General features: G+C 76.1%; 58 protein-coding genes and 1 tRNA gene (1 of these 59 only partly in view). 34 read left to right on the top strand and 25 right to left on the bottom strand.

Annotated elements, in window-relative coordinates:
• A protein-coding gene (locus ACUN9U_RS05990) for a diguanylate cyclase domain-containing protein (protein ID WP_445484176.1) crosses the window boundary here: on the bottom strand, positions 1–1,905 show its 5' portion. The gene continues 588 nt to the left of window position 1, outside the view; the window shows 1,905 of its 2,493 coding nt (coding positions 1–1,905); it begins with the start codon at positions 1,903–1,905; the stop codon falls past the left edge of the window.
• 150 nt (positions 1,906–2,055) lie between these two features.
• Positions 2,056–2,994 carry a universal stress protein gene (locus ACUN9U_RS05985; RefSeq protein ID WP_445484018.1) on the bottom strand — a complete coding sequence of 313 codons (939 nt, stop codon included), beginning with the start codon at positions 2,992–2,994 and terminating at the stop codon, positions 2,056–2,058.
• A gap of 224 nt (positions 2,995–3,218) precedes the next feature.
• On the opposite strand from ACUN9U_RS05985, the gene ACUN9U_RS05980 reads away from it, so the two are divergent.
• The 10 genes from ACUN9U_RS05980 to ACUN9U_RS05935 all read left to right on the top strand — a co-directional run bounded on the left by ACUN9U_RS05980 (position 3,219) and on the right by ACUN9U_RS05935 (position 14,979).
• Positions 3,219–3,306, top strand: a tRNA-Leu gene (locus tag ACUN9U_RS05980).
• A 767-nt stretch (positions 3,307–4,073) separates the two neighbouring features.
• Positions 4,074–4,859: a DUF4397 domain-containing protein gene (locus ACUN9U_RS05975; protein WP_445484017.1), complete on the top strand. Its 786-nt coding sequence runs from the start codon at positions 4,074–4,076 to the stop codon at positions 4,857–4,859.
• Complete coding sequence (locus ACUN9U_RS05970) at positions 4,856–5,554, top strand: class F sortase (RefSeq protein ID WP_445484016.1); 699 nt, start codon at positions 4,856–4,858, stop codon at positions 5,552–5,554. The genes ACUN9U_RS05975 and ACUN9U_RS05970 overlap by 4 nt, the downstream gene beginning before the upstream one ends.
• Before the next feature lie 223 nt (positions 5,555–5,777).
• On the top strand, positions 5,778–6,320 hold the full coding sequence (locus tag ACUN9U_RS05965) for a GtrA family protein (RefSeq protein ID WP_445484015.1): 543 nt from the start codon (positions 5,778–5,780) through the stop codon (positions 6,318–6,320).
• Between the two features lie 195 nt (positions 6,321–6,515).
• Positions 6,516–7,292, top strand: coding sequence for a dolichyl-phosphate beta-glucosyltransferase (locus ACUN9U_RS05960; RefSeq protein ID WP_445484014.1), 777 nt, complete (start codon positions 6,516–6,518; stop codon positions 7,290–7,292).
• A complete protein-coding gene (locus ACUN9U_RS05955) occupies positions 7,289–8,752 on the top strand; it encodes a glycosyltransferase family 4 protein (RefSeq protein WP_445484013.1) in 1,464 nt (487 codons plus the stop codon). The genes ACUN9U_RS05960 and ACUN9U_RS05955 overlap by 4 nt, the downstream gene beginning before the upstream one ends.
• Positions 8,742–10,076, top strand: coding sequence for a glycosyl hydrolase family 8 (locus ACUN9U_RS05950; RefSeq protein ID WP_445484012.1), 1,335 nt, complete (start codon positions 8,742–8,744; stop codon positions 10,074–10,076). Before ACUN9U_RS05955 ends, ACUN9U_RS05950 begins: the two co-directional genes overlap by 11 nt.
• Positions 10,073–11,725, top strand: coding sequence for a glycosyltransferase (locus ACUN9U_RS05945; protein WP_445484011.1), 1,653 nt, complete (start codon positions 10,073–10,075; stop codon positions 11,723–11,725). The genes ACUN9U_RS05950 and ACUN9U_RS05945 overlap by 4 nt, the downstream gene beginning before the upstream one ends.
• Entirely contained in the window at positions 11,722–13,443 is a 1,722-nt protein-coding gene (locus ACUN9U_RS05940) for a glycosyltransferase family 39 protein (protein WP_445484010.1), read from the top strand. Before ACUN9U_RS05945 ends, ACUN9U_RS05940 begins: the two co-directional genes overlap by 4 nt.
• A gap of 177 nt (positions 13,444–13,620) precedes the next feature.
• On the top strand, positions 13,621–14,979 hold the full coding sequence (locus tag ACUN9U_RS05935) for a saccharopine dehydrogenase NADP-binding domain-containing protein (protein ID WP_445484009.1): 1,359 nt from the start codon (positions 13,621–13,623) through the stop codon (positions 14,977–14,979).
• Positions 14,980–15,009: 30 nt separating this feature from the next.
• Here the strand turns inward: ACUN9U_RS05935 and ACUN9U_RS05930 are convergent, their stop codons facing one another.
• Complete coding sequence (locus tag ACUN9U_RS05930) at positions 15,010–15,228, bottom strand: DUF3224 domain-containing protein (RefSeq protein WP_445484008.1); 219 nt, start codon at positions 15,226–15,228, stop codon at positions 15,010–15,012.
• A gap of 77 nt (positions 15,229–15,305) precedes the next feature.
• Between ACUN9U_RS05930 and ACUN9U_RS05925 the strand changes: the two genes are divergently transcribed.
• Entirely contained in the window at positions 15,306–15,536 is a 231-nt protein-coding gene (locus ACUN9U_RS05925; protein WP_445484007.1) for a hypothetical protein, read from the top strand.
• Between the two features lie 92 nt (positions 15,537–15,628).
• On the opposite strand, the gene ACUN9U_RS05920 is transcribed toward ACUN9U_RS05925, so the two are convergent.
• From ACUN9U_RS05920 to ACUN9U_RS05910, 3 genes are read right to left on the bottom strand one after another with little or no spacing between them, the layout of a single operon-like run.
• A complete protein-coding gene (locus ACUN9U_RS05920) occupies positions 15,629–16,285 on the bottom strand; it encodes a hypothetical protein (protein ID WP_445484006.1) in 657 nt (218 codons plus the stop codon).
• A complete protein-coding gene (locus tag ACUN9U_RS05915; protein WP_445484005.1) occupies positions 16,282–16,731 on the bottom strand; it encodes a DUF2382 domain-containing protein in 450 nt (149 codons plus the stop codon). The genes ACUN9U_RS05920 and ACUN9U_RS05915 overlap by 4 nt, the downstream gene beginning before the upstream one ends.
• A 4-nt stretch (positions 16,732–16,735) precedes the next feature.
• Positions 16,736–17,641 carry a DUF2382 domain-containing protein gene (locus tag ACUN9U_RS05910; protein WP_445484004.1) on the bottom strand — a complete coding sequence of 302 codons (906 nt, stop codon included), beginning with the start codon at positions 17,639–17,641 and terminating at the stop codon, positions 16,736–16,738.
• Positions 17,642–17,953: 312 nt separating this feature from the next.
• Between ACUN9U_RS05910 and ACUN9U_RS05905 the strand changes: the two genes are divergently transcribed.
• Entirely contained in the window at positions 17,954–18,868 is a 915-nt protein-coding gene (locus ACUN9U_RS05905) for a phosphatase PAP2 family protein (protein WP_445484003.1), read from the top strand.
• A 50-nt stretch (positions 18,869–18,918) separates the two neighbouring features.
• On the opposite strand, the gene ACUN9U_RS05900 is transcribed toward ACUN9U_RS05905, so the two are convergent.
• Positions 18,919–20,253 (bottom strand): alpha-amylase family glycosyl hydrolase, encoded by a 1,335-nt coding sequence (locus ACUN9U_RS05900; RefSeq protein ID WP_445484002.1) that lies wholly within the window; start codon positions 20,251–20,253, stop codon positions 18,919–18,921.
• An 11-nt stretch (positions 20,254–20,264) separates the two neighbouring features.
• Here ACUN9U_RS05900 and ACUN9U_RS05895 point away from each other — a divergent pair, with 11 nt between their 5' ends.
• From ACUN9U_RS05895 to ACUN9U_RS05885, 3 genes are all read left to right on the top strand, one after another.
• Positions 20,265–20,651, top strand: coding sequence for a DUF4383 domain-containing protein (locus ACUN9U_RS05895; protein ID WP_445484001.1), 387 nt, complete (start codon positions 20,265–20,267; stop codon positions 20,649–20,651).
• A 679-nt stretch (positions 20,652–21,330) separates the two neighbouring features.
• Positions 21,331–21,672, top strand: coding sequence for a PadR family transcriptional regulator (locus ACUN9U_RS05890; protein ID WP_445484000.1), 342 nt, complete (start codon positions 21,331–21,333; stop codon positions 21,670–21,672).
• The gene (locus ACUN9U_RS05885; RefSeq protein ID WP_445483999.1) at positions 21,669–23,156 is read left to right on the top strand and encodes a hypothetical protein; all 1,488 of its coding nucleotides are present in this window, start codon (positions 21,669–21,671) and stop codon (positions 23,154–23,156) included. The genes ACUN9U_RS05890 and ACUN9U_RS05885 overlap by 4 nt, the downstream gene beginning before the upstream one ends.
• Here ACUN9U_RS05885 and ACUN9U_RS05880 read toward each other — a convergent pair.
• The 4 genes from ACUN9U_RS05880 to arsB form a co-directional block, all read right to left on the bottom strand.
• The gene (locus tag ACUN9U_RS05880; RefSeq protein ID WP_445483998.1) at positions 23,153–23,419 is read right to left on the bottom strand and encodes a hypothetical protein; all 267 of its coding nucleotides are present in this window, start codon (positions 23,417–23,419) and stop codon (positions 23,153–23,155) included. The genes ACUN9U_RS05885 and ACUN9U_RS05880 overlap by 4 nt on opposite strands.
• Positions 23,420–23,464: 45 nt before the next feature.
• Entirely contained in the window at positions 23,465–23,629 is a 165-nt protein-coding gene (locus ACUN9U_RS05875) for a hypothetical protein (protein ID WP_445483997.1), read from the bottom strand.
• Positions 23,626–24,036, bottom strand: a complete 411-nt coding sequence (locus tag ACUN9U_RS05870; protein WP_445483996.1) for an arsenate reductase ArsC — start codon at positions 24,034–24,036, stop codon at positions 23,626–23,628. Before ACUN9U_RS05870 ends, ACUN9U_RS05875 begins: the two co-directional genes overlap by 4 nt.
• Positions 24,037–24,116: 80 nt before the next feature.
• Complete coding sequence (arsB, locus tag ACUN9U_RS05865; RefSeq protein WP_445483995.1) at positions 24,117–25,256, bottom strand: ACR3 family arsenite efflux transporter; 1,140 nt, start codon at positions 25,254–25,256, stop codon at positions 24,117–24,119.
• Positions 25,257–25,465: 209 nt separating this feature from the next.
• On the opposite strand from arsB, the gene ACUN9U_RS05860 reads away from it, so the two are divergent.
• Entirely contained in the window at positions 25,466–25,831 is a 366-nt protein-coding gene (locus tag ACUN9U_RS05860; RefSeq protein WP_445483994.1) for a metalloregulator ArsR/SmtB family transcription factor, read from the top strand.
• A 71-nt stretch (positions 25,832–25,902) separates the two neighbouring features.
• Here ACUN9U_RS05860 and ACUN9U_RS05855 read toward each other — a convergent pair whose 3' ends face one another.
• The 3 genes from ACUN9U_RS05855 to ACUN9U_RS05845 all read right to left on the bottom strand — a co-directional run bounded on the left by ACUN9U_RS05855 (position 25,903) and on the right by ACUN9U_RS05845 (position 29,328).
• The gene (locus ACUN9U_RS05855) at positions 25,903–26,946 is read right to left on the bottom strand and encodes an acyltransferase family protein (RefSeq protein WP_445483993.1); all 1,044 of its coding nucleotides are present in this window, start codon (positions 26,944–26,946) and stop codon (positions 25,903–25,905) included.
• A gap of 287 nt (positions 26,947–27,233) precedes the next feature.
• Positions 27,234–27,776 (bottom strand): MerR family transcriptional regulator, encoded by a 543-nt coding sequence (locus tag ACUN9U_RS05850; RefSeq protein WP_445483992.1) that lies wholly within the window; start codon positions 27,774–27,776, stop codon positions 27,234–27,236.
• Positions 27,777–27,870: 94 nt separating this feature from the next.
• Positions 27,871–29,328 carry a SulP family inorganic anion transporter gene (locus ACUN9U_RS05845; RefSeq protein ID WP_445484175.1) on the bottom strand — a complete coding sequence of 486 codons (1,458 nt, stop codon included), beginning with the start codon at positions 29,326–29,328 and terminating at the stop codon, positions 27,871–27,873.
• Positions 29,329–29,924: 596 nt separating this feature from the next.
• On the opposite strand from ACUN9U_RS05845, the gene ACUN9U_RS05840 reads away from it, so the two are divergent.
• Entirely contained in the window at positions 29,925–30,956 is a 1,032-nt protein-coding gene (locus ACUN9U_RS05840) for a TerC family protein (RefSeq protein ID WP_445483991.1), read from the top strand.
• A 54-nt stretch (positions 30,957–31,010) separates the two neighbouring features.
• Here the strand turns inward: ACUN9U_RS05840 and ACUN9U_RS05835 are convergent, their stop codons facing one another.
• Positions 31,011–31,874 carry an alpha/beta fold hydrolase gene (locus ACUN9U_RS05835; protein WP_445483990.1) on the bottom strand — a complete coding sequence of 288 codons (864 nt, stop codon included), beginning with the start codon at positions 31,872–31,874 and terminating at the stop codon, positions 31,011–31,013.
• Between the two features lie 65 nt (positions 31,875–31,939).
• Here ACUN9U_RS05835 and ACUN9U_RS05830 point away from each other — a divergent pair, with 65 nt between their 5' ends.
• The 3 genes from ACUN9U_RS05830 to ACUN9U_RS05820 all read left to right on the top strand — a co-directional run bounded on the left by ACUN9U_RS05830 (position 31,940) and on the right by ACUN9U_RS05820 (position 35,301).
• The gene (locus ACUN9U_RS05830) at positions 31,940–32,617 is read left to right on the top strand and encodes a TetR family transcriptional regulator (protein ID WP_445483989.1); all 678 of its coding nucleotides are present in this window, start codon (positions 31,940–31,942) and stop codon (positions 32,615–32,617) included.
• Between the two features lie 66 nt (positions 32,618–32,683).
• On the top strand, positions 32,684–33,643 hold the full coding sequence (locus tag ACUN9U_RS05825; protein ID WP_445483988.1) for an ABC transporter ATP-binding protein: 960 nt from the start codon (positions 32,684–32,686) through the stop codon (positions 33,641–33,643).
• Complete coding sequence (locus tag ACUN9U_RS05820) at positions 33,640–35,301, top strand: ABC transporter permease (RefSeq protein WP_445483987.1); 1,662 nt, start codon at positions 33,640–33,642, stop codon at positions 35,299–35,301. The genes ACUN9U_RS05825 and ACUN9U_RS05820 overlap by 4 nt, the downstream gene beginning before the upstream one ends.
• A 65-nt stretch (positions 35,302–35,366) precedes the next feature.
• On the opposite strand, the gene ACUN9U_RS05815 is transcribed toward ACUN9U_RS05820, so the two are convergent.
• Together ACUN9U_RS05815 and ACUN9U_RS05810 are read right to left on the bottom strand one after the other, a co-directional pair.
• Positions 35,367–36,383, bottom strand: coding sequence for an NAD-dependent epimerase/dehydratase family protein (locus ACUN9U_RS05815; RefSeq protein WP_445483986.1), 1,017 nt, complete (start codon positions 36,381–36,383; stop codon positions 35,367–35,369).
• On the bottom strand, positions 36,380–36,961 hold the full coding sequence (locus ACUN9U_RS05810; protein ID WP_445484174.1) for a hypothetical protein: 582 nt from the start codon (positions 36,959–36,961) through the stop codon (positions 36,380–36,382). Before ACUN9U_RS05810 ends, ACUN9U_RS05815 begins: the two co-directional genes overlap by 4 nt.
• 125 nt (positions 36,962–37,086) lie before the next feature.
• On the opposite strand from ACUN9U_RS05810, the gene ACUN9U_RS05805 reads away from it, so the two are divergent.
• Positions 37,087–37,815, top strand: coding sequence for a TetR/AcrR family transcriptional regulator (locus ACUN9U_RS05805; RefSeq protein WP_445483985.1), 729 nt, complete (start codon positions 37,087–37,089; stop codon positions 37,813–37,815).
• A 54-nt stretch (positions 37,816–37,869) separates the two neighbouring features.
• Here the strand turns inward: ACUN9U_RS05805 and ACUN9U_RS05800 are convergent, their stop codons facing one another.
• Positions 37,870–39,609, bottom strand: a complete 1,740-nt coding sequence (locus ACUN9U_RS05800) for a peptidoglycan D,D-transpeptidase FtsI family protein (RefSeq protein ID WP_445483984.1) — start codon at positions 39,607–39,609, stop codon at positions 37,870–37,872.
• A 532-nt stretch (positions 39,610–40,141) separates the two neighbouring features.
• On the opposite strand from ACUN9U_RS05800, the gene ACUN9U_RS05795 reads away from it, so the two are divergent.
• Positions 40,142–40,381, top strand: a complete 240-nt coding sequence (locus tag ACUN9U_RS05795; protein ID WP_445483983.1) for a hypothetical protein — start codon at positions 40,142–40,144, stop codon at positions 40,379–40,381.
• Positions 40,382–40,413: 32 nt separating this feature from the next.
• On the opposite strand, the gene ACUN9U_RS05790 is transcribed toward ACUN9U_RS05795, so the two are convergent.
• On the bottom strand, positions 40,414–41,085 hold the full coding sequence (locus tag ACUN9U_RS05790; protein ID WP_445483982.1) for an SDR family oxidoreductase: 672 nt from the start codon (positions 41,083–41,085) through the stop codon (positions 40,414–40,416).
• A 413-nt stretch (positions 41,086–41,498) separates the two neighbouring features.
• On the opposite strand from ACUN9U_RS05790, the gene ACUN9U_RS05785 reads away from it, so the two are divergent.
• The 6 genes from ACUN9U_RS05785 to ACUN9U_RS05760 all read left to right on the top strand — a co-directional run bounded on the left by ACUN9U_RS05785 (position 41,499) and on the right by ACUN9U_RS05760 (position 47,223).
• Positions 41,499–41,702: a hypothetical protein gene (locus ACUN9U_RS05785; protein ID WP_445483981.1), complete on the top strand. Its 204-nt coding sequence runs from the start codon at positions 41,499–41,501 to the stop codon at positions 41,700–41,702.
• A 407-nt stretch (positions 41,703–42,109) separates the two neighbouring features.
• Complete coding sequence (locus ACUN9U_RS05780) at positions 42,110–42,463, top strand: hypothetical protein (protein ID WP_445483980.1); 354 nt, start codon at positions 42,110–42,112, stop codon at positions 42,461–42,463.
• Positions 42,464–42,638: 175 nt separating this feature from the next.
• Positions 42,639–45,077 carry a hypothetical protein gene (locus ACUN9U_RS05775; protein ID WP_445483979.1) on the top strand — a complete coding sequence of 813 codons (2,439 nt, stop codon included), beginning with the start codon at positions 42,639–42,641 and terminating at the stop codon, positions 45,075–45,077.
• Positions 45,078–45,242: 165 nt separating this feature from the next.
• Entirely contained in the window at positions 45,243–45,896 is a 654-nt protein-coding gene (locus tag ACUN9U_RS05770; protein ID WP_445483978.1) for a dihydrofolate reductase family protein, read from the top strand.
• A 204-nt stretch (positions 45,897–46,100) separates the two neighbouring features.
• A complete protein-coding gene (locus ACUN9U_RS05765; protein WP_445483977.1) occupies positions 46,101–46,358 on the top strand; it encodes a hypothetical protein in 258 nt (85 codons plus the stop codon).
• Between the two features lie 133 nt (positions 46,359–46,491).
• Complete coding sequence (locus tag ACUN9U_RS05760; RefSeq protein ID WP_445483976.1) at positions 46,492–47,223, top strand: VIT1/CCC1 transporter family protein; 732 nt, start codon at positions 46,492–46,494, stop codon at positions 47,221–47,223.
• Positions 47,224–47,277: 54 nt separating this feature from the next.
• On the opposite strand, the gene cydB is transcribed toward ACUN9U_RS05760, so the two are convergent.
• The 3 genes from cydB to ACUN9U_RS05745 form a co-directional block, all read right to left on the bottom strand.
• The gene (gene cydB, locus ACUN9U_RS05755; protein WP_445483975.1) at positions 47,278–48,336 is read right to left on the bottom strand and encodes a cytochrome d ubiquinol oxidase subunit II; all 1,059 of its coding nucleotides are present in this window, start codon (positions 48,334–48,336) and stop codon (positions 47,278–47,280) included.
• Positions 48,337–48,379: 43 nt separating this feature from the next.
• Positions 48,380–49,852 carry a cytochrome ubiquinol oxidase subunit I gene (locus ACUN9U_RS05750; RefSeq protein WP_445483974.1) on the bottom strand — a complete coding sequence of 491 codons (1,473 nt, stop codon included), beginning with the start codon at positions 49,850–49,852 and terminating at the stop codon, positions 48,380–48,382.
• Positions 49,853–49,983: 131 nt separating this feature from the next.
• The gene (locus tag ACUN9U_RS05745) at positions 49,984–51,129 is read right to left on the bottom strand and encodes a GAF domain-containing protein (RefSeq protein ID WP_445483973.1); all 1,146 of its coding nucleotides are present in this window, start codon (positions 51,127–51,129) and stop codon (positions 49,984–49,986) included.
• A 107-nt stretch (positions 51,130–51,236) separates the two neighbouring features.
• On the opposite strand from ACUN9U_RS05745, the gene ACUN9U_RS05740 reads away from it, so the two are divergent.
• Complete coding sequence (locus ACUN9U_RS05740) at positions 51,237–51,938, top strand: response regulator (RefSeq protein ID WP_445483972.1); 702 nt, start codon at positions 51,237–51,239, stop codon at positions 51,936–51,938.
• On the opposite strand, the gene ACUN9U_RS05735 is transcribed toward ACUN9U_RS05740, so the two are convergent.
• The gene (locus ACUN9U_RS05735; RefSeq protein WP_445483971.1) at positions 51,897–52,370 is read right to left on the bottom strand and encodes a pyridoxamine 5'-phosphate oxidase family protein; all 474 of its coding nucleotides are present in this window, start codon (positions 52,368–52,370) and stop codon (positions 51,897–51,899) included. The two genes, ACUN9U_RS05740 and ACUN9U_RS05735, sit on opposite strands and share 42 nt — an antisense overlap.
• A complete protein-coding gene (locus ACUN9U_RS05730; RefSeq protein WP_445483970.1) occupies positions 52,367–52,657 on the bottom strand; it encodes a hypothetical protein in 291 nt (96 codons plus the stop codon). The genes ACUN9U_RS05735 and ACUN9U_RS05730 overlap by 4 nt, the downstream gene beginning before the upstream one ends.
• Positions 52,658–52,839: 182 nt before the next feature.
• Here ACUN9U_RS05730 and ACUN9U_RS05725 point away from each other — a divergent pair, with 182 nt between their 5' ends.
• The gene (locus ACUN9U_RS05725; RefSeq protein WP_445483969.1) at positions 52,840–53,100 is read left to right on the top strand and encodes a hypothetical protein; all 261 of its coding nucleotides are present in this window, start codon (positions 52,840–52,842) and stop codon (positions 53,098–53,100) included.
• Positions 53,101–53,110: 10 nt separating this feature from the next.
• Here ACUN9U_RS05725 and ACUN9U_RS05720 read toward each other — a convergent pair whose 3' ends face one another.
• Positions 53,111–53,509 carry an SRPBCC family protein gene (locus tag ACUN9U_RS05720; RefSeq protein WP_445483968.1) on the bottom strand — a complete coding sequence of 133 codons (399 nt, stop codon included), beginning with the start codon at positions 53,507–53,509 and terminating at the stop codon, positions 53,111–53,113.
• A 125-nt stretch (positions 53,510–53,634) separates the two neighbouring features.
• Between ACUN9U_RS05720 and ACUN9U_RS05715 the strand changes: the two genes are divergently transcribed.
• The 4 genes from ACUN9U_RS05715 to ACUN9U_RS05700 all read left to right on the top strand — a co-directional run.
• Complete coding sequence (locus tag ACUN9U_RS05715) at positions 53,635–54,309, top strand: HD domain-containing protein (protein WP_445483967.1); 675 nt, start codon at positions 53,635–53,637, stop codon at positions 54,307–54,309.
• Positions 54,310–54,501: 192 nt separating this feature from the next.
• Positions 54,502–55,008 (top strand): hypothetical protein, encoded by a 507-nt coding sequence (locus ACUN9U_RS05710; protein WP_445483966.1) that lies wholly within the window; start codon positions 54,502–54,504, stop codon positions 55,006–55,008.
• 96 nt (positions 55,009–55,104) lie between these two features.
• A complete protein-coding gene (locus ACUN9U_RS05705; RefSeq protein WP_445483965.1) occupies positions 55,105–55,887 on the top strand; it encodes a DUF2461 domain-containing protein in 783 nt (260 codons plus the stop codon).
• Positions 55,888–55,894: 7 nt separating this feature from the next.
• Positions 55,895–56,262, top strand: a 368-nt coding sequence (locus ACUN9U_RS05700; protein WP_445483964.1) for a YdeI/OmpD-associated family protein, incomplete at its 3' end; no start/stop codon positions are given.

Raw genomic sequence — 56,262 nt, 5'->3', positions numbered from 1 at the left:
CAGGCGCTCGCCGATGTCCGAGGCGATGCCGACGAAGCCGGAGACGCCGCCCTCGCCGTCCCGCATCGCGGTGACGGTCAGCTCCACGGGCACCAGGGCGCCGTCACGGCGCCGGTAGCTCAGCTGCCGGGTGCAGTGGCCCTCGGCGCGGACCACCTCCGCCATGGCCACCAGCCCCTCGTGCACGACGTCCGTGGCCGAGGGCGCCGCGTCCCCGGGTCCGGACGGCGCCGCCGACCCCGCTGACCCTGCCGATCCCGCGAAGTCCGCGGGGTGGTGCAGCAGGGAGACGTCGGTGCCCACCACCTCGGCGGCGGACCAGCCCAGCATCTGCTCGGCGCCGACGTTGAACAGGGTGATGAGCCCCTCGACGTCCGTCGCGATGACCGACTGCCGCGTCGCCGAGGCGAGCACGGCGTCGAGCAGGTCGCGGGTGCGGGTGATCTGCTCGGTCGCGGTGCGCTCCGCCGTCACGTCCCGGTAGGCCACCACCACCCCGCCCGACCGGCCCGCCTCCCCGCCCGCCGGCAGCCGGCGGGCGCTGACGGACAGGACCAGCCCCTCGGGGTGCTCAGGGGTGCGCATCCGCAGGTCCTGGGCCTCCACGTCCTGCCCGCGCAGGGCGCGCACCACCGGGACCTCCTCGTGCGGCAGCGGGCTGCCGTCCACCCGGTGCAGGGTGGCGTCGGTGGGCCACAGCGCCTGCCCGGTCCCCGCCTCGGCGACGGCCGGCTGGCGCCCGGCCCAGGCGTTGCGCAGGACGAGCGCGCCCTCGGCGTCGACCACCGTCAGGCCGTCGGAGACGGTGTCCAGCACGGTGCGCAGCAGGTCCGCCTGCTGCTGGGCCCGGTCGGCCTCCTCCTGGGCCCGCTCCTCGGCGCGACGGGTCGCCGCCAGGGCGGCCTGCGTGCTGCGGACCAGCTCGTCGCGCGCGTCGCGGTGGGTGGCGAGCAGCAGGCTGCTGCAGGACAGGAAGAGCATGAACAGCTGCGCGACCAGCAGGTCCAGGTCCGCGGCGGCGGGCGCGGCCTCGACGGCGGAGAAGGCGCCGCGCCCGCTGGTGGTCGCCGCCACCACGACGACGGTGGCCACGAGGTTGCCGACCGTGACGACCAGCCGGGAGCGCGTCATGGCACTCCAGGCGTGCAGGGGCAGCACGACGAACGCGAGCGGCAGGCCGGAGGTCCAGCCGAACGCCGCCGCGTACGCGGTCACGGCCAGCACGGCCACCAGCGCGCGCTGGCGCCAGCCGACGTCCTGCACCGGCCTGGTCCGCGTGCCGGTGAGCCGCTCGGCGACGCAGCCGACGAGGGGGACCAGGACGACGATGCTCGTGGTGTTGCGCACCAGGAGCGAGACCAGCGCGAGCGGCTCACCCGCGCTGAGCCCCAGGGCGGCCCTGCCCGCCTCGATGACGACGGCGGCCGCCGCCGAGGAGGCGAGCGCGACCACCAGGAGGTCGCGCAGGTCCCGGGGCGTCCGCACCGGCCGGACCGCGGGCGAGGCCCACCAGCCCCTGCCGGCCCCCGGGGCCAGCAGCCTGCCGACCCGGCAGGCCACCACGGCCTGGGCGAGGTTGGCCAGGGCGAAGACCACGGCCAGGTCCGGCGGAGCGCCGGTGACGAGGTTGCCCGCCGCCACCGTGGCGGGGATGAGGGCGCAGGCGGCGACGACCCGGGCGCGGCTGCGAGCGGTGACCAGCCAGACGACCTCGACGGCGGCCGCCGGCCACACCAGCGTGAGGCTGCTGCCCTCGGGGCGCAGCACCCGCGCCAGCAGCACCGTCGCCAGCAGCAGCGCCGACATCCCGACCGCCTGCCCCACGGCCCGCACGGGTGGCGCGCCGAGCAGCGCCAGGGCGCCGGTGGTGCTGCTCGGCGGCGTCCCCGGGGACCTGAAGATCATCACGACGGCACCAACGGCAGCGGCGGCCTCCCACTTGAGGGCTCTGCGCGCCGGTCTTCGCCACCGGCGCGACCAGCCTCCCCGGGCGTGCCCGCGGTTCGTGGGCGCCAGCGGGGCCACGGGCGTGGGCGAGCCGCTGGCAGCGAGCTGTCAGGCGTCGTCGTGGACGACCGCCACGGGACCGTGCGCGTGGTGGATGACCGGCCGGCTGACCGAGCCGAGCAGCAGGCCTCGGAACCCGCCGGAGCCCCGCGAGCCCACCACCAGCAGCTCAGCGCCCTCGGCCGCCCTCAGCAGCGCCGTGGCGGGGTGCTCCCTGACCAGCCGCTGGTGGACCACCACGCCCGGGTGGGCGCGCTGGGCCTCGGCGACCGCCTCCTGCAGCAGCGCCCGCTGGGCCTGCTCGAGGGCGACCAGCTGCGCGTGCGCCGGGCCGTGCTGGGTGGAGCCCCACAGCGACGGCGGCTGCCAGGCGCGGACCGCGGTGACCTCCGCGCCGCGCACGGCCGCCGCCTCCAGGGCGAAGCGCAGGGCGCCCCGGGCCGCTGGGGAGCTGTCCGCGCCGACCACCACGCCGCGCGGCGGGGTGGTGAGCCCCTCCTTCGGAGGCCTCACCACGACCACCGGGCAGCGGGCGTGCACCGCGACCTGGGCGCTGGTCGAGCCGAGCAGCATGCCGGCGAACGCTCCGTGCCCCCGCGAGCCCACCACCACGAGCCGGGCCGCGCTGCTCTCCTCCAGCAGGACGGGCACGGCGGAGGCCCAGTCGTGCACGGCCCGCGTCACCTCCAGGCCGGGGTGGTGCGCGTGCAGGTGCGCCGCGGCCTGGTCGGCCAGCTGCTCGCCCAGCCGGCGCAGGTCCGGTGGGGCGAGCAGGGCCCCGGCCGCCTCGGGGCTCGCCACGGGGTGCCAGTCGACGCAGACCACCACGCGCAGGGGGGCCCCGAGCCGCTCGGCCTCCTGCGCGGCCCAGTCGAGGGCCCGCACGGCCCCCTGCGACCCGTCGTAGGCGATGACCAGGTGGCGCCGGCCCGGGGGTGGCGGGTCGGGGCGGTGGCGGACGTCGCTGTCGTGCTCCGAGGTGGTCACGCTGGGCCTCCCTCCAGGGCGGCCGGGCTCCGTCACCCGGTCGGGGGACTGGAGGCTACGACGGTGCACGGGCCGGTGGAAGGGCCCAACGGCCCGCCCAGGGCCGTCCGGGTCGTGCGGGCCGGCGCCGCCCGCACGGACCGCGCCGCCACCGCGCCTCCCGCCGCGCCGGGGAGGTGGGCCCCGTCGGCCCCTGGCGCGGGTGCTAACCTCGAGCCGCACTCGTCCGGGTGGCGGAATAGGCAGACGCGCTAGCTTGAGGTGCTAGTGCCCGTACAGGGCGTGGGGGTTCAAGTCCCCCCTCGGACACCACGTGATGGACCCCGGGTCGGCGGTGATGACGCCGGGCCCTGACGGAGACCGAGCCCGGCGCGGCCGTGCGATCCAGGGCACCGCGGTGGCCGACCTCGGAAGACCGCGGACCACGCCGTGGACGTCGGGCGGGTGAGGACTACCGCCGCCGGCCTCGCGGCGGGAGCATGAGCCGTGGCGCGGATCCGGCCGCAGGAGACGTGCTGGGACTGCCTGCACGTGTACGCGGAGCACCGGCACGACGGCTCCGGCAGTGACTGCACCCGGTGTCCCTGCCCGGGCTACGTCCGCGCCGACCACCCCTGGCGCCTGAGGCTCCTCCTGTGGCTCGACAGGTGGTCGACGGGTGGGCGATGAGCCCCACTCCGCTCACAGCCCTCTCGGGTCCGGCTCGCGGGGCGCCGCGACCGACCCCCTCGGCCGCCCTGCGTCCGGCGAGCCGGGAGCAGGCCCACGACCTGCTGCGCTGGCTCCTCGGCGCCCGTCAGGGCCCTCCTCGTCGTCCAGCGGTCCCTCCCCTCGGACCGCGTCCAGCACTGCTCGCGCTGCGTGACCGCTCTGCGCCTTCCGGGCTGGTCGGGGAGGACACGTCCTGATCGCCCCATCTGCGGCGCCGCCGGCTCCGAACCTCCTCCATGCACGCACGACGCCCCCTCCGCCGCGGAGCGGCAGCCGCGACCGCGCTGGTCTCCGCCCTGCTCCTGGTCCCCGCGGGTGCTGCAGCGGCCTCCGGCCCTGGCGCTCCCGCGGTGGAGGGTCCGGCCTGGGTGCGTGCCGCGCACCTGGTGCCGGACCTGCCCCAGATGGACATCGACCTCGTCCCGCGCGGAGCGCAGGGCGCAGTGGCGGTGGACGGCGCTGGCTACGGCGACGTGTCGACCTACGCGCAGGTCGCGCCCGGGGCGTACGACGTGGGCGTCCGCCCCGCCGGGTCCTCCGCCGCCACGGCCCCGGTGCTGAGCTCGACCCTGCAGGCCGAGCCCGGCCGCGCGTACACGGTGGTGGCGCTCGGCACCGCAGCGGACGCCCGTCTCGTGCCGCTCGAGGACGACCTCACGCCGCCGTCCGCGGGGCAGGCGAGGGTGCGGGTGCTCTCGGCCGCCAGCTCCGCGTCCGCCGTGGACGTCTCCGCCGTGGAAGGACCCGCCATCGTCCGCGGCGCTCCCTTCGCCGCCTCCACCAGCTACACCGACGTGCCTGCCGGCCGCTGGACGCTGCGCGCGCAGCCCGTCGCCGGCGGCAGCGCTACATCCACCGCTGGCACTGCGGACGTGGTCCTGGAGGCAGGCAGCACGTACACGCTGGCCGTCACCGACGGGCGCGACGGGGCGTCGGCGCTGGCCGTCACCCCGGTCGCGGACGCCAGCGGTGGTGCCGGGGGAGTGCTGCCCGCCGGCGGCGCAGCCACCGGCGGGGGCGGGGCAGCTGACTCCCTCGAGCGCAGCGCTCCGGAGCCTGCTCCGGCCGCAGCGCTGCTGGCAGGCACCTCGGTCGCGACGGCAGCCGCCGGGGTGCTGCTGGCCGGGGCGCGGAGCCGCCGGGCGCGCCCGTGAGCCGAGCGCACGGACTCGCGGCGCTCGCCGCCGGGGCGGCCTCGCTGGTGCTGGGTGCGGGCGCGCTGGCGCTGGCAGCGGCTCCGTCGCCCACGACGGGCACCACCGGCGCCCCGGGCCCTGCTGCCGCGGTGGCCCCGTCCGCGGCCCCGTCCGCGGCCACGGCCGCCTCCGCGGCCCCCGCGGTGACGCGGGAGGGGTTCGCCCCGTCCCTCGCCACCGGTGCCGAGGGCGCGACCGCTGGGCGCACGCCCGTGCCGGTGGGAGTCTCGGTGCCGCGCATCGGCGTCGCCTCGGGGCTGCTGCCGCTGGGCATCGCCGCTGACGGCGCGCTGCAGGTGCCCGACCTCGGTGATGCCCAGAGCGCGGGGTGGCTCACCACCAGCGCTGTCCCGGGTCGACCGGGACCGAGCGTCATCGCCGGCCACGTCGACTCGAGGAGCGGCCCGGCGGTGTTCTTCCGGCTCCACGAGCTGGAGGCCGGCGACCAGGTGGACGTCCAGCTGGACGACGGCACGACCGTCACCTACGCGGTGGACGACGTCGTGCGCGTCAGCAAGGACGACTTCCCCACGCAGGAGGTGTACGGGCCCCGGCCGGGACCGGTGCTGCGCCTGGTGACGTGCGGCGGCGCCTTCGACAGGGCCACCGGGCACTACGAGGACAACGTCATCGTCTTCGCGAGCCTCCGGTGAGTCCTTCCGGCCCTCGCGGAGCTCGGGCGCTGCGCACGGTCCTGCTCCGCTCACCCAGGGTGAGGAGGACTGGTGTCGATCACGCCGATGCCCGTCTCCCGTCCGGGTGCGCCCGCCACCCGGTTAGGAATCCGGTCGCTCACGACGTACGGTCGCAGGGCCGCTCCAGCAGCGGTGGTGCGACGAGGCACGGGGGGTGTCCGGCGTACGAGGGGGGAAGTCCGTGCTGACGTCGATCGTGCGCGACCACAGAGCGAGGTTCGCCGTCACCGGCGTGGCCATGACCCTGCTGCACCTCGGGGTGTACCGGCTCCTGTCGGGGCACGTCATCGCTGAGGCGGCCAACGCGACGGCCTTCGTCGTCGCCACCCAGGTCAACTTCCTCGTCAGCTACCACTGGACGTGGGCCTCGCGCCGGGCAGGAGCGACCGAGCCGCTCGGGGCCGTCGCGCGGCGCGCGCTGCTCTTCAACGCCTCGGTGCTCGTCGCCTTCGGGGCCAACTCCCTCGCCTTCTGGGCGGCGCACCGCCTGCTCGGGGCCTCCGGGACCGCCAGCGTGCTGCTGGCCACCGCGGTGAGCGCCGCCGTGTCCTACCTCGTGAGCTCCCGGCTGGTCTTCGCCCGCGGCGCTCGCGCGGCCGCAGCTCCCCGGGGTGCGGTCCCGGTCGCAGGTCCGCTCGTGCTGGACGTGCCCACCGAGGTGCCCCTGCCGCAGGCGACCGCCCCGTCCGCGCTCGCCACCCCCGAGGCACCGGCCCGCGCCTGACGCGCGAGCCGGAGGTGCGACCGCGACGCGGTCCCCGCCTGCCCGCACCACCCGGAGGAGAGCCGCGGACCGGGGCGATCCGGACGCCGAGCGGCGTCGAACACCCTGTGGCCCGCACGGGACTCCTCCCACCACCTGCCACTCCTGCTGTCCGCCCTGCCCTGCCACAGGGCCCACGACCACGAGGTGATCGACGTGAGCACCACCCCGGACACCACGGCGCTGCCCGTGCGGCGCACGCCGCGCTGGACGGCCGACCTCGACGTCGTCGTCCCCGTCTGGAACGAGGAGGCCCGGCTCGGACCCACCCTGGAGGAGCTGCTGGCGCAGGTCGCCGGGCTGCCGCTGTCCGTGGTGGTGACGGTGGTCGACAACGGCTCGGTGGACCGCACCGCTGAGGTCGTCGACGCCGCCTCCGAGGTCGCACCCCGCAACGCGCGGCTGCGCCTCATCGGCTGCTCCCGCCAGGGCAAGGGCGCCGCCGTCCGCCGCGGCATGCTCGCGAGCACCGCCCGCTGGCGCGGCTTCTGCGACGCGGACCTGTCCACCCCGCCCTCGCTCATCGTCCCGGTCCTCGACCAGCTGCGGCAGGGGGACCCGGTCGTCATCGGGTCGCGGCGTGCACCGGGCGCCTCCTACGTGGTGGCGCAGCCGCTGGTCCGCCGCCTGGGCTCGCTGGCCTTCCGGGCCCTGACCCGCCCGCTGACCGGCGGCGTCGTGGACTCGCAGTGCGGGTTCAAGTTCTTCTCGGCCGAGGCCGCCGAGGCGATCTTCCCGCGGGTCACCGGGTCGGGGTTCGCCTTCGACGTGGAGGTCCTCGCGATCGCCGCTCGGCTCGGCCTCCCCGTGTGCGAGGTGCCGGTCCAGTGGACCGACGACGCGTCGGGGTCGTCCTTCAGCCTCTGGACGCACGGCCCCCGGATCCTGTCCGAGGTGCGGGCCCTGCGCTCGTCCCTGGCGCGCGTCGCGTGAGCGCGCCCCGCACCGCGCGCATCGCCGTCCTCAACTGGCGCGACCGCCGCCACCCCGCCGCAGGCGGCGCCGAGCTGTACTGCGAGCGGGTGGCCCGCGAGCTGGCCGCCGACGGCCACGCGGTCACCCTGGTGACGAGCCGCCCCGCGGGGACCCCCGCGCGCGAGGTCGTCGACGGGTACGCCGTGCGCCGCATGGGTGGCTGGATGACCGTCTACCCCCTGGCGATGGCCTGGCTGCTGCGCCACCGCCGCCAGCTGGACGGCGTCGTCGACTCGGCCAACGGCATCCCCTTCTTCAGCCCGGTCGTGGCCGGAGGCACCCCGGTGGTCCTCCTCGTGCACCACGTCCACCAGGACCTGTTCACCCGCTCCCTGCCCCGCGCGGCCGCTCGCTTCGCCGCCTGGCTGGAGGGCCCCGCCACGCGGCGCGTCTACGGGCGCCGCAACGTCGTGGTGCTCTCCCCGTCCACCCGCAAGGCCGTGCGCCGCCGCCTGCACCTGCGCGGCCCGGTGCGCGTGGTGCCCGGGGGCGCGGACACCCGGGGCATCACCGCCGCCCCAGCGCCCGGACCCCTCGTGGTGGTCGTGGGGAGGCTCTCGCCCTACAAGCGCCTGGACACGCTCCTCACCGCGGTGGCGCGCGTCGCGCCGGCACACCCCGGTCTGGAGCTGCACCTGGTCGGCGACGGCACCGACCGCCACCGCCTCGAGGACCTCGCCGCGGGACTCAGCGCGCCAGTCGTCTTCCACGGGCGGCTCTCCGACGCCGACCGCGACGACGTGCTGGCCACGGCCTGGCTCTCGGTGAGCGCCTCGGACGGCGGCGACTGGTCGCTGTCGCTGCTGGAGGCCAACGCCGCGGGCGTGCCCTCGCTGGCGCGCCGCGCCACCGGTGCCCGCGACACCGTGCGGCACGGGGAGACCGGCTGGCTGGTCGACGACACCGAGGAGTCCGGAGCCGACCCCGTCGCGGTGCTGGCCAGCGCCCTCGACCGCGCCCTGGCCGAGCTCGCCGACCCGGCCACCGCGGAGCGGCTGCGGTCCGGCGCGCGCGCGTGGGCCGGTCGCTTCACCTGGCGGCGCACCGCCGACGGGGTGCTCGCCGCCCTCGTCTCCGAGCACGAGCGCACCTCCCGCAGCTGGGGCCGCCCCGAACGGCGAGCCGCCAACGACGTCTCGGTGGTGGTGGACCTGCCGCGCGCCGTCCTGCCCGAGAGCTGGCGGCCCGGAGCCACCAGCCGCCGCGGCGACCGCTGGCTCGTCCAGGACGACCGCGTCCGGGCGCTGCTCCCCGGAGCGGACGAGGTCGACGCCCTCGGGCTGCTCAGCCGCCTGGACGTCGACGCCCACGACCCGTCGATCAGCCTGCTGGTGGCCCGGCACGCCGACGTCGTGGACCTGACCACCCCTGCGCGCTCCGCGCAGCCCCACCGACCCGGAGGCACCGATGTCGCTTGACCAGGTCGAGGGCGCCGGACCGGCGCCCTCGCAGGACGCTCCCCGAGGGCCCGAGCACGCCCCGCGCCGCTCGCGCACCCGCGGCTGGCTGACGGGAGGCGCCGTCGCCGCCGCCCTCGTGCTGGTGCTGGCCGTCGCCCTGCAGCTGACCGGCGGAGCCCGGCAGGCGGGGGAGCGCATCGTCGCCGACACCCCGATGGTCCCCTCGGAGGGCACAGCGCTGGGCGACATGTGGGCCTCGTACAAGGCTGACTTCCTGGAAGGGGGCAGCGGGCGCACCCTCGACCCCTCGCAGGGCGGGATCACCACCTCGGAGGGCCAGAGCTACACGATGATGCGCGCGGTCTGGAGCGACGACCGCGCCACCTTCGACAGCTCGTGGCAGTGGACCAAGGACAACCTCCAGCGCCCCGACCGCCTGCTGTCCTGGCGCTTCGGGCCCCGCGCCGACGGCACCTACGGGATCCAGACCGACTCCGGCGGCCAGAACGCCGCCAGCGACGCCGACGTCGACGTCGCCTTCTCCCTGCTCATGGCGTACTCGCGCTGGCAGGACGACGACTACCTCTACGACGCGCTGCCCCTCATCGACGCCGTCTGGCAGTACGAGGTGGTGGACGTCGCCGGCCGCCCGGTGCTGACCGCCAACGACCTCGAGCGCGACGACACCGCGTCGGTGCTGGTCAACCCCTCGTACTTCGCGCCCTACGCCTACCGCGCCTTCTCCCGCGTGGACCCCGGGCACGACTGGAACGGCCTGGTGGACAGCAGCTACGACGTGCTGCAGCAGGTCTCCGCCGACCCGCTGGGCGGCCAGGCCCAGGGCACCCTCGCACCGGACTGGGTGCGCCTGGACCGCACGACCGGTGAGGCCTCGGTGGCCACCGGCATCACCACGACCACCGGCAGCACCACCGACTTCGGCTTCGAGGCGCTGCGCCTGCCGTGGCGCCTGGCGCTGGACGCCCGGTGGAACGACGAGCCGCGGGCGCGTGCGCTCCTGGAGCAGCAGGCCTCCGTGCTGGGTGCGGCGTGGGAGACCGAGGGCCGCTGGGCCGCGGTCTACACCCACGCGGGGCAGCCGGCCGTCGACTACGCCTCCACCGCGATGCACGGCGGCGCCCTCGGCGCTCTGGAGCTGGCACGCCCGGTCCTGGCTCGTGAGGTGTACCGCACCGAGCTGCTGTCCCTGTACGACCCCGACACCCGCGCGGCGAAGCCCGGCCTGGGCTACTACGACGCCAACTGGGCGTGGTTCGGCATGGCGCTGCACCTCGACCAGCTCCCCGACCTCAACGACCCTCGAGGGAGGGACCTCCCGTGACCGACGCCACCCTGGACCTGCGCGAGCCGCACGAGCGCCCCGGGCGCCCGGCCGCGCAGGACCCCGACGCCGCGCCGGGCTCCCTGGCGCCCGAGGAGACGGCGTTCCTGCAGCACGTGCCGAGCCGCGTGGTCCTCACGCTGAACCTCGTCCTGGCCGCCGTCTACTTCGCCATGATCTGCTTCGCCTTCGAGCACGGGAACGCCCTGCTGTTCTGGACGCTCGCGGTCACCGAGGTGTTCCACCTCTTCCAGATCGCCAGCTACGTGCACACCGTGTGGGCCACCGACCGCGACCGCGCGTTCGACCCGGACTTCGACGGCGACGTCGACGTCTTCATCACCGTGTGCGGTGAGCCGGTCGACGTGGTCCGCCGCACGGCGCTGGCGGCGCTGGCCATGGAGCACCGCGGCGCCGTCCGCGTGCACCTGCTCAACGACGGCCTCGTGGCGCGCAAGGAGGACTGGCGCGACATCGAGGTGCTGGCCGAGGAGCTGGGCGTGGGGTGCTTCACGCGCACCACCCCCGGCGGCGCCAAGGCGGGCAACATCAACCACGCCCTCGCGCGCACCACCAGCCCCTTCGTGGTCGTGTTCGACGCCGACCACGTGCCGGCGCCCGCGTTCCTGACCGAGGTCATGGGCTACTTCACCGACGAGCGCATGGGCTTCGTGCAGACGCCGCAGTACTACGCCAACCACCGCGACAACCGGGTCACCCGCACCGCGTGGGAGCAGCAGACGCTGTTCTTCGGGCCGATCATGACCGGGAAGTCGCGCGTCGACTCCGCCTTCATGTGCGGCACCAACATGGCCATCCGCCGCACGGCCCTGGAGGAGGCCGGCGGCATGTGCGAGACGAGCATCGCCGAGGACTTCCTCACCTCGCTGCTCGTGCACGACGCGGGGTGGCGCAGCACCTACGTGCCGAAGGTGCTGGCGCAGGGGCTGGCCCCTGACGACTTCCTCAACTACTACAAGCAGCAGTTCCGGTGGACCCGCGGGAGCCTGGAGGTGGTCTTCTCCTACAACCCGCTGCTGCGGCGCGGCCTCAGCTGGGGGCAGCGGCTGCAGTACCTCTCCTCGGCCGCCTACTACCTGTCCGGCGTCGTGGTGCTCGCCTCCACGCTGCTGCCGGTCATCTACCTCTTCACCGGCCAGACCCCGATCGTCACCTCCACGATGACCCTGGCCCTGGTGTTCCTGCCCTACATCTGGCTGAACCTGTACGTGCTGCAGCGCACCAGCGCGGCCTCCTACAGCTTCCAGGCGATCTCCTTCTCGCTGTCCTCCTGGTGGCTGCAGCTCACCGCGCTCGCCTCCGTGCTCACCAAGCGGCGCACGAGCTTCGCGGTGACGAGCAAGGACGTCGGTGACGGCGGTCAGGCCAACTTCCTGCGCCTGGTGGTGCCCAACCTCGCCTACGCGGCGGTCGGTGCGCTGGCGCTGGCCGTGGGCCTGGCGCGCGAGGGCCTGTCGCCCTCCCTCATCGCCAACGCCGCCTGGCTGTGCGTGCACGTGGCCGTCTCCGTGCCGTTCGTGCTCGCGGCCGCACCGCGGCGCGCTCCCCGCCCGCAGGGCGCTTCCGACGTCGTCGACCTGCGCGAGCGCGTCCAGACGGCCAGCCCCGTCCTCGAGGAGGCCCGTTGACCAGCACCGCGCTCGGTTCGCCCGCCGGGGCGACCGCTCCGTCCGACCCGCAGGGCCGCGCCGCTCCCGGCGCGCACGTCCGGGAGCGCCCGCAGGGCGCCACCGGGCCAGCGCCGTCGGGGTGGGCGTCGGCCCGCCGGAGCGTCGTCGTCGCGGCGCGCCGCGTGGACGACGTCCTGCACCGCCGTCGCCTGTGGGTGGTCGCCGCCGTGCAGCTGCTGTGCGCCCTGGCCGTCCTGACCGTCTCCCGCCTGTGGCTCGCCGACCAGAGCCTGCGCCTTGACGAGTCGCAGAGCATGCAGCAGACCGACCGCAGCTACGGGGCGATGCTCAAGGAGGTGGCGCAGGACGTCCACGTCCCGGGACACCACCTGCTCCTGCGCACCTGGCGCCTGGCCTTCGGAGGCGACGTCGAGACCGCCCGCGCGCTGTCGCTGGTGTTCTTCCTGGCCAGCCTGCCGGTGCTCTACCTGGTGGCCCGCCGGGTGCTGCGCACCCGCTGGGCGCTGCTGGCCGTGGCGCTGTTCGCCCTGTCGCCGTTCATGAACTGGTACGGCAACGAGGCGCGCATGTACACGATGCTCGTCTTCGCCACCCTGCTCAGCCAGCTCTTCCTCCTGCGGGTCCTGCGGCGGGGCAGCGCGGGTGACTGGACCGGCTTCGCGCTGACGGCGGTGGCCGGCGCCTACACGCACTACTTCTTCCTCTTCGTGCTCGTGGCGCAGGGCCTGGTCTTCCTCCTGGTCTCCTCGCGCGAGCGCTGGCGCGGCCTGGGGCGGATGGCGGGCACCGCGGTGCTCGTCGCCCTCGCCCTGCTGCCGTGGCTGGCCTACTTCCGCGCCGAGGGCTCGGCCTCCGGCACGCGGCCCCAGCTGCCCTCGCCGTCGTCGGTGGACTTCACCAACGTCTACTCGCAGTTCCTCGGCGGCTTCCTGCCCGACAGCGCCAACTCCGCGCTCGTGGCCACCTGGCCCCTGCTCATGCTCGCCGCGCTGCTGGTGGTGCGGGTCGCTCGCCGTCCGGACCGCGAGCTGTGGGCCGTGGTGGCCGCTGCGTTCGGTCCCGTGCTGCTGGCGTTCGTGCTCAGCCACCTCATCTCGCCGTTCTTCCTGTCGCGGTACATGATCGCCGCGCTGCCCGCGGTGGTGCTCCTCGTGGTGGCCTTCGTCGCGGCCATGCGCCCCCGCTTCGCGGTGGTCTCCGCCGCGGTCGTGCTGGCCCTGACGGCCACGGCCACCGTCGCCGAGGCCGTGCGCACCGACGTGCCGGTGAAGGAGGACTACCGCGGCGCGGCTGAGCTGCTGAGCGAGAAGGCAGGTCCCTCCGACCTCGTGGTGGTGTCCTCGCCGTTCACCATCTGGCCGTTCGAGAAGTACTACGACGGCGACGCGAAGGTGGTCACGCTGCCCGAGTGGGACCGGCGTGGGGGCATCCCCGCCTTCGACCCGGCCGCCCTGCCCGACCAGGTCGACGCCCTCGCATCCGGCCACCAGCGGGTCTACCTGCTGCTCAGCTACGACCAGGGGTACGAGGCCGACATCGCCGACTTCTTCCAGCGGAACTACGCGAAGGTCTACGAGGAGGACCTCACGCCCGGCATGGAGGTCGTCGGCTACCGGGTCGGGTACGACCAGCTCGAGCCGGTGGGCGGGCTGCAGCTGACCCAGCCCCTGACGCAGGTGGTCGGCCCGGCCGTCGTGCGCGGTGGTCGGGGCTGATGCTGGACGCCCGCGGAGGAGCGACGAGCGGTGGCGGGGACGGGGCCGCCGTCCCCGCACCGGCGGCGCGACCGGAGCCGGCGGCCGTGCGGGTGCTCGCCGCGACCGGTGAGGGGCGGTCGGGCCAGCTCGGCGCCTCGCTCTCGCGCCTCCGCGCCCAGCACCTACCGTCGGACCGTGGTGGACGACGCCGGAGACGACACCGGACCTGACCGCGCCCCCGACGTCGACGTGGTCCTGCTGGGGGCCACCGGCTTCACCGGGCGCCTCGCCGCGCAGCGCCTGGCGGTGCTGCAGCAGCGCGCCCTCGCCGGCGGGGACCCCTTCCCGGTGTGGGCGGTCGCCGGCCGCGACCGCGGGAGGCTGGAGCAGCTGGTCGCCTCGCTGCCCGGTGGCGGCCCACCCCCCGTCGTCATCGGCGACGTCGACGTCCACGACGACGCCTCGCTGGGGCGGCTCGCCGCTCGCAGCCGGGTGCTGCTCAACGCGGTCGGGCCCTACACCGCCACGGCGCAGGCCGTCGTCGGCGCGTGCGTGGCCGCGGGGACCCACTGCGCGGACCTCTCCGGTGAGCTGCCCCTGCTGCGCCGGGTCGTCGGGGCCTTCCACGACGCCGCCCGCGCCGCCGGCTGCCAGGTGGTGCAGCTGGCCGGCTGGGAGGCGCTGCCGCCCGACGTCGCCGGGCTCCACGCCTGCCGCGCGGCGGTGGGGGCGGGCCCGGGGGAGTGGGGGCCGGGAGCCGGTGCGCCGGTCGACCGGCTCGACCTCAGCGTGCGCTTCCACGCGGTGCCCCGCGGCGTGCGCTCGCTGGCCGACGCGGTCTCGGCCGGGACGCTGGCCAGCGTCGTGGAGGTCCTCACCGACCCCGGCGCCGGGGTGGTCGGTGACCCGGCGGCCCTGCTGCCCTCCGACGACGCCGCCGGTGCTGCCGCGGTGCGCCGGGCCAGCCCGCTGCGCGTGCGCCCCCACACCGCCGCCGGGCGGTTGCTGGGGCCGGTCGTGCCCGTCGCCTTCCTCGACCCGCCGGTGCTGCACCGCACCGCTGCGCTGCTGGCGCGGGAGGCGGGCGAGCCGCACCGCCCGGCGCGGGTCCGGGAGGGCATCGACAGCGGAGCCGTGCTGCGGCCGCGGACGCTGCTGGTCTGGCCGGGCCAGGTGCTGCTGGCGGCGGCCCAGCGAGGGGTGGCCGCGCTGACCCGAATGCCGCTGGGTGCCCGGTCGCGCCTGGCCGCCGTGGTGCGGCGCCGGCTGCCCGCTGCCGGGACGGGGCCGTCGGCCGCGGTGCTGCACGGGTGGCGGTGGGAGGTCGCGGCGCAGGCGGTGACCGCCGACGGGCGCCGCGGAGCGGCCAGCCTGCGCGGGACCGGCCACCCCGGCTACACCGCGACGGCGGCGCTGCTGGTCGCCCTCGGCCTGGAGATGGCCGAGCGGCAGCGGGCCGCGGTGGTGCCCGGGGTCGTCACCCCGGCGGTCGCCTTCGGGCCCGGGGTCTCGCGGCACCTGTCGACCCCGGAGCTGTCCCTCCACCTGGCGTGAGCAGCACGGCGGTGCCCCGGCGGACGGTGGTCAGGCGTCGCCGAGCTCGTAGGTCAGCTCGTAGCGGTGCACGCCGTCCTGGAGGACCAGCCGCACGCTGCCGGTGGTGCCCGCCGGCCCTGCGGTGCCGGAGCCCGGCACGACGTCGTGGTGCAGGACCTCGGCACCCGCGTGCATGCGCCCCGACTGCTGCGAGGCGAAGCCGTCGCGCAGCTCGACGGCGGCGCACCCGCTGTCAAGGCAGCGCACACCGCACCGGCCGGCGCGTCATCGTCCGCCGCCTGGGTAGGGGAGCAGGCGACCGACCCTGCGACCGAGGAGTGAGCGTGCAGATCCCCAAGGACCTCGTCATCGAGTTCATCAAGTCCAAGATCGGTGGCGGCCAGGCCGACGCGGCGCACCAGGAGCTGCCCGACAACGTTGACACCGACAGGGACGCCGGGCTGCTCAGCAAGTTCGGCGTCGACCCCCAGGACCTGGTCGGGATGGTCTCCGGTGGCGGTGGCGGGGGAGCAGCCGGCGGGCTGGGCGGCCTGAAGGGCAAGCTCGGCCTCTGAGGGCGGCGCCGCCGGGGCTCCCGCGGCCCAGCACAGCGCCCCGCCGGCACCTGCCGGCGGGGCGCTGCTGGGTCTGGCTGGGTGGTGCGGCGTCAGCGCGCCAGGGTGGCGCGGTCGACCTTGCGGTGGAAGTGCATGCCGGCCAGCCCGCCGAGCAGGGCGCCCACGAGGGCGACGAGCGCTGCGGCCACGACGGTCACGACGGCCCCCGTGGTGAGCGTGCCCTCGTCCACCGGGATGCGGGGGAAGCTGTTGAGCTGGCCCAGGACGTTGAACTGCGAGCCGGCCACCAGGCCGAGCACGGCGACGACCACGGCGATCACCACGGCCCACAGCCAGACGGCCAGGCCCTGCTTGAGGCCGTTGAAGCGCGCCATGCGGCCCGCGACGTACCCACCGCAGTAGTAGGCGACCAGGAGGACGACGAGCACGGCGACGGCACCCGCCACGCCGATGGTGCCCGGGTCGGCGGCGGCGCCGCTCGCCAGCTGACCCGGGTCGGTGTCGCTGGCCAGGCCCACGGCGGTGCCGGCCGCGGCCAGCAGGGCGGTCAGCAGGACGGCGGTGCCGGTGGCCGTCAGCCAGCCGAAGAAGGCGCTGCCGAACTTGATGCCGCCGAACTGCCGCTTCTGCGCGTCGACCACCCGGTCGTGCTGGGAGCGCGCGTCGACCTGCGAGGCGCCGTGGTGCTCGCCCGTGGGCGCGGAGCCCCGGGGGTGGTGGGAGTGGTCGCTGGCTGAGGTGCTCATGGGGTCCTCGTCGTCGGTCGGGACGTCCCCGTGGGGACGGCGGGGGAGTCGTCGGGTGCTGCGGGGTCCGTGACGACCTCGACCTCCTCGTGGGAGGCGGTGGTGTCCACGCGCGTGGTGAGGGGCACCCGGTCGACGGTGACGCGCACGCGCTCGTAGGGCACCGCCTGCACCCCGACGACCGGTCGCTCCTCGTGGAGCACGAGCTCCAGCGGAGCCTGGTCAGCTGCTGCGCCGGCGCCGGGCGCGGCGTCGTCCACGGGCAGCCGCTCGACGCGCAGGACCTCGCGCCGGACGGTGACCCGCACCTCGACCTCGTGGGTGTGGACCTCGCGGCGCAGGCGCACACGCTCCCGGGGCAGGCGGTGGACCGCGAGGTCGACGCGCTCGGCCGAGAGGACGACTTCCGCGCGCCCCTCGTCGTCCACCGGAGCGGTTCCGCTCACGGCCTCAGCCGTGACGGCCACGACGGCCGTCGCGGTCCGCGCGCCCGGTGGTGACGGTGCTGTCGGTGTCGAGGTCGATCTCCTCGTGGCGCACGTCGGCGCTCACGGTCTGGGTGTCCTGCTCGGTCCGGGTGCCGACGCGGACGCGCTCGACCGGCTCGACGTGCGTGGAGACCACCGGGACCTCCTCGTGCAGCACCACCTCGTGCTCCTCCTCCGACAGCTCGGGCCCCGAGGTCGCAGCGCCCCGGTTCGCGTCGGTGATGGGCTCGCGGGTGATGACGAGCTCCTCGTGGGAGGTGGCGACCTGGCGGGTCTGCTCCTCGGTGACCACGTGCTTGCGCAGCCTGGCCCGGCCGGCCTCGCGGACCTCGGTGCCCACGTGGAGGCGCTCCTCCGAGCGCGTCATCGCGTCGTCGGTGGTGGGGCCCGAGGTGTCGTACCCCTGGGTGCCCGTGCCCGTGGTGGTCCGGGTGCCGGTCGTGCCCAGGGCCGCCTGCCCGGTGCTGGTCGTCACGTCACCGCGGCTGTCGGGCCACTCACCGCGGCGACCGCCCGGCTGGTCACCGGTCCCCCGGCCGGACGTGGTCGTGCGGTCCACCGCGTAGTAGTCGTAGAGGCGGACCTCCTCGGCCGGGCTGAGGGTGCCGTCGGCGTCCGTGCGCGGTGCGTCCTTGACCTGCTCCTTGCTGTACGGGACGCGGATCTCATCACCGAGGTAGGAGGCCGTCGACAGGGGGACGAAGGTCTCCGAGCTGCCGAACAGGCCGGTCTTCACCGTGACCCACTCGGGCTGGTCGCTGTGGTCGTCGAGGTAGACCTCGGCCACCTTCCCGATCTTCGATCCGTCGGAGGACGTGACCGTGGCCGCGCGCAGGGCGTCGATGGAGGTGCTGGGGTCGATGGGCATGGGACTCCCGTCGGAGGCTGCGGCCTGGCGGTCCCGGGTGGTCCGGGTGTGCCGCAGCAGTGGTGGGCCAGCGCGCTGCAGCCCGATGGGGTCCCACTACCCGTGCCTTTACGTCGTAAACGACCGCTGCGGCCCCCGGCAGGCGGTGCCGGTGGCGCCACCGACCGGTCCCCGCGGGCGCGACCCCCGTTCCCGCGGGCGCCACCCCGGTGCAGCGGTGAGACTCGAGCTCCCCGTCAGGCCGCCGCGGAGCCGGGTGCACCGACCCCGCGGCCCTCGGCCAGGTGGGCGTCCTGCCAGAGGAGAGCACCGGTGAACGCAGCCACCCCCCGCGGCAGCGGGCCGACCCCGCCGCAGCCGGGCCCCGAGCGCGCTGCAGCGCGCGGTTCGCACGCGGCCGCGGCGCAGCTGCTGGACGACGGTCGCGAGGGGGACTTCGTCGGCGGCCGCGACCTGACGCGCTGGCCGAGCGCGCTCGGTCGCGCGCTGCACGCGGCGGCGGTGCGCGCGCAGCGGTGGCTGGCCCCGCACCAGGTGTGGGCGCTGACCCTCGCCGTCGGCCTGGCGGTGACCGCGGCGGCCACCGCCCTGGCCGCTGCCGTCTACGACGCCGTGGTCGAGGGAGACGGCGTGACCGGCCTGGACCAGCCCGCCCTGGAGCTGGCGATGGCCCACCGCTCCGCGGGCCTCGACACCGCCGTCACCGCCTACACCGACGTGGGCGGCCCGGTGGGCATGCCGGTGCTGGCCGCCACCACGGCCGTCGTGCTCGCCATCGCACTGCGGCGCTGGACGCCCCTGACGCTGGTGGTCACCACGATGCTGGGCTCCCTGGCGCTCACGGTGGCGGGCAAGGCCAGCATCGGGCGGGCCCGGCCGCCCCTGGCCGACGCGGTGCCGCCCTACGAGCACAGCTTCAGCTTCCCCAGCGGGCACACCCTCAACGCCACGGCCTTCGCCGGGGTCGTGGCCTACCTGCTGCTGCGCCGCCTCCGCGCGGCCTGGGCGCGGCGCCTGACCGTCGTGGTCGCGGTGCTCTTCGCCCTGACGATGGGACTCAGCCGCATCTTCCTGGGGCACCACTGGTTCACCGACGTGCTCGCGGCCTGGGTCCTCGGCCTGGCCTGGCTGGGCGTGGTCATCACCGGTCACCGCCTCTACCTGACGCTGCGCCGCCGGCACCACCCCGCCGCCACCGGCGGTCCGACGGGGCGCGCGCACGCCTGACCCGGGCACCGGGCTGCCGCGGCTCCCCGGCAGCCGGGCGCAGCGGCTGCTCAGGAGCGCCCGAAGACCGCCGCGCCGTGCGCCTCCAAGGACCCCTCGAGCAGCCTCTCGCCGTCGCGGGGCGTGAACTCCACGGGGGCGTCGGTGAGGTTGAGCACCACGCTGAGCCCCTCAGGAGCGCGCCCGCCGTCCTCGGGCCCAGCGGAGGAGGCGTCGCCTCCCGTCCCGGTGACGCGGTAGACGAGCAGCGCGTTCTCGACGCGCTCCACCTCCAGCGCGGCCTGCCACAGCCACCGGTGGCGCCGGCGCAGCCCGGCCAGGCGCTGGTGCAGCTGGAACACCGGCGCCCCGAGGTCCGACAGCTCCTCGGGAGTGGCCGGGAACGGCGGGCGGACCTCGTCGTCACCGCCCTCGCGGTCCTCCTTGACGCCGCGGTAGTCCCACTCGTCGCCGGCGTACACCGCCGGCACCCCGGCGGTGGTGAACAGCACGGTCACCGCGTGCGCCAGGTGGCGGTGGTCCTGCAGCCGGCTGGCGATGCGGGTGGTGTCGTGGTTGCCGAGGAAGGTGGTGGGCACGAACTGCGGGTCCGTGGTCCTGCCGGCGGCCACGAAGGCGTCGTGGCGGGACAGCGCGTGGGCCAGCTCGTGGAGGTTGACGTCGTTGAGGCTGGACCAGACGGCCTTCCACAGCTCGTACTGCGTCAGGGAGTCCATCCGGGAGGCCGGAGCGAACTCCGCGGGGTCGGCGTGGATGACCTCCCCCAGGAACCAGGCGTGCGGGTGGCTGGCGCGGACCTGCTCGATGACGGTGCGCCAGGTGGTGGGGTCGACGGCGTAGGCGGCGTCCAGCCGCCAGCCGTCCACCCCGACGTCGAGCCAGTGCCTCATCACCGCGACGACGTGGTCGCGCGCCGGCGGGTGCGACAGGTCCAGCTCCACCAGCGCGCCGTGGCCCTCGAAGACGGCCCACCCGTCCTCGCGCGACCCGTCGCGGGCGAACCACGCCGCGGCCTCGGCGTCGCCCGCCTGCGCCGCGCGGAAGCGCTCGTGGGAGCGGCCGACGTGGTTGAAGACGCCGTCCAGGACGACCAGCACCCCTCGGGCGTGGGCCTGCTCGACGAGGTGCCGCAGGTCGCCCTCGTCGCCCAGCCGGGCGTCGACGCGCAGGTGGTCGCGGGTGTCGTAGCCGTGGGTCTCGGAGTCGAAGACCGGGCCGAGCTGCAGGGCGTTGGCGCCCAGGGCGACGAGGTGGTCCAGCCACCGCTCCAGGTGCGGCAGGCGGTGGGTCACCGCAAGCCCACCGTCGTTGCGCGGCTCGGCGCCGGTGAAGGTCAGGGGGTGGGCGTGCCAGATGATGGTGTCTGCGGAGCGCACCGGCCCCATGGTCCCGGCGGGTGCCCCCGCGGGCCAGACAGCGCCTGCTCGCGCAGGCGCGAGGCGCGCCGCGGTCGTGGAGCGGCGTTCAGCACGCGCTGCTCCACCTCCGCGGGGGTCCCCGTGTCCTCGACCGCCGGCACCGCCGGGTCCCGCAACGTCGTGCACCTGCTGTTCGGGGTGGCGGGCCTGGCCGTGTCACGCACGCGCGGCGCTGCCGGGGCCTTCCTCATCGGCGGCCTGACCTACGCCGTCCTGTGCTGTACGGCCTGGTCGTCGACCAGTCCAGCGCGGCCGACGTCGTCCCGCTGGACACCGCCGACGACTGGCTGCACCTCGTGCTGGCCGTGGGCGTGGACGCCCTCGGCGTCGTGCTGGGTCGCCGGGCCGGTCACGGGCGGGTCTGAGGGGCGGGGCACCGGCTCCTGCAGCACCTCCGGCTCCTCCGCCGTGGTGGTGCGCCGGTCCCCGACCGCTCCCAGCACCGCTGCGACGCACCCGGCGACGTCGAGCCGCTCGGTGTCCAGCACGAGGTCAGGGCGCATCTGCTCGAGCTCGCCGGGCCAGCGCTCGTAGACGTCCCGCAGGAAGGCCGGCTCCTTGGAGGCGCCGCGAGTGGGGTCCGCCTGCGCCCGCGCGAGCGCCACCTCGAAGCTCGCGGTGACGGCGACGGTGAGCGTCCGAGCCTGCGGCGGTGCCTGCCGCAGCAGCCCCGCCACCTCCTCGGCGCGGCCGGGCCCCTCGGCGACCACCCACGCCAGAGCGGTCCTCGCCCACAGGCCCGTGATGGCCTCGAACACCGCGTGCGCGTCGTCCCAGCTGGGCAGCGTGGGCAGCGCCATCGCCGCGACGGCGTCGAGCTCGACGAGGGCGGCGCTCTCGCCCCGCTGCCGGAGCACACCCGCCAGCGCCGCGGCGGTGGTGCTCTTGCCCGAGGCCTGCGGACCGGCGAGGACGACGAGGACGGTCACGCGGAGCAGTCTCCTGGTCCGTGCGTGCGCAGCCCAGGACCACGAAGGTGCTCCGGCCCCCGGACTGTTCCGGCCATCCCCTGGAATGTTCCAGTAACCGGAGTATCATCGCCACGTGAAGCGGGTCGGCCTGCAGGAACCGTCGTTCCTCGTCCTCACGGCCCTGGCGCGGGGGCCGATGCACGGCTACGCGATCCTCCAGGACGTCGAGGCCACCTCCGGCGGGTCCGTTCGGCTGGGCGTCGGCACCCTCTACGGGTCCCTGGAGCGGCTCGCCGACAGGCACCTGGTCGAGGTGGTCGCCGAAGAGGTCGTCGACTCCCGGTTGAGACGCACCTACCGGATCACCGAGGAGGGGACCGACCTGCTGGCGGCTGAGGCGCAGCGCCGGCACGAGCAGAGCGCAGCCGCTCTCGCCCGCCTCGGTCGCGCGCCCCGCCTGGGGTGGCAGTCGTGAGCGAGCTCGAGCGCTCCTACCGGCGCCTGCTGCGGCTCCACCCCCGCCGCTGGCGGCGGTACCGCGAGCAGGAGGTGCTGGCGGTCCTGCTCCAGGCCGCGGATCCCGGGCAGACGACATCGACCCCCGCAGAGGTCGCCGACCTCCTGCGCTCGGCTGCGCGCGAGCACGCTCGCGCCACGGCCCGCGCCGCTCGCCTGTCCCCAGGCCGGACGGCCGCCAGCAGCCTGCTGGTGGCCGGCTCGGCGGTCGTGCTGCTCGGCGGAGGAGAGCCCGTGCAAGCGCGGGCATCGGTGCTGCCGCGAGACCTGCCGGCCTACTCGTACCTGACGCAGTCGGTCTCGACCTCGCCCCCCGGGCCGGCCGTCGCCGTCTACCGGCAGGGCACCGGCGCCGAGCTGGCCGACGTCCCGCAAGCCGTCGTCGTGGGGGCGGGAGGTTCCGTGCGCCGCCTCGACCTGGCGGAGGGCCGCGGAACCTTCCTGCAGGGATCGCCGAGCTCCTTCCTCCTCTCGCCGGACGGGACCCACGTGGCGAGCGGTCGCTACGACGACGCCGGTCGCGCCGACGTCGCCGTGCAGGACCTGAGCACCGGCGAGGTCACCACCACCGGCTCCCTCGGCCACCCCTCGGCCCACCCGGTGGCCTGGTCGCCCGACGGCACCGCGGTGCTGGTCGCGCTCGAGCCGCTGCCGTGGCTGGCGCCCGGGGACCAGCCCGTCCCGGTGGTCCCCGACAGGCTCGCGCTCGTCAGCCTCGACGGCGGCCTGCTCCCGCTCCCTGTGGGGGTGCCCGCCGGCGCCGGCCAGGTGGCGTGGGCCCCCGACGGGCGCGACCTGGTCGTGCAGGGGCCTGAGCGCCAGCTGTCCGTGGTCGACGTCGTGACGGGCCGGTCGCGTCCGACCGGCACCAGTGCGGACCTCGCGGGGCCGCAGCCCTGGTCGCCCGACGGAGCGCTGCTCGCCGTCCGTGGGGCCTGCTCGCCGCAGGGCCGGGTCGGCCAGTCCTTCTTCGACGTCCTCGTGGTGCCGGCCGACCCGGTGGCCCCGGCCCTGCCCGCACCCGTGTGCCTGCCCGGAGGGGCGACCTCGACCGCTGCGGTAGGGTGGGCCGCGCCGCGAGTGCTCGTGGTGGAGGAGGCTGGCGAGGGCAGCGGGGAGCACCGCGTGGTCGCCGTCGACCTGGTGCAGGGCACCCGCACGCCCCTGTCCGCCGTGCCCACGGCTTCGGGCGAGTACCAGGTCTCCGATCTGCAAGTCCCCCAGGTGGCGCTGGCCGGTGCGCTGGCCGCGACCGGCGAACCCGAGGCACCGCCGGCTTGGGACCGCGGACCCCTGTCGCACTGGCCCGAGGTCGCGCTCGTCTCCGGAGTCGTCGGCGTCCTGGTGGCACTGGTCGCTGCGGCCGCGCGTCGGGTCGGAACTGCGCCGAGGCGGACCCCGGGCGAGGCGGGCGGCCCCCCGGCGAGCGAGCTGTCCAGCTAGCCGTCCCCGGCCAGGCGGCCGGCCAGTTCCTCGACGCGTGCGGCGGTGTCGTCGCGCACCAGGCGCATGCGATCCATCCCCTCGACGCCTCGGCTCGACGGCTCGTCGGTCTCCCACACCTCCACCGGCGTGCCGCCGACGGGCTCGACGCGCGCCTCGCCGCCGAGGACGACGACGAGGTCGGCGGCGCGCACGTCGTCGTCGGTGAGCTGGTGGGTGCGCGCGGAGGAGGTGTCGACGCCGACCTCGGCCAGGCTCTGCACCGACTGGGCGTTGAGGCCCTCCCCGGCGCGGGTGCCGGCGGAGGCCTACTCCACGTGCAGGTCGCGCACGGCGGCGGCGTGGCGCACCAGGCCGGCGGCCATCTGCGACCCGCCGCCGTCGCGCACGCACACGAACAGCACGCGCGGTGCCGCGCTCGCGGCAGGCCGCTGGCGCTGGTCGGGGGCGGACGGCTGGGGCTGTGCGGTCATGCGCGAGCGGGCAGCAGCTCGGCCAGCAGGGCCTCGACGCGGCCGCGGATCTCGTCGCGGATGGGGCGGACAGCCTCGATGCCCTGCCCGGCGGGGTCGGCCAGGTCCCAGTCCTCGTAGCGCTTGCCCGGGAAGATCGGACACGCGTCCCCGCAGCCCATCGTGATGACGGCGTCGGAGGCCCGCACGGCCTCGGTGGTGAGCACCTTGGGCTGCTCGGCGGTGATGTCGATGCCGACCTCGGCCATGGCTTCGACGGCCACGGGGTTGACCTGGTCGGCGGGCGTGGAGCCCGCTGAGCGGACCTCGACGGCGCCGGCGGACAGGGCGGACATGAAGCCGGCGGCCATCTGGGACCGACCGGCGTTGTGGACGCAGACGAAGATCACGCTGGGGCGGTCAGGCACTGGTGCCTCCTCGGCTGTCGGGTCGGCTGTCGGGTCGGCTGTCGGGTCGGCTGTCGGGTCGGCTGTCCGGTCGGGGCCGTTCACGGCTCGCCCACGGGTGTGCGAGGTGCTGGCCGAGGGACGGTGGGGTCGCCGGGGAAGAAGCGGCGCCCCGCCCACAGCGCCACGTAGACCAGCGCGACGAGGACGGGCACCTCGATGAGCGGTCCGACCACGCCGGCCAGGGCCTGCCCGGAGGTGACCCCGAACGTGCCGATCGCCACGGCGATGGCCAGCTCGAAGTTGTTCCCGGCAGCGGTGAACGACAGCGTCGTGGTGCGGGCGTAGTCCAGGCCGATCACGCGCCCCAGGACGAAGCTGCCGCCGAACATGACCACGAAGTAGGCCAGCAGGGGCAGTGCGATGCGGGCCACGTCGCCGGGGGCGGAGGTGATGGCGTCGCCTTGGAGGGCGAAGAGCAGCACGATCGTGAACAGGAGCCCGTACAGGGCCCACGGGCCGAGGCGGGGCAGGAACTGCTGCTCGTACCAGTCCCGGCCCTTGGCCCGCTCGCCCAGCGCGCGGGTCAGGTAGCCGGCGACGAGGGGGATGCCGAGGAACACCAGCACGGACACGACGACGGCGGCGACGGAGAAGTCCGCGCTGGTCGTCGGCAGGCCCAGCCAGGCGGGCAGCACCTGCAGGTAGAACCATCCAAGAGCGGCGAACGCGAGGATCTGGAAGACGGAGTTGATCGCCACCAGCACGGCCGCGGCCTCGCGGTCACCGCAGGCCAGGTCGTTCCAGATCAGGACCATGGCGATGCAGCGGGCCAGGCCGACGACGACCAGGCCGGTGCGGAACTCGGGTTGGTCCGGGAGCAGGAGCCAAGCCAGGACGAACATCAGTGCCGGGCCGAGGACCCAGTTCAGGACCAGGGAGGCGACCAGCATCCGGCGGCCGGCGGCGTCGGAGCTGACGCGGCCGAGCTGGGTGTAGCGGACCTTGGCCAGGACCGGGTACATCATCACCAGCAGGCCCAGGGCGATCGGCAGGCTGACCGATCCCACCTCGACCGCCGACACCGCGTCTCCCAGACCCGGGACGAGCCAGCCGAGGGCCAGGCCGACGACCATCGCGGCGGTGATCCACACCGGCAGGAACCTGTCGAGCGCGGACAGGCGAGCGAGCACGGGGGTCTCGGGCCCAGCGGCGGGACGCTCGGAGACGACGTCGCTCATCGGGTGGAGCCTTGGGGCCGGCCGTGCCCGGTGCCGGCCAGGTCGCGCACCCGCTCGCCGGCGTGCGGACCAGCGGCACCGGTGGGGTCGCTCTGGTGCGGCGCCACCGGTGCGACCGAAGCATCGACGTCCATCGATGCCGACTTTGTCACGGGCGCGGGTGGTCGTCAACATCGACAGCCGTGGATGTCTGGTGCCACACTCCGGCGGTGTCCGCCGCCCTGCAGGCCGCTCCCGCCGCATCCTCCGCTGCGCCGGGGCTGGCGTGCTGCGCCCCCCTGGCGCGCCAGCCCCTGAGCGCTGAGGATGCCGCCGCGCTGGCCCGCACCCTCAAGGCCGTCGCCGACCCTGCGCGGCTGCGGCTGCTGAGCCTGGTCGCCGCCCACGAGGGCGGCGAGGCGTGCGTGTGCGACCTGACCGAGCCGCTGGGCCTGTCCCAGCCGACCGTCAGCCACCACCTCAAGGTGCTGGTGGAGGCGGGGCTCCTGACCCGCGACAAGCGCGGGGTGTGGGCCTACTACGCCCTGGTCCCCGGGGCGCTCGACTCCCTGGCCGGAGTGCTCACCACGTGCTGAGGTGCGCGGGCCGGCCCCCGGTCCGACGTCTGCGGGTCGGCACCCGGCCCGCAGCTCGAGCGGCGGGGTGCTCAGGTGCGCGTGCGGGTGCGCTGCGGTGCCCCGACGCGGGAGCTCCCGCGCTCGGGGCGCTGGGGGGAGACCCAGCGGGCGCTCTTGAAGGACAGCGCCGGGCGCTCCACGAAGCGCCACGACAGCGCCGCGACGCCCAGGGAGGCGGCGACGCTGAGCGCCACGAAGCCGACCTGGCCCAGCGCGGTGGCACCCAGCAGGATGAGCAGGACCTGGACGGGCCAGTGCCAGATGTAGGCGCCGTAGGAGAGGTCCCAGCTCAGCCGGGGCCTGCGCACCGCGGTCATCACCCACAGGCACAGGTAGGCGAAGGCCAGCGCGCCCAGGGGGCGGTAGTCCTGCAGCAGCAGCATCGCCACCGCGGTCAGCAGCGCCGCGCACAGGGCCAGCAGCGGGTCGAGCGGCAGGCGGTCGGCGTGCAGGGCGGCGAGGGCGCCGAGCAGGAAGACGAACAGCAGGCGCGGCAGGTTGTCCGCCGGCAGGGTCACCAGGTCCAGCTCGGCGGCCACCAGGGCCGCCCACAGGACGAGCGCGGCCAGGCCCACCAGCCAGGTGCGCCGGCGCAGCAGGCCGAGCAGCCCGAACGCGGCGATCGCCACGTAGCACAGCGCCTCGTAGAACAGCGTCCACAGCGAGCCGTTGATGACCCCGTCGGTGTGCTCGCCGCCCAGGCCGGCGATGCCGAACTGGTCCATCCGCAGACCGGCGTTGGCCACCACGTAGCGCCAGGCCGGCTCGTCCTCGGCGGTGAGGACCGACAGCGCCGGGCGCCCGCTGAGCACTGCGGCCACGGGCGCGACGACGAGCGCGGTCAGGACCAGGCACAGCCAGAACGCCGGCATGATGCGCAGCGCTCGGTGCCAGGCGTAGCGGCGCACGTCGGCCAGCCGGTTCCAGCTGGAGACCATGAGGTAGCCGCTGATGATGAAGAAGCCGTCGACGGCCAGGACGCCGATCTCGGTGTCGCCCATGGTGGGCTGCCACCCGAAGCCGCTCTGCAGGCCGTGGGACACGGCCACGACCACGGCCAGGACCAGCCGCATGAGGCTCAGCCCGTTGGCGCGGGGGTCGAAGGCGTCTGCCAGCGAGGGCGCCCAGCGGTCGGCCCGGCGCGCCGCCCGCGCCGGCGCGGGACCTGCGGACGGCGGAGGGCCACCGGGGCGGCCGGCCCTCAGGCTCGGTCCGGCGGTGACACGGGGCTGGGAGGTGCTCAGAGAGGTCTCCGTCAGGGCGCGGAAGGCGTCCCGCAGCGCGGGAGGACATATCTACCCTAACGCGAGAGTAAGGATGCGCCGCTCGACCCGCTCCCCGGCACCCGGACGGGGGGACCTCAGGTGCCCGCGGCAGCGCCACCGGCCACGTCGGCGGTGGCGTCCCGCCCGCTCGCCGCGACCGCTCGGGCGTGGCGCTCCCGCAGCAGGCCGATGAACTCCTCGGCCATCGCCACCTTGGCCACGAGCTTGCGCCGGCTCTCCTCGGCCTGCTCGAGGTAGTCCTGCAGCCGCGTCGCCAGGTCAGCCGCTTCCGCGGTCGCCGCCGCGCCGCCCTCGCCGCCGCTCTCGGCACCGCCGTCACCGGCGGTGCCGAAGGTCTCGGCGTCGACGGCGTCGGCGATGGCCATGACGTCGCTCATCTGCTCCAGGGAGAAGCCGAGCGGCTTCATGCGCCGGATCACCAGCAGCCGGTCGACGTCGTGGCGGCTGTAGAGGCGGAAGCCCCCCTCGCTGCGCGCCGAGGGAGACAGCAGGCCGACCTCGTCCCAGTGGCGCAGCGTGTTGACGGACACCCCGGTCAGCTGGATGACCTGACCGATCTGCATCGGCTTGTCGCTGTCGTCGGACCCCGGGGAGGGCGTGCGGGTGCGTGGCGCCATGACCCCACTCTCCCGCACGCCCGCGGCGCCGGCCTTCGCCGACCGGCTCGACGGACCGCTCCTGCGGCGCGGCGGTGCCGCCCCCGGCACGACGTCAGTGGCCGCCGCCGAGGTGACCGGCCAGGCGCTCGTGGCGCTGGGCGCTGTGGCCCGCCAGCCCCTCGATCCGCACGTCCTTGTCGCGGTCGGCGTAGCGGGCGCTGATCGCGTCCAGGGTCGCCACCGTGGAGGCGTCCCAGACGTGCGCCTGCGACAGGTCGATGACCACCGAGGCGGGGTCGGCGCCGTAGCGGAACTGGTCGGCCAGGTCGTTGCTGGAGGCGAAGAACAGCTGCCCGCGCACCACGTAGGTCACCGACGCCGCGTCCGCCGACACCCGTCGCTCGACGTCGACCAGGTGCGCCACCCGCCGGGCGAACAGCGCCATGGCCACGACGACACCGACGATGACGCCGTAAGCGAGGTTGTGCGTGGCCACGGTGACCGCCACCGTCACCAGCATCACGGCGGTCTCGGACCGCGGCATCCGCCGCAGCGTGCTCGGAGCGACGGAGTGCCAGTCGAAGGTCCCCACCGACACCATGATCATGACGGCGACCAGCGCGGCCATCGGGATCACCGAGACCACGTCGCCGAGGGCCACCACCAGGGTGATGAGGAAGGCGCCCGCCAGGAACGTGGAGATCCGGGTGCGGGCCCCGGAGGACCTCACGTTGATCATCGTCTGGCCGATCATCGCGCAGCCGCCCATGCCTCCGGTGAAGCCGGTGACGACGTTGGCCACGCCCTGGCCCCACGCCTCGCGCTTCTTGCGGGAGCGGGTGTCGGTGATGGTGTCGACCAGCTTGGCCGTCATCAGCGACTCCAGCAGCCCCACGAGCGCCAGGGCGATGGCGTAGGGAGCGATGATCCGCAGCGTCTCCAGCGTGAACGGCACGTCGGGGAGGAGGAAGGAGGGCAGGGTGTCCGGCAGCTCGCCCTGGTCGCCGACGGTGGGGACGGAGACGGCGGCGACCACGGTGAACGCGGTCAGCGCGACGATCGCCACCAGGGGGGCGGGCACCGCGGTGGTGAGGCGCGGCAGCAGCACGATCGCCGCCAGGCCGACGGCGACCAGCGGGTAGACCAGCCACGGCACGCCCAGCAGGTAGGGCACCTGGGACGTGAAGATGAGGATGGCCAGGGCGTTGACGAAGCCCACCATGACGCTGCGCGGGATGAAGCGCATGAGGCGGGCCACCCCGAGCAGTCCGAGCGCCACCTGCAGCAGCCCGCCGAGGACGACCGTGGCCAGGAGGTAGTCCAGTCCCTGCTCTCGCACGACCGGCGCGACGACCAGGGCGATGGCACCGGTCGCCGCGGAGATCATGGCCGGGCGCCCGCCGACGACGGCGGTGGTCACCGCCATCGTGAAGGCCGCGAAGAGCCCGACGCGCGGGTCGACGCCGGCGATGATGGAGAAGGAGATCGCCTCGGGGATCAGGGCCAGGGCCACCACCAGGCCCGCGAGCACCTCGATGCGCAGCCGGCGGGGGTCGCGCAGCGCCTGCAGGACGGTGGTGCCGCCGTCGCCGTCCTCGGTGGCACGGCCGGGGCCACCGCTGCCGCCGAGGCGGGTGGCGGCCCCGCGGCGGCGGCGCTCTCCCTCGCGCTCGCGGGGGCCGTCGGGCACCAGCTCCGGGCCTTCGTGCGGGTGGCCTGCGGGCGGGTGGCCCGGGCGCAGGGCGTTGGGGGAGTGGGCGGGCACGGGGCCTCCGGTGTGGCGCGGGTCGCGGCGGCGCAGCCCTGCGGCCTGCTCCCGGCGGCTGGCTGCCGCGTCGCCGCGGCGGTGCGCGGCGTCGAGGGGCGGGTCGTCGGGGACTGGTCGCCCGGGTGCTGGGGCGGCGGTGGTGGGTCGGGGTGGGTGGGCGCGCGCGGAGGGCGGTCGACCCGAGCGCCGACTCTACCCGCACCCGAGGGTTGGGGAGCCCGCCGAGTTGCGGCGAAGGGTCAAGGGACGGCAAAATGCCCACGTCAGCGAGGGGGAGTATCCCGTCACAGCGCGTCGTCACCACGGCCCGTCCCGGGCCCGGCGCGGTGGGCCGCAGCGGTGAGCGCTGCAGGTCGGGGGAGACCTTCGGTCGTCACCGACCGGAAGGTGTGCCCGCAGTGGACGTGCCCCTGTGGCTGTGGCTCGCAGTGCTCGGCCTGATCGTGACCATGCTCGCGGTGGACCTGTTCGCCCACCGCCGCGCCCACGTCATCGGCGTCAGGGAGGCCGCCGCCTGGTCGGCGATGTGGGTCGCCATCGGCGTCGGCTTCGGCGCCTGGGTGTGGTCGTCCTACGGCGCCGAGCTGGGCCAGCAGTACTTCGCCGGCTACCTCATCGAGAAGTCCCTGGCCGTGGACAACGTCTTCGTCTGGGCGATCATCTTCACCTTCTTCGCCGTCCCCCGGGAGCTGCAGCACCGGGTGCTCTTCCTCGGCGTGCTGGGCGCCCTGGTGCTGCGCGGGGCCTTCATCGCCGCCGGCGCCGCCGTCATCGACGCCTTCTCCGCGGTGCTGTACGTCTTCGCGGCGTTCCTGTTGTGGACCGGCGTGCAGATGATCCGCACCCGTGACGCCCACGTCGACCCCTCGAGGTCCAGGGTGGTGCGCTGGTTCCGCCGCGCGGTGCCGATGACCGACGCCTACCACGGCCAGCGCTTCCTGGTCCGCCGCGCCGGGGTGGTGCTGGCGACCCCGCTGCTGCTCGTGCTGGTGCTCGTGGAGGTCACCGACGTCGTCTTCGCGGTCGACTCCATCCCGGCGATCTTCGCGGTGACCAGCGAGCCGTTCCTCGTCTTCACGGCCAACGCCTTCGCGCTGCTCGGCCTGCGGGCGATGTACTTCCTGCTGGCCGACCTCATGCACCGCTTCGTCTACCTCAAGCTCGGCCTGGCCCTGGTGCTGGTGTGGGTGGGCGTCAAGATGGCGCTGCAGGTCGACGTCTACAAGATCCCGACTCCGGTGTCGCTGTCCGTCATCGCCGTCCTCATCGCCGGGGCGGTCGTCGCCAGCCTGTGGCGCACGCACGGGCAGGCGGCGCACGCCCTCCCCGCTCCCTCCGAGCCCCCGTTCCGGGTGGCCAGCGAGGCCGAGCAGGCCGAGGTCGAGCCGCTCTGGCGGACGCGTCGCCCGGAGCACGAGCCCAGCCGCTGAGACGCGCGGCCCAGCACCGGGGCGGGGAGCAGCCCGGTGCTGGGCCGGCCCGGGTCACACCGAGGCCAGGAACTCCTCGGTGCGCGCGGCGGTGGCCGGGCCCCCGGAGCCGAACCAGACCAGGTGGCTCCTGCTGGGGCTCGTCCACGCCGTGGCCGCCGGGATGGAGCGGACGAGCTGCTCGGCGTGCTCCCACCGGACCTGCCCGTCGGCGCGGGAGGCCACGACGAGGGCCGGCTGGCGGACGCGCTGCTCCCAGCGGGGGTCGACGGGGTGGCGCACGTCGGTGAGGAAGCCGGCGCCCGAGCGCATGGAGGAGAAGACCTCGGCGAGCTGGCGGCGCTCCGGCGCTGACAGGTCGTCCACGACCTCGCGCGCGGGCATCGTCGAGAGGCTGCCCATCATCGCTCTCAGGCCGGCCAGCGGGGCGGTGCGCAGCAGCCGCCGCACCGCTGCCCAGCTGAGCGCCTCGGTGCGCGGCCCGAACGCCAGGGGCGCCACCAGCCGCTCCGGCCCGCTGGGGAAGGGCAGCGAGGAGCGGGCCGACTGCAGCACCAGGGACCGCACGCGGTCCGGGTGCTGGGCCGCCAGCGCCACCGCGGTGGGGCCGCCCGCGGAGACGCCCACCACGGCGAGCACCTCGTGCAGCCCCAGCTGGGTGCACAGGGCCGCGGTGCGCCGGGCGAACTCCGCCGGACCGGGGCCGGCAGCCAGCGGCGTGCGGCCGTACCCCGGCCGCGAGGGCGTGAGCACCGCGTACCCGGCCTCGACCAGCGCCGCCTCGCCCAGGGGCAGCCCGGCGCGCAGGTGGCCCCCGTGGAGGACGACGACGGTGCCGCGGCCACCAGGCACGAGGCGGTGCTCCACCGGCTGCGGCGACGCCCCGGGGACGACGACGACGCACGTGCGCTGCTCCACCGCGGTGACCGTAGCGGCCGGCGCGCCCCTTCCCTCGGGCTGAACGAGCGTTTAGCATCTGGGTCGTGCGTTCAGCCGTCGCTCCGGAGGACCTCACGGCCCGCGCCCGGATCCGTGACGCGGCGGTGGCGCGCTTCGGGCGGGAGGGCTTCGGGGTGGGTCTGCGGGTGATCGCCGAGGACGCAGGTGTCAGCGCCGGGCTGGTCGTGCACCACTTCGGCTCCAAGGACGGCCTGCGCGCCGCGTGCGACGAGCACGTGCTGGCGGCCGTGCGCGCCTCCAAGGAGCGCGCCGTGACCGCCACCGGCGTCCACGACGTGCTGCTGCAGCTGGCCTCCGCCGACGAGCACGCGCCCCTGGTCGCCTACGCGCTGCGCAGCCTGCAGGCCGGGGGCCAGCTGGCGCGCGACTTCGTGGACCGCTTCGTGGAGGATGCCGAGGCCTGGATCGCGAAGGGCGTGGCCGCGGGCACCCTGCGCCCGAGCCGGGACGAGGCCGCCCGGGCCCGCTACCTGGTGGTGCAGGGCCTGGGGGCCCTGGTGCTCGACATGGCGCTGCACCCCCCGGCCGACCCGACCGACGTGGTGGCGGCCCTGCACGGCTACCGCAGCCGCTCGGCCCTGCCCGCCCTGGAGCTGTTCACGCACGGGCTGATGACCGACAACACCGTGCTCGACGCCTACCTGCTCTACGTGGGCGACCCGCCGCCGCCCGACGTCCCAGCACCAGCTCCCAGCACCTGACCGGCGAGGCCGCGGGCCGCGCCGACCCCTCCCACCCGGCGGCACCCCCACAGAGCGGACGAGCCCGTGTCCCCCATCATCGACGTGCAGGACCTGACCAAGTCCTTCGGCAGGGTGCGAGCCCTCGACGGGCTCGACCTCACCGTCAGCGCCGGGGAGGTCCACGGCTTCCTCGGACCCAACGGCGCCGGCAAGTCCACCACCCTGCGCGTGCTGCTGGGGCTGCTGCGGGCGGACGGCGGCACCGCGCGCCTGCTCGGAGCCGACCCGTGGTCGGACGCCGTGGTGCTGCACCGGCGCCTGGCCTACGTCCCCGGCGACGTCACCCTGTGGCCGCGCCTCACCGGCGGGGAGGTCATCGACCTGCTGGCCGGCCTGCGCGGCCACCTCGACCGCGCCCGGAAGGCCGAGCTGCTGGAGCGCTTCCAGCTCGACCCGACCAGGCGCGCCCGCACCTACTCCAAGGGCAACCGGCAGAAGGTGGCGCTGGTGGCCGCGCTGGTCAGCGACGTCGAGCTGCTGGTGCTCGACGAGCCGACCTCGGGGCTCGACCCGCTCATGGAGCTGGTCTTCCAGCAGTGCGTCACCGAGGCCGCCGCCCGCGGGACGACCGTGCTGCTGTCCAGCCACGTGCTGGCCGAGGTCGAGAGGCTCTGCGACCGCGTCACGATCGTGCGGGCCGGGCGCACCGTCCTGAGCGGCTCGCTGGCGCAGATGCGCCACCTGACCCGCAGCACGGTGCGGGCCACCACGTCGCGCCCGCCGGGTGCGCTGGCCTCGGTGGCGGGGGTCCACGACGTCGTCGTCGACGGTGAGCAGCTGGCGTTCACCGTCGACGACGCCGCGCTGCCCGCCGTCCTGCAGCTGCTGTCCGCCGCCGGCACCACGCACCTCGTGGTCAGCCCGCCGACCCTGGAGGAGCTCTTCGTCCACCAGTACGACGGCAGCGCTGCCGCCCGCTCCACCGCCACCGGCTCCACCACCGCCGCCACCACGACCCGCGCCACCAGCGGCGGTGCGCGGTGACCGCGCTCACCGGCCAGCGCCGCACGGCCCGGCTGCAGGTGCCCGGCACGGAGGGCCCGGCGGGCCCCGCGCTGACCGGCACCGGACTGCTGCTGCGGCTCGCGCTGCGCCGGGACAGGCTCCGGGTGCCCCTGTGGGCCGTCGGCACCGGTGGGCTCGTCGCCTACTTCGGCGCCGTGATCCCGGTGGTCTACCCCGACGCGGCCGCGCGGCAGACGCGGGCGGCGATCATGCGGGAGCCGTCCGGGGCGTTCATGACCGGACCCGGCTACGGGCTCGACGACTACACCGTGGGCGCGATGGTCTCCAACGAGCTGCTCGGCATGCTCGCCGTGGCCGTCGCCCTGATGTCGGTCTTCCTCGTGGTGCGCCACACCCGCGCCGAGGAGGAGGCCGGCCGGGGCGACCTGCTGCGCGCCGGCGCCGTGGGCCGCGACGCCCCTCTGGCCGCCGCGCTGGTCCACCTCGTGCTCGCCGACCTGCTGGTGGCGGTGGTGCTCACCGCCGCCCTGGCGGCCGGCGGCCTCGCGCTGGCCGACTCGGCGGCCGTCGGCGCCGGCGCCGCGGTGGTGGGCCTGGTCTTCGGCTCCCTGGCCGCCGTGACCGCCCAGCTCAGCGAGCACGCCCGCACCGCCTCGGGTGCGGCCGGCGGCCTCCTCGGCCTGGCCTACGTGCTGCGGGGGGTCGGTGACGCGGCCGGCCCGGGCGGCGGCGCGCTGTCGTGGGCCTCACCCATCGGGTGGGCGCAGCAGACGCGGGCGTTCACGGACCTGCGGTGGTGGCCGCTGCTGCTGGGCCTCGGCACGGCGGCCCTGCTGCTGGCCGCGGCCGTCGCGCTGGGCCGCCGCCGCGACGTCGGGGCGGGCGTGCTGCCCGCCCGGCGAGGCCGCCCCGCGGCGGGCGCCGGCCTGCTCAGCCCGGTCGGGCTGCTCGTCCGGCTCCAGCGGACCTCGACGGCGTGGTGGGCGGTGGGGCTCTTCGTCGTCGCGCTCCTCACCGGGTCGCTGGCCCAGGGGATCGCCGACAGCGTCGCCTCCCAGCCCCAGCTCGCGGCGGTGCTCGGCGGGGCGAGCCCGGACGACGTGCTCGGCTCCACCCTGTCGGCGTTCCTGGTCTTCTTCGCCATGGCGGTGGCGGTCTTCGCCGTGACCTCCACCCGCCGCCTCGACCGCGAGGAGGAGGAGGGACGCGCCGGGCTGCTCCTGGCGACGGCGGTCAGCCGCCCGGCGTGGATGGGCGCTTCGCTGCTGGTCACGGCGGTGAGCGCGGCAGGCCTGCTGCTGGTGTCCGGCGCCGGGATGGGCCTGGGGGCGGCCAGCGCGGTGGGGGACGCCGACCTGGTGGCGCCGTACGCCCTCGCCGCGCTGGTCCACCTGCCCGTGGTGCTGTGCTTCACCGGGCTGGCGGCCCTGGCGCACGGGCTGCGCGCCGGCGCCTGGGCGGTCTGGGGCCTGCTGGTGGCCTCGGTGCTGGTCGGGTTGTACGGGCCGCTGCTCGACCTGCCCGCGCGGGTCCTCGACGCCGCTCCCTTCGCCCTCGCCCCCAGCGCGCCGCACGAGGCGCTCACCGCGCTCCCGCTGGTGCTGCTCACCGGCGCGGCGGCGGCCCTGGGCGCTGCCGCCGTCGCGGCCCTGCGGCGCCGCGACCTCAGCGGGTGAGCGCCCGGCCACCCCCGTCTCGACGACGTGGTCGCCCCGGAGGGCCACGAGCTGAGCTCCGGCAGCTACGAGCCCGGCGTCGCCTGGGGGTGAGCCGCCCGGGGAGCACCGGTCCGCCGCCGCTGCGCGGTCCTGGCTGACAGGTCCGCCAGGGCCTGCGCCACCCCCTGCTCGTACGGCGTGGCGCGCAGCCCGTGCTCGGCGGCCAGCCGCTCCCCGCTGACCAGGAACGGCTCGGCGAACTCGTACTCCATCTCGGCCACCTCGCGGACGGTCGGGCTGACCAGGCCCAGCGACCGCAGCGCCCACGTCGGGGTCGTGCGCAGCCGGGCCCGCTCGTGCCCAGCCGCCTGCGCGGCGAGGTCGAGCACCTCGCGGGTGGTGAAGGGGCGCGGGTCGTGCGGCGCGTGCCAGACCCCGGCGGTGCCCGGGGTGGTCCCGAGCACGGCCAGGGCGCGCGCCACGTCGGGCACGAAGGCGTAGCTGTGCGGCTCGTCGGGGTCGCCCAGCACCGAGGCGGTGCGGCCCCGCGCCACGGGCCCGAGCACGCGGTCGCCGATGACGGACTGCCGCCCGGCGCCGGGGCCGTAGAAGTCCGAGGCGCGGACCTGGACGACGTCCAGCTCGCCGTCCCGGCGCAGCCGTTCCAGCTCCTCGGCCATCGCCTGGCGGACCCGGCCCTTGCGGGCGGCGGGCCGGTGCGGGGAGTCCTCGGTGAGCGTGCGCCCGCCGGGGCGGCCGTAGAGGTAGACGTTCTCCAGGCTCACCAGCCGCGCCCCGGCGCTGCGGGCCGCGTGGACAGCCCCGGCCTGCAGCGGCGGGAAGTCCTGGGCCCACCGGTGGTAGGCGGGGTTGAGCACCTGGTGGACCACCGCCGCGCCGCGGGCCGCGGCCGCGACGCCGCCGGGGTCGCTGGCGTCGGCGTGCACCAGCTCCACCCCGGCCGGCAGCGCGGGACGCGAGGAGCGGCTGACCACGCGGACCCGGCGGCCCCGCGCGACCAGCTCGGCAGCGAGGCGTGAGCCGACCGCGCCCGCTCCCAGCACCACGTGCAGCTCCTCGCCGCCGGTCGCGGCGCTCACCGCGCGCGCTCCGGCAGCGTCTGCACCAGCAGGCCCGTCAGCACCGTCGCGACCAGCGCCCCGGTGGCCCCGAAGGTCGTGTACCGGGCCTCGACGTCGACGCCGGCCACCGTCGTCACCGCCCACCCGGCGGCGAGGACGCCCGCCGTGGCCACCGCCCACGCCGGCCGCCGCCACCCTGTCAGGCGGCGCGCCAGCACGACGGCCTGGGCCGCGCCCACGGCGAGGCCGGTGACCGCGCCCGTGACGACCAGGTCGGCCAGGGTGGTCCCGTACCCGACGACGGCCGACCCCGCGGCCAGCCCGGCCGAGAGCCCCAGCGCGGTCGCGGCCGTCCACCCGCGCACCGGCAGGCGCCGCCCCGACAGCGCGCCCTGGGCCGCTCCGATGACGGCACCGGTGACCAGGCCGCCGAGCAGCGCCGGGCCCACGCCGTCGACCGGGCCGGCCAGCGCCCTGCCGGCCAGGCCGGCGAGGGGGAAGGCCAGCGCGCTCGCCAGCCACAGCGCCCACCGGCGTCCTGCAGCCGACCGCCTTCCGCCGCCCTGGAGGTCCACCCGCTGGTGCGTCCTGCGCATCGTCTCCACAGCCCTCTCCCGTCGCTCGCCCCACCCGATGAGAACAGTGTTCTCCTTTGCGCCGGGAGAGTCAAGAGCAGTGTTCACTGAGCGAGCACCGTTCTCGGCGGGCTAGCCTCGGCGTCATGAGCACCGTGCGCGCGCAGCGGCGCGCCGAGCTGAGCGAGCGCATCCTCGAGGCGGCGCAGTCGCAGCTGCTCGAGGTCGGTCCGGCGGCCCTCTCGCTGCGCGCCGTCGCCCGCGACGTCGGGGTGGCCGTCTCGGCGCTGTACCGGTACCACGCCGGCCGCGACGAGCTGCTCACCGCGCTGCTCGTGCGCGCCTTCGACGACCACGCCGACGCCGTCCAGGCCGCCGTCGAGGCCGCCGAGGACGACGACGAGCGACTGGCCGCCGACCCCTGGGCCGCGCTGCGCGCGGGCACGGCCGCCTACCGCCGCTGGGGGCTGGAGCACCCCGCGCCCTTCGGGCTCGCCTACGGCACGCCGGTGCCCGGCTACACCGCGCCCGCGACCGAGACCGTCCGCGCCGGGGCGCGCTGCGGCGACCTGCTGGTCGCCGCCGTCGTGCGGGCCCGCGCCCGCGCCGGCAGCACCGCCGGTGCGCCGGCCGGCGCGCAGGACCCCGACGACGGGCACGACCTCGACCCGGCGCACCGCCGGCACCTCGAGGCGCTGGCGGCGCGGCGGGGGTACGACGCCGGCCCCGGGCTGCTGGCCCGTGTGCTGGAGGTCTTCGTCGTCGTCCACGGCTTCGTGGTGATGGACGTCTTCGGCCAGCTGCGCCCCCTCAGCGACGACCCCGACCGCGACTTCGCGGCCCTGGTCGAGCGCCAGCTGCAGACCCTGCGCTGAGCCGGGCGCCCCGGGCGCCCCGGGCGGCCCGGGCGCTCAGGGCGCTCAGGGCGCTCAGCGCCAGGTGAGCGGCACCAGCTCGGCCGGGCGGCCGCTGGAGGCGATGCCCTGCTGCGCCAGGGCGAAGCCCATGACGTCGGAGAAGACCGGTGCCGCTGCCACCCCGCCGTAGTGGTGGGCCCGGTCGGGGTGCTGCACGATCACCGCGACCACCAGCTGCGGGTCCTCCGCCGGCGCCATGCCGATGAAGGACGCCGTGTAGTGCCCCTCGCCGGCGGCGCGGTCCTCCGCGGTGCCGGTCTTGCCGGCCACCCGGAAGCCGGGCACCGCCGCGTTCATGCCGGTGCCCTCGGAGCTGACGACGCCCTCGAGCATCGAGGTCACCTGCTGCGCCGTCCGCTCGCTGATCACGCGGGTTCCGGTGGGCACCGGCGCGGGCACGTAGGCGCCGGAGGCGTCGGTGGTGCCCGCGACGATCCGCGGCGGGACCCGCACGCCGCCGTTGGCGATGGTCGCGTACACCTGCGCCGCCTGCAGCGCGGTGACCGCGTACCCCTGCCCGAACAGCACGACGTAGGGCGTGCGCGCGTCGTCGTCCCACTGGTCCGCGGTGCCGAGCAGGCCGCGGGTCTCCCCGGGCAGCCCCAGCTGCCGCTCGCCGAGCCCGAAGGCGCGCAGGTAGTCGTGGCGCTGCTGCAGGGTGAGCTGCTGGCCGACCATGATCGTGCCGACGTTGGACGACTCGGCCAGCACCCCGGCGAACGTCAGCTTCTGCGGGGCGTGCTCGTGGGAGTCCCTGACGACACCGCCGCGGCGCGGCAGCGTGATCCGGTCCGGCACCACCAGCTGCGTCTCGGGTGTGGCCAGCCCCTGCTCGATCGCGGCGGCCGCGGTGATGACCTTGCCGGTGGAGCCGGGTTCGAAGACGTCCTCCAGCGAGCGGTTGTGGCGCTCGCCCTCGGGGGTGTCGCCGGGGCGGGCGGGGTCGATGGAGCCCGACTCGGCCAGGGCCAGCACCTGCCCGTCCTTCGTCATCGCCACCACCGAGACCCACGCGGCGCCCGTCGCCCCGGCCTGCGCCCGTGCCGCCTGCTGGGCGTGGTGCTGCAGGTCGGCGTCGATGGTGAGGCGGACGTCGCGCCCGTCCACGGCCGGCTCGTCGAGGGAGGCGGCCAGCGGGATCCGCTGCCCGCCCAGGCCCCGCTCGTACACCCGGCGCCCGTCGACGCCGCTGAGCACGTCGTCCTGGGCCAGCTCGAGCCCCGCGAGGGCGGTGCCGTCGGTGCTCACGTAGCCGATGAGGTTGCCCGCGGTGGTGCCGGCCGGGTAGGTGCGCAGCTCGGTGCGCTCGCTGCTGATGCCGGGGATGCCCAGGGCCTGCACCTGGCGGCGCACGGCGGGGGTGACGCCGCGCGCGAGCACCGTCCAGCGGACCTCGGCGCCCTCGGGGGTGGTGCGGGGCCGGAGCAGCTCGGCCAGCTCGGCCTGCGGCCTGCCCAGCAGCGGGGCCAGGTCGGCCGCCGCCTGCTCGGGGGTGCGCAGCCGGCGCTCGCGGGCCGTCGGGCCGGTGAACAGCTCCGGGTCCGCGACGATGTCGCGGCGCTCCACGTTCTGCGCCAGCACCGCGCCGTTCCGGTCGGCGATGGTGCCGCGCGTGGCCGGGACCGGCTCCTCGGCGAGCCGCTTGCCCAGCGCCTCCGCGGCCAGAGGGGCGGCGTCGGTCACCTGCAGCTGCACCAGCCGGCCGGTGAAGACCGCTGCGAGCAGGAGGACGAGGACGGCGAGCACCAGCACGCGGCGCTGGGGCGAGCCCGTCCTCAGCGGGCGGCGGGTGCCCGGGCGCCGCGGCGGTCGCTGCTGCGCCGGGCGGGCCGGACGGGCCGGGCTCGCCGGGCGGACCGGGCTCGCCGGGCGGACCGGGCGGAGGCGCGCCCGAGGCCCTGCCGGCTGGCTGCTCTCACCGCGGAGGCGCTGCGGCTGGCGCGCCTGCGGCTGCCCGGACGGGCGCTGCCGGGGGAGCGCGGGGCCGGGGGTGCGCGGGCGCGCCTCGTCCCCGCCGGGACGGCCAGGACCGCCCGGGCGCCGGGTCTGAGGTGCGCCGGACGGGCTCACGGCCTCGAGCATGCAGGACCGGAACGCGTCAGCGTCGCACCTGCGCTGGTCGGCGTGGTGCGCCCGCCGGGGACCGGCTCCTGGACGTCCCCGGCGCCGCCGGCGCAGCGCTCGCCGCACCGGTGACCACCACGCGTGCCCGGCTCCCACCGCCTGGGCGACCAGGCCGCCCGACGGCGCTTGTGCTGCCGGGGCGTCCGTTCCACCCTGGGACGTGCTCATCGTCGCCATCGGCCGCCTGGTGGCCCGGTGGCGGGCGGGCCGGCAGGAGCCGTGGCCGCCCGAGCTGCTCGACCTCGACCGCCAGGCGTCCGTCGCGATGGCCCTGTGCACCTGCGGGCACATGTGGCACCGGCACGAGCGCCCCCACGTCAGCACCAGCTGCTCGGCCTGCTCCTGCCAGCGCTTCCGCCCTGCCCAGCGGCCCGAGCGCGGCGCGTCCAGCCGGAGCTGACGGCGCTCCGGCGGTGCTCGCGCGGGTGCGCCTCAGGGCACGTCGGGCATGGGCTCGGCGAAGACGCGGAACCCCTGGCGCTCGGTGTGCATCCGCCACAGGTGGCCGGCGAGCAGGTCGGGGTCGTGCGTGGGGTGCCCCACCTCGATGCCACCGGGGATGATCAGCTGGCCGACGTGCACGCCGTCGTCGGCGAGGGCGGAGTGCAGCATCCGGGCGTAGGCCGTCTCGCCCGCGAAGGCGACGGACGTGCCGGCCACCGCGGGGTCGGGCCGTGCGCCGCTGCCCCCGTTGACGAACAGCAGCGTGCCCCGCCGGCGCTCGCGCATCCCGGGGAGCACCTCGCTGACCACCGCCTGCGGGCCGTAGACGGAGAACTCCACCGCGGCGCGCAGGTCCTCGACGTCCGTCTCGAGCACGGGCCGCAGGAACTCGGGCTGCGGGATGGGGCTGTACTGCACCACCTCCACCGGACCCAGCTCCGCCGCTGCCCGGCGCACCGCGGCGCGCAGGGACCCGAGGTCCCGCACGCTCGCCGCGTACGCGCGGGCGGTGACCCCTCGCTCGCCCAGCTGCCCGGCCAGGGCGTCGACGTTGGCCTGGGTGCGCGAGACGAGGGCGACGTCGAAGCCCCCGGCCCCGAACCGGCGCGCTGCGGCGGCGCCGAGGCCAGGACCGGCTCCGATGATGACGGCGGTGCTCACGGTCGTCCCTCCTGCAGCCCCCGGTGGACCCGGCCCAGCCTGGTGCACCCCGGCCGGTGGCGCTCGCGGCGCCCGGACGTGCGGCCCCGGCGCGCTCGCGTGGGTCGCGGCGTACGCCTGCGGGATGACCGTCCCCCGCGCAGACCCCCTCGGGGGCTGATCCCCCGGGCGGGGGGTGCGCGGCAGCCTGGCACGGCCGGCCCGGCGACCCGGGGACCGGCACGTGCGACATGAGCGGGGGCTCTCATGAGGACGACGAGCGGGGTGTGCGACCACCGGCGGTGCACCGCACGAGCCGTGTGCAACAGCGGCAGCGGCTGCGGCGTCTGAGCACCGTGCACGTCCTCGACGTCCCCCGTCCCCGGAGGCAGCGGGCCGACCGCGCGCCCGGTGAGCACGTCCTCACCGCGCCCGTGCCGTCTCGCGGTGAGGACCTCGGGTCCTTCGTGCTGCAGGTGCGCCGGGCCCTCCAGGACCGGGCGAGCCACCTGGTGGTGGACGAGTCGGCCTGCGCGCAGTGGACGCCCGGCCAGCTCCTGGTGCTGGAGCGCCTGCGGCGCCTGGCCCAGCGCTGCGGTGCTGACTGGTCGGTGGCCGCGGGGCGGGGTCCGCGGTGACCGTGCTGCTGGAGGTCACCGCCGTCGTGTGGGGGGCCTGCGCCGTGGCGGTCACCTCCCTCCTCGCGGCGGCGGCGCCGCTGCGCCGGAGGGGCGGCCGCGGTGGGCGGTGAGCGCACGCAGCCCGGCAGCCTCGCCGTGCTGAGCGCGTGCGGCCCGGACCACCCCGGGGACGTGGTGGACGCCTCCGGGGTGCCCCGACGGGTGGCGCTGCCCCGCGCGTCGGGGCACGGGGTGGTGGGCCGGGAGCAGTGGACAGCAGCCCGGACCTGACCCGGCGGCGCGAGCCGGCCCGCCGGCGCAGGCACCCGTCCGCGGTCGGCGTCCCCGGTCTCCTTGCTCTCCTGCTCAGCCTCCTGCTGAGCGCGTGCGCCGGGGAAGCGGACGCCCCCGGCGTCACGGAAAGGGTGCCCGGAGGCGGGCTGCCCGTCGTCGTCCACCTCGTGGTCGAGGCCTCCTGCCCGCGCATCGAGTCCGGGCAGGTCGACCTGTCGCCCCTCCTCGTGAGCGGGGCGCAGACGACGTCCACGTCGCAGTGCACGCAGGACGGCCTCGACGGCGTGCTCACCTTCGACGCCCTGCTGCCGGCGTCGTCGACGGTGGTGCTCACGCCGGGTGAGGTGAGGGGCGTCGTGGTCGACGCCGCGAGGGCATCGGCGGCGGGGGAGGTCACGGTGCGCTACGAGCCGGACGGTGGGTCCCTCGCGCCCGTGGCCACGGCCTACGGCGACGGCGAGGACGAGCCGGCCAGGCCGGCGTGAGGCGGTCGGGGTCGGGCGGTGCGGTCGCTCCGCTCGCCCGTTGGAGGCGGTGTCATGTGGCGCTGGGTGGGGCCGGACGGGTGGCGACCTCACGTTCCGTGACACCGCGAACAGGCGTCTGACCTGCGACGACGACGCCCACGGGCTGTCGGTGGTGGCCTCTAGCGTGTGAGCCATGACCTCCAGCGCGCCCCCGGAGTGGGCGGTCGGCGATGACGCCGACCTGCCCGCCGGCTGGGACGACGAGGACCCCTTCGACCTCGACATCGACCTCGACGGCGGTGTCGAGGACGCTGAGGACGACGGCGGACGCGATGGTGGTGCGGTCCGCTTCAGCACCGCCTGGTGGACCCGCGCGCTGACCGATGATCCGCTGACCGGGTCGATCGCCGAGAGGCGCCGCATCCGGCCCGCCGTCGCCTCGGCCACCGCCGGACAGCCTGGTGCGGCCCAGCTCGCGGCGTTGGACGCGCTGCTGGCCGCGGTCGGGCACGCCCTGGGCAGCGCCCCCGACACTGCCCCTGACAGTGCTCCCGACAGCGCTCCGGACGGCGCTCCGGACGGCGCTCCGGACGGCGCTCCCGCCACCACCGGTGCCGGCGGGTGCGTGGTGCGGCTGGACCTGTCCAGCAGGGAGTGGTTGGAGGTCACCACCGCCTTGGACCGGTGCACCGCCTTGCTGTTCGCGGCGTCCTTGACCGCGGTGGCCCACCTGGACCGCGCCACGCTCGCCGAGCAGCGCAGCCGGGCGCTGGCCAAGGACTCCCGCCGCGCGGCCTCTGATGAGCTGGCTCCCGCCTTGCGCATCGCGGGCAGGACCGCCACCGAGCTGGTGGGCCTGGCCCGCCAGCTGGAGCAGCTGCCCGCTGCTGAGCAGGCGTTGGCCAGCGGGACGATGAGTCCGGCGCAGTTCCGCGCGTTGGCGCAGATCTGCGCCCGCTTGCCCGAGGGGCTCGCCGGGCAGCACGCGCGCGCCCGGGTCGAAGCTGCGGCGGTGGCAGCGGCGGCGACGCTGAGCCGGGCCCGGTTGGCGGCGCGGTTGGAGGAGGAGGCGCTGGCCGCGGACCCGGGGTACGCCGCGCGGGCGATGGCCGCTGGCATCGGTGAGCGGGATGTGGTGCTGCGCCGTTCCCCGTGGGCGGGGTGCACCCGGGTGGTGGCTGACCTGGAGACCGCCGACGCCACCCGGGTGTGGCAGGTGATCAACCAGATCGCCGCGAACGCCCAGGACGGGGACCCCTACGACACTCACACCGACACCGACACCCAGACAGGTGCCGGCGGAGGTGGTGAGGAGCCGGAGAAGCGCGACCGGGGTCAGCTGCGCTCTGACGTGCTGGTCAGCTTGGTGGTCGGGGACCTCTCGCCCACCCCGCAGGTCATCGCTGAGGCGCTGGGGCAGCCCGTCCCCGACGGTGCCACCGCCCACGCCGAGGACACCGACACCGACGCCGACACCGACACCGACGATGCGACCGCCACGGACGCCGACGACGCCACCGCCACGGACGCCGACGCCGACGCGGACGTCGGTGTCGCCGACGGTGCGGGGGCGGGTGCGGCGGGTGGGCCGGTCAGCGGGCTGGCCCCGGACACCCGCAAGCCGGTGCGTGTGCCCACCCCTGAGCACCGCGCCCGCCTCTCGGAGATCCACATCGTGGTGCTGGCCGACGACCTCGCCGACGACGACCACCTCAACGACGACCCCGACGAGGACCCGGAAGACGGACCGGACGACCCCGAAGAGGGGCCAGGAGGCGGCACCGAAGGCGGACCCATGGACGGCGGCTCCCCGCCACCGCCACCACCACCGCGCCCGCACACCTCGCCACCACCAGCCCCGCCACCACCAGCCCCGCCACCACCAGCCCCGCTGCTGCCTGCCCCGCGACGCGCCCGCGCCGGCGAGCCACCCCCACCTGCCCCCACCACCTCCACGACCCCCACCACCCCGGGAGCCAGCGGCCGACGGCGCGCTGCCCGTGCTGCCCGTGCTGCTGCGCGCCCGCTGGCCGGGCACGGCCCCTTCGGCCACGTCCCCGGCATCGGCCGCCTCGCCCCCCACATCACCCGCGCCGCCATCACCACCGCCCGCTGGCGCCGCCTGCTCACCGACCCCAGCACCGGAGTGCTGCTGCACCGCTCCCGCTGGACCCTGCCCGCCCCCCACACCCAGCACCGCACCACCGCCCAGCACCTGCAGGTGCTCCTGGACCAGCACGCCGCCCCCAACCCCGGCAATCGGAACGAGCCCGCCTGCCGCACCGAGGTCTCCTACCGCCCCTCGGTGCTGCTGGCCGCCCACGTGCGCGCCCGCGACGCAGGGTGCATCTCCCCGGTGTGCCACCACCCCGCCCGCGGCGGGGCCACCCAGCTGGACCACACCACCGCCTGGGGCGCCCCGACGCCCACCCGGGCGCGCGGGGGGCTGACCGAGGCGGGCAACCTGGGGTGCATCTGCCAGCGCTGGCACACCGCCAAGACCCACGGGGGCTGGGACCTGGTGCAGCCCTCCCCGGGGTCCTTCACCTGGACCTCCCCGACCGGGCGGGTCTACCACCGGCACGCCACCCCCGTCCTGCCCGACCTGGAACACCTCATGCGCAAGGACTGACGGCGACGCCCTGCTCCGTCGAGCCTGATAACGGGACCAGGCGTCCAGCCACCGTGGGTCACCACCTCGGGCGCCTCCCGAGCGGATGGCGCACGGCGATGACTTCCGCCTCACGCAGAAGTCCGGCTGGGGGTAGTCCCCACCCGACCCGCCAGGAGGCCGCAGGTGCCGCAGCAGCTCAAGGTCCAGAACTTCTCCGTCTCCGCCGACGGCTACGGCGCAGGGGAGGGCCAGAGCCTGGAGCGACCCTTCGGCCACGCCGACCCCCGGCAGCTGGCCGGGTGGATGTTCGCCACCGCCAGCGCTCCGGGTCGGCACGCGCCCGGTGGCACGCGTGGGCTCGACGACCACCTCGTCCGGGACTTCCACCACGGGATCGGCGCGGAGATCATGGGCGCCCACAAGTTCAGCCCCCACCGCGGCCCGTGGAGCGACCTCGACAGCCAGCGGTGGCGAGGGTGGTGGGGCGATGAGCCGCCCTTCCGCACGCCGGTGTTCGTGATGACCCACCACCTGCGCCCCTCCTTCACGCTGGGCGACACCACGTTCCACTTCACCGACGCCCCGCCCGCCGAGGTCGCCGAGCAGGCGAAGGCCGCTGCGGGCGGCCTCGACGTGCGGCTCGGCGGAGGCGCCCGCAGCATCCGCACCTTCCTCGAGGCCGACCTCGTCGACCAGGTCCACGTCGTCGTCGTCCCCGTCGAGCTGGGGCGCGGCACCCGCCTGTGGAGCTCACCGGAGGAGCTGGACGACCGCTTCCACCACGAGGTGGTGCCCAGCCCCAGCGGCGTGGTGCACCACCTGCTCTGGAGGCGCTGACGTCACCACGGGACCCAGGAGGTCGACGCCGACGAGCGACCTCCCCCGCCCAGCCTCCCGGAGCCCTGCTCCCCCCGGTGAGCCGGTCCGCAGCCGGGACGGCGGGGGTCGCCCGAACAGGTGCCGCCGCGCTGCGCCGGCGCCCGCGCCCGGCCATCGTCTGCGTGCTGACCACCGCACCCGCTCACCCGAGGAGACCCGGTCGTGCCCCTGGACGCCCTCCAGCTGCTGCAGCTCGTGACCGGTGCGCTGCTCGGGCTGTGCGGGGTGCTGCTGGTGCTGGTGCTGGCAGCGCGGCTGCGCACCCGCCCTGCAGCGCCGCCGCCGGGTGAGCGGCGGGACCAGCTCGAAGGGCGGGCCCGGGCGCACGTGCGGCACGGGCAGGGCGGTCATCGCGTGGCCCCCGCCCAGCCGCCCGTGGTCGTCGGCGTGGTGGTCGAGCCGGAGCAGCGCGTCAGCTGAGGGAGCACCGCGCAGCGCCAGGCTCCGCGCAGCGGCGAGGACAGCCCCGCGCTCGCAGTGCGCGCACCGCCGCTGCGGGGCCAGACTGCTGTGCACCCTCCCGGGTACGCCCGCCCCACGCACGGAGGTCGACGTGAGCCACGACGCCCCGCCGGACGACGCCCTCTCCACCGGCGAGCCCGTCCTGCACCGCGGCATCGGTGACCGGTTGAACTGGCTGCGAGCCGGCGTGCTCGGAGCGAACGACGGCATCGTGTCCGTGGCCGGCATCGTCCTCGGCGTCCTGGGCGCGACCTCCGACCGGGGCGTCCTGCTCACCGCGGGCACCGCCGGGCTGGTCGCCGGGGCGCTCTCCATGGCGGTGGGGGAGTACGTCTCGGTCAGCACCCAGAAGGACACCCAGTCCGCTCTCCTCGACCTGGAGCGCCGCGAGCTGGCCGAGACGCCCGAGGCGGAGCTGGCCGAGCTCGCCGCCCTCTACGAGGCCAAGGGCATCCCCGCCGACCTCGCCCACGAGGTGGCGGTGGCGCTGACGGCGAAGGACGCGCTGCGGGCGCACGCGGAGGCCGAGCTCAACCTCGACCCCGACGAGGTGGTCAAGCCCTGGCAGGCCGCCTGGGCCTCCCTGCTGGCCTTCACGGTCGGCGCGCTGCTGCCCCTGCTGGCGGCCCTCCTCCTGCCCGCGCCCGCGCAGGTGGTCGCCACGGTGGTCGCGGTGCTGCTGGCGCTGGTGCTGACCGGCGCCCTCAGCGCGAGGCTGGGAGGTGCGGACCCCCGGCGGGCCGTGCTGCGCACGGTGACGGGGGGCGCGGTGGCCATGGCCGTGACCTACGGCATCGGCTCTCTGGTCGGCACCGCCGTCTGAGCCGGCGGGCAGCCCGCCCCGTGGCGGGGCCGCCCAGCAGCGGTGCGCGGCCGCTCAGCGGGCGGACGAGCGCCCGCGCGTCGTCGCACCGAGCTCGGCTCGCGGCGCCGGCACGGCCGGCACCGGGATGTGCTCGACCGAGAGCCGGTGGCGGAACACCCACAGCGACCACGCCTGGTAGGCGAGGACCAGCGGGAGCAGGGCCGCCGCCACCCACGTCATCACCACGAGCGTGTAGTGCGTGGAGGAGGCGTTGCGGATGGTCAGCGAGTGCGCCGGGTCGGTCGAGCTCGGCATGACGTCGGGGAACAGCGACCCGAAGATGAGGACGACGGCGCTGACCACCACCGCGCACGTGGCGGCGAAGGCGACGCCTTCGCGGCCGCGGGGAACGGCGACGACGACGACCGCCAGCGCGGCGGCCGCCACGCCCACCGCCGCCCACGTCCAGCCCTCCCCGTGCGCGAGCTGCGTCCACAGCGCCCAGGCGCCGGCGACGACGAGCACGGGCACCGACAGCCGCCCGGCCAGGACTCGCGCGCGCTCGCGCACCGGCCCGAGGGTGCGCAGCTGCAGGAAGAGCGCCCCGTGCAGGACGAAGAGGCCCAGCGTGGTCAGCCCGCCCAGCAGCGCGTAGGGGCCCAGCAGCGTGAGCAGCGTGCCCGTGAAACGGTGGTCGGCGTCCAGGGGCACCCCGGCGACGATGTCGCTGAAGGCCACCCCCCACAGCAGGGCGGGCAGGAGGGAGCCCACCACGAGGCAGGCGTCCCAGCGCTGCCGCCAGGCGGGGGAGTCGACCTTGCCGCGGTACTCGAACGCGACGCCGCGCACGATGAGCGCCAGCAGGATGGCCAGCAGCGGCAGGTAGAACCCGCTGAACAGCGTCGCGTACCACTCGGGGAAGGCCGCGAAGGTCGCACCGCCCGCCACGATGAGCCACACCTCGTTGCCGTCCCACACCGGGCCGATGGTGTTGATGACCTGGCGGCGCTCGCGCTCGTCGCGCGCGAGCACGGGGACGAGCACCCCGACGCCGAAGTCGAAGCCCTCCAGCACCAGGTAGCCGGCCCACAGGACGGCGATGAGCAGGAACCAGACCAGCTGCAGGTCCACGGTGGTGCGCCTCTCGTCTCTCGGTCGGTCTGTCGCGGGGGCGTCAGTACGCCACGGGCAGGGGCCGGTCCTGCGCGCCGTCCCCGGGCGCGGGGCCGCCCGCCTCGAGCAGGGCGGCGACCTCCTGCGAGGAGGGAGCGCCGTGGCGCACCGCCCGCCTCATGAGGCCGAACCACACCACGGCCAGCACCCCGTAGACCGCCGTGAGGGCCACCAGGGAGGTGGCCACCTCCCAGGCCGCGACCGGGGAGACGCCCTGCGCGGTGAGCAGGCGCACGTCCGCGGGACCGGTGGGGTTCGGCGCCACGACCCACGGCTGGCGGCCCATCTCGGTGAACACCCAGCCGGTGGCGTTGGCCAGGAACGGCATCGGCAGCGCCACCAGCGCCAGGCGCCCGAACCACGCCTGGGAGGGCGTCCGCCCGCGCCGCAGCAGCCACAGGGCGGCCAGCGCCAGCGCCGCCGAGAAGACCCCGAAGCCGATCATCAGACGGAACGTCCAGTAGGTGACGGGCAGCAGCGGGGTGTAGTTGCCGGGGCCGTACAGCTCGACGTAGCGGGCCTGGACGGCGCGCACGCCCTCCAGCGTCGCGCCGCTGTCCCCGGTGGCCAGCCAGCTGGTGAGCCCGGGGACGGTGAGCTGGCGCACGTCGCAGGCGTTCTGCACGTCCCCGACGGCGACCAGGGAGAACCCGGCCCCGGTCTCGGTGTCGCACAGCGCCTCGGCGGCGGCCATCTTCATGGGCTGCTGGGCGAACATCAGCTTGGCCTGCGCGTCACCGCTGGCGGCGACGCCGACACCGCCGACCAGCAGCGCGACGAGGCCCACGACCAGCGCCGGCCGGAAGGCCGCCGCGTCGGCGCGGCGGGCCGCGGCACCGGAGCGCAGCAGGCGCACGCACCACCAGCCGGAGACGCCCGCCACGAACGTCCCCGCCACGACCACCGCGCCGGTCACCGTGTGGGGGAAGGCCGCCAGCAGCGTCGGGTTGGTGAGCACCGCCCCGATGTCGGTCATCTCCGCGCGGCCGGTCGAGGGGTTGTACGCCACCCCCACCGGGTGCTGCATCCAGGAGTTGGCGGCCAGGATGAAGTACGCCGAGGCGTTGACCGCCACGGCCACCGCCCAGATGCAGCCCAGGTGCACGAGCTTCGGCAGCCGTCCCCACCCGAAGATCCACAGCCCGAGGAACGTGGACTCCACGAAGAACGCCGCCAGCCCCTCGATCGCCAGCGGGGCCCCGAAGACGTCCCCCACGAAGCGGGAGTACTCGCTCCAGGCCATCCCGAACTGGAACTCCTGCACGATGCCGGTCACCACGCCGATGGCGAAGTTGATGAGCAGCAGCTCCCCGAAGAAGCGCGTCATCCGCAGCCAGCGCTCGTCCCCGGTGCGCACCCACGCCGTCTGCATCACCGCGACCAGCGGCGCCAGGCCGATGGTCAGCGGCACGAAGACGAAGTGGTAGACGGTCGTGACGCCGAACTGCCAGCGCGCGAGGTCGAGGGTGTCCACCTCCTCACCGTCGCCGAGGCCCCAGGGGGCGCGGCAGCGGCGAGGGTCCCGACCTCGGCGGGACGGAGGTCCCGCCCCGACGCTGCCGGTCGGCCCGCACCGGCCGCCGGTCGGGGCGGCTCAGGAGGGGCTCAGGAGGGGCTCGGCTCCAGCGGCGCCGTCCACAGCAGCCGCGTGCCGCCCTCGGGACGGCGCCGGACGTGGAAGGCCCCGCCGCGGCGCTCGGCCCGCCGCTCCAGCCCGGCCAGCCCCGAGCGGGCGGCCCCGGCGTCCAGGCCCCCGCCGTCGTCGTCGACCTGCACCACCACCGCGTCCGCGCCCGTGGCCGCGTGCGTGGCGGTGGCGTCCACGGTGACCACCAGGTGCTCGGCCCTGCCGTGCCGCACCGCGTTGCTGGAGGCCTCCCGGACGACGGCGATGACGTCGGTGGCCAGCGTGCCGGTCACCAGCGCGTCGACGGCGCCGGAGGTGCGCACCGACGTGGTGGCGCGCCCGGCCATCTCCTCCACGACGTCGAGCAGCTGGCGGCGCAGGCCGCCGTCGGCGCCGGAGGCCACGTGCAGCCCGAAGATGGTGGTGCGGATGTCGCGCACCACCTCGTCGAGCTGGGAGACCACCCCGCTCAGCCGGGTGCGCACCTCCTCCTCGCGCGGGTCCAGCCGCGCCGTGAGGGCCTGCAGCGACAGCCCGGCGGCGAAGAGCCGCTGGATCACGTGGTCGTGCAGGTCGTGGGCGATGCGGTCCCGGTCCTCCAGCACCGCCAGCCGCTGGGCGTCGGCGTGCAGGGCGGCGTTGGCGACGGCGGTGCCGGCGATCGCCGCCAGCGCCTGCGCGACATCGGAGTCCTCGGCCGTGAAGCGGCCGCCGTCGCGGTCCGGCAGCTTCTCGGTCAGGTAGAGGTTGCCGAAGACCTCCCCGCGCACCACCACCGGCACGCCCAGGAAGGTGCGCATCGGGGGGTGGCCCGGGGGGAAGCCGACGGCCTGCGGGTCGGCGGTGAGGTCGTCGACGCGCAGGGGCCGGGGGTCGGCGATGAGCCGGCCCAGCACCCCCCGCCCCTCGGGCAGGTGGCCCAGGGAGGCGGCCACGGCGGGGTCCATGCCGGTGTGCACGAACCGCTCCAGCCCGCGGCCGTCCGCCGAGATGACGCCGAGGGCGCCGTAGCGGGCCCCCACCAGCTCGGTGGCCGCCTGCAGCAGGCCGTGCAGGACGGCGTCCAGGTCGAGCTCGTTGATGGCGACCACCGCGTCGAGCAGGCGGCGCAGCCGGGCTTCCACACCCACACCCTGCCACCGCCCGCCCCCGGGCGGGCGAGCCCGCCGTCCCGGCGCGGTGGGACCTCAGACCCTGCGGCGCCCCCGCCGGCGCACCTAGCGTGGGGCGCGTGAGCGACTCCCCAGCCGACCCCACGCGCCCCTCCCAGCCCGCGCAGCCGGTGCGGGTCTTCCTGCTCGACGACCACGAGGTGGTGCGCCGCGGCGTCGCGGAGGTGCTCAGCACCGACCCCGGGCTCGTCGTCGTCGGCGAGGCCAGCACCGCCGCCGAGGCGCTGGCCCGGGTGCCGGCGCTGCGCCCCGACGTCGCGGTGCTGGACGTGCGCCTGCCCGACGGCGACGGCGTCAGCGTGTGCCGCGAGCTGCGCTCGCGGGTGCCCGGCCTCAAGGCGCTGATGCTGACCAGCTACAGCGACGACGAGGCGCTCCTGGAGTCGATCCTGGCGGGGGCCTCCGGCTACCTGCTCAAGCAGGTGCTGGGCCACGACCTGGTCACCGCGGTGCACACCGTCGCCGGCGGCGGGTCGCTGCTGGACCCGCGGGCGGCGGCGGTGGTCATGGAGCGGGTGCGCCGGGGCAGCGAGCCCAGCGGCCCGCTGGCCGAGCTGTCCGAGCGCGAGCGCGAGGTGCTGGCCCTCATCGGCGAGGGGCTGACCAACCGCCAGATCGGGGAGCGGCTGCACCTGGCCGAGAAGACCGTGAAGAACTACGTCTCGCACCTGCTGGCCAAGCTCGGGCTGCAGCGCCGCACCCAGGCCGCGGTGCTGGCGTCACGGCTGGGTGGCGGCGGCGCCGGTCGCGGGCTGCGCTGACCCGCTGGTCAGCCGCCGGCCGGAGATGACCTTCACGGCCACCGCGAGGTAGGTCGCCAGCGGCGAGGGCGCCCACGGGGCCAGCCCGCGGGCCCGCAGCTCGGCGGCCAGGTGGGGGTCGGACAGCAGCCGCGCCGGCCCGACCGCCGTGACGGACCAGCCGGTGCGCGTGGCCGGGTCGGCGGAGTCCACCTCGAAGGCGACCACCGCCCCGCGGGCCGCGGCAGCGACCTTCTCCCCGGGGCTCGCCGCCACGACCACGTCCGAGCCGACCACCGCGAAGCCCACCGGCAGGACGGCGGGCAGGACGGCGTCGGTGAAGACCAGCCGTCCCAGCTGCTGGGAGCGCAGCAGCTCCCAGCACTCGTGCTCCTCCAGACGCACGAGGCGGCGGCCGGGCTGGGCGGGCGCCGTGCCCGCCAGCGCGCTCACGACGCGTCCAGGTCGACGTCGACCAGGACGCTGGCGCCCGCCGCCCGGGTCGTGACCCGGTCGGGGCCGGCGGCCTCGCGCAGCGCCTCCAGGACGGCCGACGCGCCGGGCTCGGAGGGGTCCAGCGTGAGCAGGAGGCGCTCGGCCCCGCACAGCTGCGCGGAGCCGAGGTCGTCCAGGGCGGCGGTGGCGGCCGCCGCGGTGCAGCTGCTGAGCGCGCAGCGGGCGGCGCGGGACACGTCCTCGGGCAGCAGCGGAGGGGAGGGGGCAGCGGCTGCGCTGGTCATGACGGCACTGCACCGCACGCAGCCTGCGCGCACCAGGGCCCATGGGCCCTGCGGCGCCAGCAGCTGGTCCCGTCCCGGTCCGGTGCGGCCCTCGGCCCCGTGTGCGGGGGCCCAAGGGCCCTGGCCCGCCGCGTCCCCCCTGCGTGGGATGGGCCCAGGACCCGAGGGGGAGGAGCACCGCGGTGGAGCTGTCCGAGCGCCTGCACGACCGCGTCCAGCTGCTGGTCGCCGAGTACGCCGGGGCCCTGCCACCGGGCAGGGTCATCGCCGTCGCAGTGGCGGCGGCGGCGCAGGCCCGTCGCCCGGGTCCGCCGCCGCTGGGCGGTGGCGCCGCGCTGGACCACTGGGAGGAGAGCGCCCGGCGCCGCCTCAGCGCCGAGGTGGCCGAGGACCTGGCCAGGGTCCGGCGCCAGCAGTCCCGCCAGGGCACCGGCGCCGCCTGATCGGGGCGGGTCAGGCCCGCTCGAGCAGGGCCGCGAGCCGGTCCAGGTCGCCGCGGACGAGCGCCGCGTCGGCCTGGAGCTCCTCCTCGCTGACGCCCGCGCGGCGGAAGAGGGTGAAGACGACCTCGCTGCCGGTGTCGTTGGCGAGCACCCGCAGCGGGTTGTGCACCGCGGTGCCGTCCGGGAGCACGACGTCGTGGTCGAGCACGCCGGCCTCGCGCGGTCCGGTGAACACGACCTCCACGCGGCCCACGGGCGAGTCGGCGAACCACCGCCCGCCCTCCTCGCGCACGCCGGAGGCCAGGCCCGCGGCCCAGCGGGGCAGCTGTGCGGGGTCACCGGCCAGGGCCGCGACGCGCGGCGGAGGCGCCTGGACGGAGCGGCTGACGTGCAGGGCGGGCCACACCATGCGCGCAGGCTAGTCCTGGGCGACTGTCAGGTCGTGCCCGACCGGTCCTGGCGCCACCGGTTACGTTGTGGCTCATGTCATCCGGCCGACGCCCCACGTCCACCGCGTGGTCGCCTCTGCGTCCGGTGGTGCACCCCCGGGCCCTGGCGGAGTCCGAGCGCTCCCGCCGGGTGCGCCCGGGCGGTGGCGCCGAGGCGCACACCGTCGCGCTCGACGACGAGCTGGTGGAGCAGGCCCGCGAGCTGGCCGAGCAGCTGCTGACCACCGTCGAGGACGGCGGCCGGCGCTGGCGGCACACGCAGGCCGTCGCCGCCCGGGCCGGGCAGGCTGCGGGGGCCGTGGCCCCCGAGCAGGACAACCTCCTGCGGGCCGCCGCCTGGCTCCACGACATCGGCTACGCCCCGGCCATCGCCGAGACCGGGTTCCACCCCGTCGACGGAGCCGTGCACCTGCAGCGCCGCCTGTGGCCGCCCGCGGTGGCCGGGCTGGTCGCCCACCACTCGGGCGCCCGCTTCGTGGCGGGCGTGCGCCAGCTGTCGCACCTGCTGGAGCCCTTCGCGAGGCCCGGGTACTGGGCGGGGCCGGTCGCCGAGGCGCTGGCGTGGGCCGACCAGACCACCGCTCCGGACGGGCGCCGCGTGACCGTGCACGAGCGCCTGGCCGAGGTGCTCGAGCGGCACGGTCCCTCCAGCGCTCAGGCCCGCTGCCACGCCCAGCGGGGTCCGGTGCTCATCGCGGCGGTGCGCGCCACCGAGGACAGGCTGCTGCTGGCCCGGGCGGCGCAGGCCCCCCTCGCCTGAGCGTGCGGCGCCGCCGCGCAGCGGCGCACCGGTCGCCCGTACCGGTCGCCCGCACCGGTCGCCCGCACCGGTCGCCCGCACCGGTCGCCCGCACCGGTCGCCCGAGCCTCCACCCGGGTCCTCAGGTTTCCGGTGGGTGAACCTTCAGCCATCTCCCCCACAGCTGTCAGGGGTGGGCCGCACGATGGTGGGGTGGCACCCGCAGGCTCGCCGGTCGAGCGCGCCGACCCCGTTGCCGTCGTCCGCCGCTGGGAGGCCGGCCACGGGCGCCGCCTCGTGGACGCCACCCTCGCCGCCTGGGACGACCTCGACAGCGAGGCGGTGGTCATGGCCCGCGCGGCGTGGGGCGCGCCCGTGCCCGGCGGCACGCGCTTCTGGTCGCGCCGCCGCTACCTGAGCTTCGGCGCGGACGGGGTCCCCGACCGCCTCATCGAGGTGCAGCTGCTCGCGCAGCACCAGCCCGCGGTGCGGGCCCGCCACAGCGACCTGCTGGTGGCGGGGTCGCTGGGCGCGCGCTACTGGATCTACGCCCTCACCGGCACCGCGGGCGGGGAGGTGCTGCTGAGGACCCTGCAGGACCCGGCCGCGTCGGCGTGGGACCCGGCCGGCGCCCCCGGCGGCGCCGTCGACCACGACCCGCTGTGGGTGCTGCCGCTGAGCCGGGTCGCGGTCCGCCCCGTGCTGGTCGGCGCCGCCTGAGGCGGGTGCGGACCCGTCCGGGTGCTGCCCGTGGCGGACGCCCCCGCCGCTGGGGGACAGTGCCCCTGACGTCGAGTCCGTGGCGCTGGAGGAGATGTGACCGGAGCAGGGGCACCGGACCGGGAGCACGGCGGCGCCGGCGGGCGGGCCGGCGGGCGGGCCGTCGGGCGGGCCGTCGGGCGGGTCGGCACGAGCTTCAGCGGCTTCGGGCCCGACCTGGTGGCCCTGTACGAGGGGCTGGCCGCTGACAACGGCCGGGCGTACTGGCAGGCGCACCGGCGGGTGTACGAGGAGCAGGTGCGCGGTCCGCTGGAGGCGCTGGCCGCCGACCTCGCGCCGGTCTTCGGGGAGGTCAAGGTCTTCAGGCCGAACCGGGACGTGAGGTTCAGTCCCGACAAGCGCCCCTACCAGGAGCACGCCGCGATGGTGGTCTCCGCCGCGGCCGGCACCGCGCTGTACTTCCAGGTCAGCGCCGAGGAGCTGCTGGTCGCCGCCGGACTGTACGCGCCCACCCCCGACCAGCTGCAGCGCTTCCGCCGGGCGGTGGACGCCGGGCCGCCTGCCGCCGAGCTCGACCGGGTGGTCGCCGGCGCTGAGCAGGAGGCGGGGCTGCGCCTGTCCGCGGGCGACCCGCTGAAGACGGCGCCGCGGGGCTACCCGCGCGACCACCCGCGCATCGACCTGCTGCGCCTGCGCAGCCTGACGGTCGGGCGCTCGTGGGAGCCGGCGCGGTGGTGGCAGACCAGTGCGGTGCGCGACCGGGTCGTCGCCGCGTGGACGGCCGCGGGGCCGCTGAACGCCTGGTGCGACCGCCACGTCGGCCCGCCCGACCACCCGCGCGAGCGGGCCGCGGACCGCGGCGGCCGCAGGGGGCGGTGAGGCCGCGGTGGCAGCGGGTGACCACCTGCAGCACGTCGAGGTCACCAGCGCCGAGGCGCTGCGGGCCTGGCTGGGCGAGCACCACGCCCAGCGCGAGGGGGTGTGGCTGGTGACGTGGAAGAAGCACGTGGCCGACCGGTACGTGCCCCACGAGGCGGTGCTCGACGAGCTGGTCGCCGTCGGCTGGACCGACGGACCGCGGCGCCGCATCGACGCCGACACCACCCGCCAGCTGGTCAGCCCGCGGCGGACCCCGGTGTGGGCGCGCAGCTACCGGGTGCGCGCCGAGCGGCTCGAGCGCGAGGGCCGGATGCACCCCGCCGGCCGCGCCGCCCGCGAGGCGGCGCGGGCCCGCGGGGCGGGGGGCGCCCGCCC

This window comes from Quadrisphaera sp. KR29, assembly GCF_052644995.1.
This window is presented reverse-complemented; position numbering and strand designations above follow the sequence as displayed.

Bases quoted from the DNA above. Each gene is read 5' to 3' on its own strand.
- arsB (WP_445483995.1), bottom strand. From the start codon at position 25,256: ATGAGCGACGTCGTCTCCGAGCGTCCCGCCGCTGGGCCCGAGACCCCC.
- ACUN9U_RS05720 (WP_445483968.1), bottom strand. From the start codon at position 53,509: ATGGTGTGGCCCGCCCTGCACGTCAGCCGCTCCGTCCAGGCGCCTCCG.
- ACUN9U_RS05805 (WP_445483985.1), top strand. From the start codon at position 37,087: ATGAGCACCGTGCGCGCGCAGCGGCGCGCCGAGCTGAGCGAGCGCATC.
- ACUN9U_RS05900 (WP_445484002.1), bottom strand. From the start codon at position 20,253: ATGGGGCCGGTGCGCTCCGCAGACACCATCATCTGGCACGCCCACCCC.
- ACUN9U_RS05950 (WP_445484012.1), top strand. From the start codon at position 8,742: ATGTCGCTTGACCAGGTCGAGGGCGCCGGACCGGCGCCCTCGCAGGAC.
- ACUN9U_RS05920 (WP_445484006.1), bottom strand. From the start codon at position 16,285: ATGAGCACCTCAGCCAGCGACCACTCCCACCACCCCCGGGGCTCCGCG.
- ACUN9U_RS05730 (WP_445483970.1), bottom strand. From the start codon at position 52,657: ATGACCAGCGCAGCCGCTGCCCCCTCCCCTCCGCTGCTGCCCGAGGAC.
- ACUN9U_RS05875 (WP_445483997.1), bottom strand. From the start codon at position 23,629: ATGACCGCACAGCCCCAGCCGTCCGCCCCCGACCAGCGCCAGCGGCCT.
- ACUN9U_RS05775 (WP_445483979.1), top strand. From the start codon at position 42,639: ATGACCTCCAGCGCGCCCCCGGAGTGGGCGGTCGGCGATGACGCCGAC.
- ACUN9U_RS05810 (WP_445484174.1), bottom strand. From the start codon at position 36,961: ATGCGCAGGACGCACCAGCGGGTGGACCTCCAGGGCGGCGGAAGGCGG.
- ACUN9U_RS05850 (WP_445483992.1), bottom strand. From the start codon at position 27,776: ATGGCGCCACGCACCCGCACGCCCTCCCCGGGGTCCGACGACAGCGAC.
- ACUN9U_RS05855 (WP_445483993.1), bottom strand. From the start codon at position 26,946: ATGCGGCTGGTCCTGGCCGTGGTCGTGGCCGTGTCCCACGGCCTGCAG.
- ACUN9U_RS05910 (WP_445484004.1), bottom strand. From the start codon at position 17,641: ATGCCCATCGACCCCAGCACCTCCATCGACGCCCTGCGCGCGGCCACG.